The sequence below is a fragment of the Arthrobacter sp. SLBN-83 genome, assembly GCF_006715285.1.
Taxonomy (GTDB): domain Bacteria; phylum Actinomycetota; class Actinomycetes; order Actinomycetales; family Micrococcaceae; genus Arthrobacter.
The window spans coordinates 1,586,952-1,644,622 of sequence record NZ_VFMX01000001.1 but is presented as its reverse complement, the minus strand read 5'-3'; the positions used below and the strand labels follow the sequence as shown (position 1 = coordinate 1,644,622).

The 57,671-nt window shown below is 63.8% G+C and carries 42 protein-coding genes and 6 rRNA genes (2 of these 48 cut by a window edge); 17 read left to right on the top strand and 31 right to left on the bottom strand.

Annotated elements, in window-relative coordinates:
* Positions 1 to 448: the 5' portion of a nucleoside deaminase gene (locus FBY30_RS07520; RefSeq protein WP_142132302.1), read on the bottom strand. It extends 47 nt beyond the left edge of the window; only the first 448 of its 495 coding nucleotides appear in the window; it begins with the start codon at positions 446 to 448; its stop codon lies off the left edge, out of view.
* 153 nt (positions 449 to 601) lie between these two features.
* Here FBY30_RS07520 and FBY30_RS07515 point away from each other — a divergent pair, with 153 nt between their 5' ends.
* The 6 genes from FBY30_RS07515 to FBY30_RS07490 all read left to right on the top strand — a co-directional run bounded on the left by FBY30_RS07515 (position 602) and on the right by FBY30_RS07490 (position 6,947).
* Entirely contained in the window at positions 602 to 1,645 is a 1,044-nt protein-coding gene (locus FBY30_RS07515; protein ID WP_142132301.1) for a LacI family DNA-binding transcriptional regulator, read from the top strand.
* A 105-nt stretch (positions 1,646 to 1,750) separates the two neighbouring features.
* Positions 1,751 to 3,211 carry an ABC transporter substrate-binding protein gene (locus FBY30_RS07510; RefSeq protein ID WP_142132300.1) on the top strand — a complete coding sequence of 487 codons (1,461 nt, stop codon included), beginning with the start codon at positions 1,751 to 1,753 and terminating at the stop codon, positions 3,209 to 3,211.
* Complete coding sequence (locus tag FBY30_RS07505; protein ID WP_142132299.1) at positions 3,208 to 4,137, top strand: carbohydrate ABC transporter permease; 930 nt, start codon at positions 3,208 to 3,210, stop codon at positions 4,135 to 4,137. Before FBY30_RS07510 ends, FBY30_RS07505 begins: the two co-directional genes overlap by 4 nt.
* A gap of 8 nt (positions 4,138 to 4,145) precedes the next feature.
* A complete protein-coding gene (locus tag FBY30_RS07500) occupies positions 4,146 to 5,057 on the top strand; it encodes a carbohydrate ABC transporter permease (RefSeq protein WP_142132298.1) in 912 nt (303 codons plus the stop codon).
* 21 nt (positions 5,058 to 5,078) lie between these two features.
* The gene (locus FBY30_RS07495; RefSeq protein WP_142132297.1) at positions 5,079 to 6,593 is read left to right on the top strand and encodes a glycoside hydrolase family 32 protein; all 1,515 of its coding nucleotides are present in this window, start codon (positions 5,079 to 5,081) and stop codon (positions 6,591 to 6,593) included.
* 87 nt (positions 6,594 to 6,680) lie between these two features.
* Positions 6,681 to 6,947, top strand: coding sequence for a YciI family protein (locus tag FBY30_RS07490; RefSeq protein WP_235009370.1), 267 nt, complete (start codon positions 6,681 to 6,683; stop codon positions 6,945 to 6,947).
* Here FBY30_RS07490 and FBY30_RS07485 read toward each other — a convergent pair.
* The 5 genes from FBY30_RS07485 to FBY30_RS07465 form a co-directional block, all read right to left on the bottom strand.
* A complete protein-coding gene (locus tag FBY30_RS07485; RefSeq protein WP_327437003.1) occupies positions 6,889 to 7,392 on the bottom strand; it encodes a hypothetical protein in 504 nt (167 codons plus the stop codon). The two genes, FBY30_RS07490 and FBY30_RS07485, sit on opposite strands and share 59 nt — an antisense overlap.
* Before the next feature lie 113 nt (positions 7,393 to 7,505).
* On the bottom strand, positions 7,506 to 8,420 hold the full coding sequence (locus tag FBY30_RS07480; protein ID WP_142132295.1) for an intradiol ring-cleavage dioxygenase: 915 nt from the start codon (positions 8,418 to 8,420) through the stop codon (positions 7,506 to 7,508).
* Between the two features lie 305 nt (positions 8,421 to 8,725).
* Positions 8,726 to 9,361, bottom strand: coding sequence for a GntR family transcriptional regulator (locus FBY30_RS07475; protein WP_142132294.1), 636 nt, complete (start codon positions 9,359 to 9,361; stop codon positions 8,726 to 8,728).
* Between the two features lie 41 nt (positions 9,362 to 9,402).
* Positions 9,403 to 10,863, bottom strand: a complete 1,461-nt coding sequence (gene tcuA / locus FBY30_RS07470; protein WP_142132293.1) for an FAD-dependent tricarballylate dehydrogenase TcuA — start codon at positions 10,861 to 10,863, stop codon at positions 9,403 to 9,405.
* Positions 10,864 to 10,994: 131 nt separating this feature from the next.
* On the bottom strand, positions 10,995 to 11,900 hold the full coding sequence (locus tag FBY30_RS07465; RefSeq protein ID WP_142132292.1) for a LysR family transcriptional regulator: 906 nt from the start codon (positions 11,898 to 11,900) through the stop codon (positions 10,995 to 10,997).
* A gap of 129 nt (positions 11,901 to 12,029) precedes the next feature.
* Here FBY30_RS07465 and FBY30_RS07460 point away from each other — a divergent pair, with 129 nt between their 5' ends.
* From FBY30_RS07460 to FBY30_RS07450, 3 genes are all read left to right on the top strand, one after another.
* Entirely contained in the window at positions 12,030 to 13,169 is a 1,140-nt protein-coding gene (locus FBY30_RS07460; RefSeq protein WP_142132291.1) for a PrpF domain-containing protein, read from the top strand.
* 56 nt (positions 13,170 to 13,225) lie between these two features.
* Positions 13,226 to 14,536, top strand: a complete 1,311-nt coding sequence (dctA, locus tag FBY30_RS07455; RefSeq protein ID WP_142132290.1) for a C4-dicarboxylate transporter DctA — start codon at positions 13,226 to 13,228, stop codon at positions 14,534 to 14,536.
* A 122-nt stretch (positions 14,537 to 14,658) separates the two neighbouring features.
* Positions 14,659 to 15,915, top strand: a complete 1,257-nt coding sequence (locus FBY30_RS07450; RefSeq protein ID WP_142132289.1) for an SLC13 family permease — start codon at positions 14,659 to 14,661, stop codon at positions 15,913 to 15,915.
* Between the two features lie 324 nt (positions 15,916 to 16,239).
* Here FBY30_RS07450 and FBY30_RS07445 read toward each other — a convergent pair whose 3' ends face one another.
* The 5 genes from FBY30_RS07445 to FBY30_RS07425 are packed head-to-tail and all read right to left on the bottom strand — an operon-like array spanning position 16,240 to position 21,568.
* Positions 16,240 to 17,613, bottom strand: coding sequence for an NtaA/DmoA family FMN-dependent monooxygenase (locus tag FBY30_RS07445; RefSeq protein ID WP_142132288.1), 1,374 nt, complete (start codon positions 17,611 to 17,613; stop codon positions 16,240 to 16,242).
* A 12-nt stretch (positions 17,614 to 17,625) separates the two neighbouring features.
* Positions 17,626 to 18,687, bottom strand: coding sequence for an LLM class flavin-dependent oxidoreductase (locus FBY30_RS07440; protein WP_142132287.1), 1,062 nt, complete (start codon positions 18,685 to 18,687; stop codon positions 17,626 to 17,628).
* The gene (locus FBY30_RS07435) at positions 18,684 to 19,739 is read right to left on the bottom strand and encodes a transporter substrate-binding domain-containing protein (RefSeq protein WP_142132286.1); all 1,056 of its coding nucleotides are present in this window, start codon (positions 19,737 to 19,739) and stop codon (positions 18,684 to 18,686) included. The genes FBY30_RS07440 and FBY30_RS07435 overlap by 4 nt, the downstream gene beginning before the upstream one ends.
* Positions 19,740 to 19,751: 12 nt before the next feature.
* The gene (locus FBY30_RS07430; RefSeq protein WP_142132285.1) at positions 19,752 to 20,561 is read right to left on the bottom strand and encodes an amino acid ABC transporter ATP-binding protein; all 810 of its coding nucleotides are present in this window, start codon (positions 20,559 to 20,561) and stop codon (positions 19,752 to 19,754) included.
* Positions 20,561 to 21,568 (bottom strand): amino acid ABC transporter permease, encoded by a 1,008-nt coding sequence (locus FBY30_RS07425; protein ID WP_200830650.1) that lies wholly within the window; start codon positions 21,566 to 21,568, stop codon positions 20,561 to 20,563. The genes FBY30_RS07430 and FBY30_RS07425 overlap by 1 nt, the downstream gene beginning before the upstream one ends.
* 264 nt (positions 21,569 to 21,832) lie before the next feature.
* Here FBY30_RS07425 and FBY30_RS07420 point away from each other — a divergent pair, with 264 nt between their 5' ends.
* The 4 genes from FBY30_RS07420 (at position 21,833) to FBY30_RS07405 (ending at position 27,311) form a co-directional block, all read left to right on the top strand.
* Positions 21,833 to 23,773 (top strand): FAD/NAD(P)-binding protein, encoded by a 1,941-nt coding sequence (locus FBY30_RS07420; protein ID WP_142132284.1) that lies wholly within the window; start codon positions 21,833 to 21,835, stop codon positions 23,771 to 23,773.
* A 4-nt stretch (positions 23,774 to 23,777) separates the two neighbouring features.
* On the top strand, positions 23,778 to 24,323 hold the full coding sequence (locus tag FBY30_RS07415; protein ID WP_142132283.1) for a GNAT family N-acetyltransferase: 546 nt from the start codon (positions 23,778 to 23,780) through the stop codon (positions 24,321 to 24,323).
* Between the two features lie 48 nt (positions 24,324 to 24,371).
* Positions 24,372 to 26,150, top strand: coding sequence for a helicase HerA-like domain-containing protein (locus FBY30_RS07410; protein WP_142132282.1), 1,779 nt, complete (start codon positions 24,372 to 24,374; stop codon positions 26,148 to 26,150).
* Between the two features lie 168 nt (positions 26,151 to 26,318).
* Complete coding sequence (locus FBY30_RS07405) at positions 26,319 to 27,311, top strand: hypothetical protein (RefSeq protein WP_200830649.1); 993 nt, start codon at positions 26,319 to 26,321, stop codon at positions 27,309 to 27,311.
* Between the two features lie 70 nt (positions 27,312 to 27,381).
* Here the strand turns inward: FBY30_RS07405 and FBY30_RS07400 are convergent, their stop codons facing one another.
* From FBY30_RS07400 to rpmB, 15 genes are all read right to left on the bottom strand, one after another.
* Positions 27,382 to 28,251, bottom strand: coding sequence for a type IV toxin-antitoxin system AbiEi family antitoxin domain-containing protein (locus tag FBY30_RS07400; protein ID WP_142132281.1), 870 nt, complete (start codon positions 28,249 to 28,251; stop codon positions 27,382 to 27,384).
* A 167-nt stretch (positions 28,252 to 28,418) separates the two neighbouring features.
* Positions 28,419 to 30,443, bottom strand: coding sequence for an NHL domain-containing thioredoxin family protein (locus FBY30_RS07395; protein WP_142132280.1), 2,025 nt, complete (start codon positions 30,441 to 30,443; stop codon positions 28,419 to 28,421).
* Entirely contained in the window at positions 30,443 to 32,614 is a 2,172-nt protein-coding gene (locus FBY30_RS07390) for a cytochrome c oxidase assembly protein (RefSeq protein ID WP_142132279.1), read from the bottom strand. Before FBY30_RS07390 ends, FBY30_RS07395 begins: the two co-directional genes overlap by 1 nt.
* A 112-nt stretch (positions 32,615 to 32,726) precedes the next feature.
* Positions 32,727 to 33,011, bottom strand: a complete 285-nt coding sequence (locus FBY30_RS07385; protein ID WP_011693739.1) for an HU family DNA-binding protein — start codon at positions 33,009 to 33,011, stop codon at positions 32,727 to 32,729.
* Between the two features lie 539 nt (positions 33,012 to 33,550).
* Positions 33,551 to 33,667: ribosomal RNA gene (gene rrf / locus FBY30_RS07380) — 5S ribosomal RNA — on the bottom strand.
* 185 nt (positions 33,668 to 33,852) lie between these two features.
* Positions 33,853 to 36,979, bottom strand: a 23S ribosomal RNA gene (locus tag FBY30_RS07375).
* Between the two features lie 496 nt (positions 36,980 to 37,475).
* A 16S ribosomal RNA gene (locus FBY30_RS07370) occupies positions 37,476 to 38,998 on the bottom strand.
* Together the 16S, 23S and 5S rRNA genes form the textbook arrangement of a ribosomal RNA operon.
* A gap of 572 nt (positions 38,999 to 39,570) precedes the next feature.
* Positions 39,571 to 42,600, bottom strand: a complete 3,030-nt coding sequence (locus tag FBY30_RS07365) for a glycoside hydrolase family 2 TIM barrel-domain containing protein (protein WP_142132278.1) — start codon at positions 42,598 to 42,600, stop codon at positions 39,571 to 39,573.
* Between the two features lie 96 nt (positions 42,601 to 42,696).
* Positions 42,697 to 43,710: a LacI family DNA-binding transcriptional regulator gene (locus tag FBY30_RS07360; RefSeq protein ID WP_142132277.1), complete on the bottom strand. Its 1,014-nt coding sequence runs from the start codon at positions 43,708 to 43,710 to the stop codon at positions 42,697 to 42,699.
* A 92-nt stretch (positions 43,711 to 43,802) separates the two neighbouring features.
* Positions 43,803 to 43,919 (bottom strand): 5S ribosomal RNA (gene rrf / locus FBY30_RS07355).
* 185 nt (positions 43,920 to 44,104) lie between these two features.
* Positions 44,105 to 47,231: ribosomal RNA gene (locus FBY30_RS07350) — 23S ribosomal RNA — on the bottom strand.
* A gap of 496 nt (positions 47,232 to 47,727) precedes the next feature.
* A 16S ribosomal RNA gene (locus FBY30_RS07345) occupies positions 47,728 to 49,250 on the bottom strand.
* Between the two features lie 657 nt (positions 49,251 to 49,907).
* Positions 49,908 to 50,213, bottom strand: a complete 306-nt coding sequence (gene rpsN, locus FBY30_RS07340; protein ID WP_009358853.1) for a 30S ribosomal protein S14 — start codon at positions 50,211 to 50,213, stop codon at positions 49,908 to 49,910.
* A 2-nt stretch (positions 50,214 to 50,215) separates the two neighbouring features.
* A complete protein-coding gene (gene rpmG, locus FBY30_RS07335; RefSeq protein ID WP_013602737.1) occupies positions 50,216 to 50,383 on the bottom strand; it encodes a 50S ribosomal protein L33 in 168 nt (55 codons plus the stop codon).
* Positions 50,383 to 50,619, bottom strand: a complete 237-nt coding sequence (gene rpmB / locus FBY30_RS07330) for a 50S ribosomal protein L28 (protein ID WP_018763944.1) — start codon at positions 50,617 to 50,619, stop codon at positions 50,383 to 50,385. The genes rpmG and rpmB overlap by 1 nt, the downstream gene beginning before the upstream one ends.
* Positions 50,620 to 50,934: 315 nt before the next feature.
* Between rpmB and FBY30_RS07325 the strand changes: the two genes are divergently transcribed.
* Genes FBY30_RS07325 through FBY30_RS07315 form a run of 3 tightly spaced genes read left to right on the top strand, consistent with a single transcriptional unit; the run spans position 50,935 to position 53,730 of the window.
* Positions 50,935 to 52,401 (top strand): ferredoxin reductase family protein, encoded by a 1,467-nt coding sequence (locus FBY30_RS07325; protein ID WP_142132276.1) that lies wholly within the window; start codon positions 50,935 to 50,937, stop codon positions 52,399 to 52,401.
* Positions 52,398 to 52,934: an FMN-binding protein gene (locus FBY30_RS07320; protein WP_142132275.1), complete on the top strand. Its 537-nt coding sequence runs from the start codon at positions 52,398 to 52,400 to the stop codon at positions 52,932 to 52,934. Before FBY30_RS07325 ends, FBY30_RS07320 begins: the two co-directional genes overlap by 4 nt.
* Positions 52,935 to 52,980: 46 nt before the next feature.
* On the top strand, positions 52,981 to 53,730 hold the full coding sequence (locus FBY30_RS07315; RefSeq protein ID WP_200830754.1) for an FAD:protein FMN transferase: 750 nt from the start codon (positions 52,981 to 52,983) through the stop codon (positions 53,728 to 53,730).
* A 31-nt stretch (positions 53,731 to 53,761) separates the two neighbouring features.
* On the opposite strand, the gene FBY30_RS07310 is transcribed toward FBY30_RS07315, so the two are convergent.
* Together FBY30_RS07310 and FBY30_RS07305 are read right to left on the bottom strand one after the other, a co-directional pair.
* The gene (locus tag FBY30_RS07310) at positions 53,762 to 54,523 is read right to left on the bottom strand and encodes an SGNH/GDSL hydrolase family protein (RefSeq protein WP_142132273.1); all 762 of its coding nucleotides are present in this window, start codon (positions 54,521 to 54,523) and stop codon (positions 53,762 to 53,764) included.
* A gap of 44 nt (positions 54,524 to 54,567) precedes the next feature.
* Positions 54,568 to 55,065 carry a MarR family winged helix-turn-helix transcriptional regulator gene (locus tag FBY30_RS07305; protein ID WP_142132272.1) on the bottom strand — a complete coding sequence of 166 codons (498 nt, stop codon included), beginning with the start codon at positions 55,063 to 55,065 and terminating at the stop codon, positions 54,568 to 54,570.
* 59 nt (positions 55,066 to 55,124) lie between these two features.
* Here FBY30_RS07305 and FBY30_RS07300 point away from each other — a divergent pair, with 59 nt between their 5' ends.
* Positions 55,125 to 55,430 (top strand): YciI family protein, encoded by a 306-nt coding sequence (locus tag FBY30_RS07300; RefSeq protein WP_142132271.1) that lies wholly within the window; start codon positions 55,125 to 55,127, stop codon positions 55,428 to 55,430.
* On the opposite strand, the gene FBY30_RS07295 is transcribed toward FBY30_RS07300, so the two are convergent.
* The 3 genes in view from FBY30_RS07295 to FBY30_RS07285 are tightly spaced (at most 60 nt apart) and all read right to left on the bottom strand, a layout consistent with a single transcriptional unit that may run on beyond the window.
* Positions 55,427 to 56,272 (bottom strand): SGNH/GDSL hydrolase family protein, encoded by an 846-nt coding sequence (locus tag FBY30_RS07295; protein WP_142132270.1) that lies wholly within the window; start codon positions 56,270 to 56,272, stop codon positions 55,427 to 55,429. The genes FBY30_RS07300 and FBY30_RS07295 overlap by 4 nt on opposite strands.
* Positions 56,273 to 56,332: 60 nt before the next feature.
* The gene (locus tag FBY30_RS07290) at positions 56,333 to 57,403 is read right to left on the bottom strand and encodes a siderophore-interacting protein (protein ID WP_142132269.1); all 1,071 of its coding nucleotides are present in this window, start codon (positions 57,401 to 57,403) and stop codon (positions 56,333 to 56,335) included.
* A protein-coding gene (locus FBY30_RS07285; protein WP_235009369.1) for an ABC transporter ATP-binding protein crosses the window boundary here: on the bottom strand, positions 57,403 to 57,671 show its end. The gene runs 544 nt beyond the window's last position; the window shows 269 of its 813 coding nt (coding positions 545-813); its start codon lies beyond the right edge, outside the window; it ends in the stop codon at positions 57,403 to 57,405. Before FBY30_RS07285 ends, FBY30_RS07290 begins: the two co-directional genes overlap by 1 nt.

Below are 57,671 nucleotides of genomic sequence, written 5' to 3'. Positions count from 1 at the left end.
TGTCCTGCTGGAACGTACGCATCATCTCCACGCACCGCGGATCGTCCAGGACCACCACCTCAACCCCACGTGACCGCAGGAGGTCGAACTCGCCGTCGAACGTTCGCGCCTCACCCACCACCACGCGCGGGATCTTGAACTGGATGATGGTCCCGGTGCACATGGCACACGGGGCCAGGGTGGTGTAGAGCGTGGTGTCCCGGTAGCTCTTCTGCCGGCCGGCGGCCCGGAGTGCGGACATTTCCCCGTGCGCTATGGGGTCGCCGCCCTGGACCCGTTCGTTGTGCCCGCTCGCGATGACCACACCGTCACGGGCAAGCGCGGCCCCAATCGGAATACCGCCCTCTTTGAGGCTCTTTTGGGCAGCCTGGTAAGCGGCTTCAAAGGCGGGATCGAAGGGCGCGGCTCCTGCCGATGTGGCAGCGGACAACTCCGGTTCGTGGGTCATGCGGTCATTCTTGCACGCGGTCACCTGGCCCTGCGGGGAAGTCCTCGGTGTATGAGTAACGAGTCGCCAAGCACTAAATGAGCGAAGGGCCGCACCTCGTCAAAGTTCCTCACACGAGTTAGCTAAGCTGGTCCGAAAGGCAAGGGGATGAGCATGGCCAAACGTAAGGCGACCGCATTGGATGTGGCAAAGCGCGCGGGCGTGTCACGCAGCGCCGTATCGCTGGTGCTCAATGGCAGGGCCCAGGGCAACGTCACTGCGGAACGACAGGAGCGCGTCCTCCGCGCTGCGGCTGAGCTGGATTACACACCCAATTCGGTTGCCGTAAGCCTGCGAAACCAGCAAACGTCAACGATCGGGATCATCACGGATGACATCGTTACCAGCCCCTTCGCCGGCCGGTTGATCAGTGGCGCGTCCCGCACGGCCCTGGCCCGCGGATACATGGTCCTAGTTATCGACTCTGAGCACGACGTTTCCCGCGAAAGCACCGCGGCACAGCAACTGGCGCACCGGCAGGTGGACGGCATCATGTACGCCACCGGCAGCCTGCGCGAAGTGACCACCCCGGCTACGATGCGTACCTTGCCGGCGATCCTTGCCAATTGCACTGACGCCGCCTCCCCGTTCCGCTCAGTCATACCTGCGGAGGTCGACGGCGGGCGTGCCGCCGCACAGCTCTTGATTGACCTGGGCCACCGCCGCATCACCCTGTTGACGGGGACCCTCAGCTCGCCTGCTGCCCCGCAGCGCGAACAGGGTTACCGCGAAGCGATGGAAGCGGCGGGACTGGGCCGCGAGCAACAACGTGTCCACCCGACCGGCTGGGACATCGATGACGGCTACCGGGCCGCGTCCGCTGTGTTGGGCGGTGGAGACCGGCCGACGGCGATCATTTGCTCCAACGACAGGGTGGCCACAGGCGTTTTGCTATATGCGGCATCCGCAGGACTGCGTGTACCGCGGGACCTGTCCGTTGTGGGATACGACGATCAGCAGCATGTGGCCGCCAACCTTGTTCCCGCCCTTACTACCGTGGCACTTCCGCACGCCGAAATCGGAGAAACGGCCATGTCCATGCTCTTGGATGAGGTTGAAGGGAAAGCGCCCGAAGCAGAGAACGATGCGGGCGAAACGATCCTGGTGCCTTGCCGGGTCATCACCCGGGCATCAACCGGCGCTCCCCCTTCTTCCTAGGACGACGGCGGCCCCAAGTTTGGGGCTTGGCTAACCAAAAAAATCCCTTGACACGTGTTAGGTGCCGCTTCTAATCTACTTAACACGTGTTAGGAGGAGCCGACAATGACGTCTGAAAAGACACCGGGGCACCAAGCCCCTTCGCATCCGCTGCGGTCCAGCAGCAAACTCTCACAACTCACCCGCCGTTCCATGCTGGGCCTGAGCGGACTCGCCCTGGCGGGAGCCACCGTGGGGGCGTGGCCGCGGCTGACCGGCGCTGACATCCCAGGGCGGGGCAGCAAGGCCCTGAACATCGCCATCCTGGGGACGGCAGCGGATGCCGCGGGCCGCCAGGGCTTGATCCAGGCCTTTACCGCCGCGCATCCGGACATCCCGGTGCAACTGCAGGCAATTCAGGGGGCGGACTGGAAGGACTTCTTTTCCAAGATCCTGACCATGGTGGCCGCGGGAACGCCCCCGGATGTCGTCTATGTCGCGACCGAAGGCGCCCAGCTCTTCGCTGACAAGCTCGCCGAACCGTTGGACAGTTATGTCCGCCGGGATGCTGCGGCGATGAGTGATTACTTTGACGACGTTCATCCCAGCCTGTTGGAAGCCTTCATGTACCAGGGAAGCCTGTACCAGCTTCCACTGGACTGGAACGCGGCGAACATGTACCTGAATACCACCACCTTCGCCCAGGCCGGGCTTGAGCGGCCAAAGGACGACTGGACGAAGGACGACTTCAGCGCCACCCTGCGGGCCCTGCGCAAGGCCCGCCCGGCTGATTTCACCCCGTACTACTGGACCAACCGGCTTTTCGGCGGGGTCGTGCCATGGCTCTACGCCAATGACACCAGCTTCCTGTCCGAAACGAAGGCTCCAGGCGGGGACTGGCTATGGGACCGCTTTTACGCAAACGATCCTGCGCGGAGCACCCGCGGCGGCGGGTATCAGTGGCTGGCCCCGAACGCGGAGGACGGGCGGGTTGTCGAGACCTTCGACTACCTGCGCGAACTGGTGGCCGAAGGACTCGGCGTCCGTCCCGAATCCGGCGGCGGCAACGCCCTGGTGGGCCTGTTCGGCAACAACCGCATCGGCACCACGCCGGCAGGTGGCTATTGGGCGCAGGGCCTGCATGAGGCGGGGATGACCGCCGATCAATTCGATGTGCAGTTCTTCCCCCGCTGGCGGACCCAGCGCCATCAGTTCGGCGCTGCCGGCTACGCGATCATGCGCACGGCCAAAGACAAGGACGCGGCGTGGGAATGGGTGAAGTTCTGCTCCAGCCGCGAAGCGATGCAGTTGGCCATTCCCAAGCCGAACACCACGCCCACCCGCCGTTCGATGGTGAACGAGTCCTTCTACGCCGCTACCGGGCCGCGGCACTGGAAGGTCTTCTACGACACTCTGGACAGGTTCCCCACCTCCGGTCCGATCCCCGCACCGCCGCAGCAGGCGGCCGTCGAGACTGCCCTGATGAAGAACGTCTCCACCGCGGTCAGCGGCAGCTCCGCCGATGTGCGGGCAGCCATGGGCAACCTGCAGCGTGACCTCGAACTGGCTCTGAGGAGGAACTCATGACCACCACTTCCACCGCCCCGCGGCAAACAGTGAAACCACCGGCCGCGCGCCGCTCGTTCATCGAGCGATGGCTTGCCAGGATCTTCCTTGCCCCCACAGTGCTGGGAATGGCCCTGTTCACGTTCCTGCCCATCATCGCCTCCCTGGTCCTGGCCTTCTTCCGCTGGGACATCATTTCAGCACCCCAGTTCGTCGGTTTCGCCAACTTCGCATCACTGGCACAGGACCCCACCGTCCGCGTGTCCTTCCTGAACACCATCGGGTTCGTAGTTGTCGCGGTAATCCTTCAACTGGGCATCGCCCTTGGCCTGGCTTCCATGCTGCAGGCCCGCATGCCGTCCTGGCTGAGGGTGTTCCTCCGTTCCACCTTCTTCTTCCCCCTGGTCCTGTCCGCCGCATCGGTGTCCATCTTCATGCGGTACATGTTTAACGAACAGTTCGGCGTGGTGAACTGGCTCCTGTCCCTCGTCGGGATTCCGGCTGTGCCCTGGCTGACCAGTCCCACGGCGTCCGCCGCCGTCGTTGTCCTGGTCTACGTCTGGCAGAACTTCGGGTTCTCCTTCCTGCTCTTCCTCGGCGCGCTCACCAACATCCCGAAAGAACTGCATGAAGCAGCGAACCTGGATGGCGCCACAGGTTGGAAACAGTTCAGCAACGTGACCCTCCCGCTGATCAGCCCCACGGTGCTCGTGGCCTCAGTCATGGCCATCATCAGCGCCCTGCAGGTCTTCGACCAGCCCTACGTCCTGACCAACGGCGGCCCTGGGGATTCCACCCGGACGGCCGTCATGGTGATCTTCGAATCCGCCTTCCAGCAGCTGGAGTTCGGCAAAGCCTCCGCCATCGGCCTGGTACTCACCGTGCTGATCCTTGCCGTCACCGCCCTGCAATTCCGCCTTAGCCGCCGCTTCGTCTTCTACCAGTGAGGTCCCCCATGTCCAGCCAGACCCTGCAGACCAGGACCGGCAAGCATTCCGGTCCCACCGCCGAAACGCCGATCACCCCTAAGCCCTCCCGCGGCCGCCGCCTGCCCGCAGCCGGCACCGTCGGCAGGTACGCGGCGTTGGCCGTGGCAGCGGCGCTGACCCTCGGCCCTGTCCTGTGGACCTTGTCCACCTCGCTGCGGACGCCGTCGGAATCGTTCAACCTGCCGCCGTCCTTCCTGCCCATCAACCCGGACTTCACCGCCTACCAGGAGGTGTTCAAGCAGATCAACGTGGGCCTCCTGGTCCTGAACAGCGCCCTGGTGACCGGCCTGATCGCCCTTGGCCAGATGGCGTCGGCCACCCTGGCCGGTTACGCCTTCGCCCGCCTGGACTTCCGCGGCAAGAACGCCATCTTCTCGCTGGTGCTGGCCACCATGATGGTCCCGGTGCAAGTCACCATCGTCCCGGTGTTCATGCTGATCCGGGGAATGGGCCTCTCCGACACCCTGCTGGCCCTGATCCTGCCAGCCATTCCCACAGCATTCGGCACCTTCCTGATGCGCCAGTACTTCCTTGGCCTGCCAAACGACTTCGCCGAAGCAGCCGCCCTGGACGGCGCCGGACCGTGGCGGATCTTCCGTTCGGTCTACGTCCCCCTGGCAGTCCCCGGCATGGCCATCGTCGGCATCCTTGCCTTCAACTTCCACTGGAACGAGTTCTTCCGGCCACTGATCCTCACCATCAGCGAACAGAACTTCACCCTTCCCCTCGGCCTGGTCACGCTCCAAGGCAACCTCGGCACCGGCAGCATCTCCGTGGTCCTCGCCGGCGTCATCCTGTCCATGCTGCCGGCACTGGTCGTCTTCATCTTCGGCCAACGCACCCTGCGGGAAGGCCTCACGGCCGGCGCCAGCAAATAGCCCAGACTTCCAAAGGAACCCATGGAAACCCTCACGACAAACAATGCAGCAGCCACCGACATTTACAGGCCTGCCCTGCATTATGCAGCCCGAGACACCTGGCTCAATGACCCCAACGGCCTGATTTTCCATGACGGCGTCTACCACCTCTACTACCAGAACAACCCACTGGGCAACGTTTGGGGCAACATGTCCTGGGGCCACGCCACCTCCACCGACCTGCTGACCTGGACCGAACACCCCGTCGCCATCCCCTGCGACGACAATGAAGACATCTTCTCCGGCAGCATCGTCTATGACAGGAACAACACCAGCGGCTTCGGGACCGGTTCCGTTGCCCCGCTCGTGGCCATCTACACCAGCGCCTTCAAACCGGGCTCCCGGCACGAGGGGATCCAGGCCCAGTCCTTGGCCTACAGCCTGGACGGTGGCTACACCTGGACAAAACACGCCAACAATCCCGTACTCAGCAGAAGGTCAGCCAACTTCCGCGACCCTAAAGTCATACGGTACGACGGCGGCGAGGGCAGTTACTGGGTGATGGTCGCCGTTGAGGCGCAAGACTTCAAGGTGGTGTTCTACAAGTCCGAAGACCTAAAGAATTGGGAATTCCTGAGTAGCTTCGGCCCCGCGAACGCCACCGGCGGCATTTGGGAATGCCCCGACCTTTTCCCGCTGCCGGTGGACGGCGACCCGGACAACGTCAAGTGGGTGCTGACCGTAAACCTCAACCCTGGCGGCCCCAACCGCGGCTCGGCCGGCCAATACTTCATTGGCGACTTCGACGGAACATCCTTCATCTCCACGAGTACGGTGACCGCGGGTTTCAACGGCGCTGACCCACGAAGCAACTACCACTGGCTGGACTGGGGCCGGGACTACTACGCAGCCGTCTCCTTCAACGACGCACCGGACAACCGCCGCCTCATGATCGGCTGGATGAATAACTGGGAGTACGCCAACCACATCCCCACCACACCGTGGCGCAGCCCCATGAGCCTGGCCCGCGAAGTCTCCCTTCAAACCCATGATGGCAATCTGGCACTCGTCCAGCACCCTGCAGGCGACTGGACCACATTGGCCGCCGAGGAGCCGTTCTCCCTTGCTGAAACCACTATCAACGACGGCGAACAGGTGCTGGCGGGTGCGGCAGGCACGGTTCAGCGAATCGACGTCAGGTTCACTCCCGAAAGTGCGGAGGAATTCGGACTTGTCCTGCGGGGGGACGGCGTTAAGGGGACCCGCGTGGGCATCCGCCCGGACGAAGGCACACTGTTTGTCGACCGGCGGCAGTCCGGACAAACCGGCTTCCACGAGTCCTTCCCCTCCCTCGACACCGCGCCCGTCCGGTCAACGTCCGGTTCCTACGACCTCAGCATCTTCGTTGACCGCTGCTCCGTTGAAGTCTTTGCCCAAGGCGGCCAGGTCACCATGACTGAACTGATTTTCCCGGCCGAAAACAGCTCGGACCTCGCGGTCTTCGCCGTCGGCGGTACAGCAACGATCAACAGCCTTCAGGTCACACGGCTTGAGTAGGGCGCCACAAGCCAGGAGGCCGGCGCCCCCGGCGTCCAGGCCACCACGCACACTCTGCGTGGTAAGTTCGCACGCATGGAATGCGTCGTGCTGTACACCGTGCGCGAGGGCGTCGACCGCTCCCGGATCATGGAAACCTACCCGCGCCACAAGGCCTATTACCAGGCCTTCCACGCAGACGGCGGAGGCCTTGTTGCCCTCGGCCCGTTCCAGGACCCCGACCCTGCCGCCAGCTCCATGGGCATCTTCACCTCCCGGCAGGAAGCGGAACGGTTTGTGGCCGGCGACCCCTTCGTCACCGAAGGGCTGGCCGAACCACGGCTCCTGGAGTGGAACGCCGTGCACCTCGCGTAGGAGAACCCTTCCGGTCCAGGATCAGTGCCAGGGCGATGCCGAACATCCAGACGTCCTTTGCCAGTACGGTGCCTTGCTGGCTTGGCCGGATCCCGTCATCCAAGGTCATTTCGGGAGTCTTCAGGTACATGGTCAGCATTGATCCGGAGAAGAGGCCCAGGCCCAGCCCCGCCAGCCGGCTCGGCACGAACGGTGCCAGGAGTGTTGCGCCCAGGGTCATCTCGGCGTAGCTGAGCAGCTTCCCAAACCTTTCCGGTTCCATCCGGCTCAGCTGCGGGAACGCCTTGGCGCCCATGCCCTGCAGGTGGGCGGCACTGTCCTTGTCCAGGTTCCGCTTGCTGTAGCCGGCGTTGAGAATGAACGCGCCGGTGGCCAGGCGGAGGGGAATGTGGCTCAGTTTCATCATTGGTCCCTTCACGATGTGCTGGGTGATGCGAGAGAGCATAGTTCGGCCGGCCTTGCACCGCCAGAGCCTTCAGCTGTGCGGTCCCAAGTGAAGCACCCTTGTAGGGTACGACGACGGCTCTCGCCTCGCCGCCGCCGTCGCGCAGGGCCGCGTTAGATCGTCACGTTGAGCCCCGCCATGTAGCCGGCAGCGGCTGAACCGGTCATGGTCGCCAACTGGTAAATGCCGCCGTCGTCGCCAAACACGTTGTCCGACTTCAAGGTTGTGCGCGTCATGTTCGTGACGCTGCGCTCGTAGCCTGGGGTGGCGTACACGTCGTCGCAGGCGGCCTGCGGCAGTGCGATCTGGGAGACAGCCAGGACCTGCCCGGCCGCTGTTGCGTTGTTCATCGACTCGAACACCTCGAAGTGGATGTGGGGCCAGCGCCCCGAGTAGGCGGCGGGGAAGATGGACGTGAACGTGACCTGCCCGTTGGCATCGGCTTCCTGCACGCCGCGGAGGTAGTTCTCGTTCTGCAGGCTTGAGTCGTACATCGAGTACTTTCCGTCCCGGTCGCAGTGCCACGCGTAGACAGCGGCGCCGGCCAGCGGGGAGCAGCCGTTGGCCTTGTCCAGGAGGGTCAGCGTGAACGTCAGCGGAACGCCTTCGGCCTTCGCGGACGCGGTTCCGAAGCTCGTGGTAATGTCCCGGCGCACCACGCCCGACGCCGCCAGGACGTTCGGCCCGTTGGAGCCATCGCCAGGATAGGGACCTGCTGTTTCCTGCGGAATTTCCACGCCGCACTCGGCAATGGCACGCGTCAGCGTTGGAGTGGCGGTAGCTCCGTCGACGGATGAGGCAGCAGCGGACGGCGCCGAGGCGGTTGCCGTGGATGCCGCCGAAGACGTGGAGCCGGTGGTGCCGGCCGGGGCGCAGGCGGCGAGCGCGGCGGCTGCACCCCCTGCGCCCAGGAACAGTCCCAGGGACCTGCGGCTCACGAGGGTGTGCAAGTCGAACTCCAGCCCCCGGTCGTGGTTGGGATGCGGCTGATCAAGATCGGGCTGACGGGGCGTGCGTGAAGTGGTCATGATGCAAGGAAACCGCAGGGGGCTATGCCCCGGACCGGTTGCTGCTGTGCCCTTGCTGTGCGTCCCAAGGGAGCACGTCGCCGCCCTTGGAAGGTTCGACGGCGGTACTCACCTGACCTTCGCCGTCGTCCTTGCGGCTACCAGGGCGAGTGGAAAGCAAGGTGGGGCAGGCTCATTGGAGCCTGCCCCACCTCTTGCGCCGGCTGACGTCCTGCGCCCGACTTTCGGGTTACCTGTTGCGATGGAGTATGCAGGAACATCGGCCGGCGGGTCTTGTAGGGACGCTGCCAGGCCGCGGGTGCGGCCTAGAGCGTCCTGGGATCTTCGGCGTACATCTTCAGCCTGATGGCCAAAGCATCCGACATGTGGCGGGCGGCGATCTCGCCCGCGCGCCCGGAGTCCCCGTCCTCGATGGCGGCCAGCAGTTTGGCGTAGTCCGCCAGCACCGCAGCCCACCTGCCGGGGTAGGTCAACGTAGTCAGGGTGTACCGGCGCACCTGTTGATCCAGGCGTTCCAGCAGTCCGATCAGCGACGGGCTGTGCGTGGCGTGCCACAGCTGCGCGTGGAAGGCGCGGTTGGTTTCCGCGAGCGCGCGGCCATCGGTGGGATCCAGCTGCTGCATTTGCAGCAGCAGTCCCTTGAGCAGCTGGTGGTCCAGGGCGGTTGCCTTGATGGCGGCTTTGGAGGCGGCGGCCTGCTCAAGGATGATCCTCGACTCGTAGATGTCGATGATCTCCTCGGCCGAATGCGTGCGCACGACCACTGCTTTGCCGCGTCTTTCAACCAGCCCGTCCTGCTCCAGCCGCTGCAGGGCTTCCCGCACGGGCGTCCGGGAGGCCCCGTACCGCTCAGTGAGCTTGGCTTCCGTGAGCGGCTCGCCAGGCGCGAAGACGCTGGCGAGAACGTCTTCGCGAAGCCGCTGGTGGACGGGACTGGCCACTTTTTCCTCTTTTCCGTTTGCTCTTTGGTGCTGCTGTTGCTCTACGCGATTGAGCCGGCGCGGCGGCCGAAGACGGCGCCCGCAGCAAGCCCGGAACCGCCGGGGTAGTTGCCGCTGAACAGCCCGCCCAGCGCTTCCCCGCAGGCATAGAGCCCTTCGAGCGGCTCCGCGTCTTCGGTGAGCACGCGGCCCCAGGTGTCAGTCTTCAGTCCGCCGAAGGTGAAGGTGATGCCGCAGGTAACGGGGAAGGCGTAGAACGGTCCGGTGGCGATGCTGCGGGCCCAATTGCTTTTCGGCGGCTGGGTATCGGCGCGGCGTCCGTCCTTGACATTGGGGTCAAACGGCGCGTCCTCGGCAATCGAATCGTTGAAGCCCTGCACCGTTTCCGCCAGGCCTTCCGGGCTGATGCCGGCTTTCTGGGCCAGCTCGGCCAGGGTCGGCGCGGTGACCACCGAGACTCCCGGCATGTCGTACTCCTCGGCCCGCAACATCGGACGGGAGGAGGCGTCAAAGATCTGGAAGGCGGCCGAACCCGGCTGGGCCAGGATGTCGCGGCCATACTTCGCGTAGGTGTAATTGCGGTAGTCGGCTCCTTCGTCCACGAACCGCTTGCCCTCGTTGTTCACCACGATGCCCAGCGGGTAGCCGCCGCGGGTGAGCTGGTTGGTGAGTTCAAGGTTGCCCTCGTTCTCCGGGTGCCAGGCGTCCCAGGCCACGCTGTGGCAGGTGGACCAGTCGCCGCCTTTGGCCGCCCCGGCGTCAAGGGCGGCGAGGATCATCTCGCCTGTGTTGCCCGGCGTGCCGCGTACCTTCGCGTTCTGCCAGCCCTCGCCCAGGTGTTCGCGGCGCAGTTCCGGCGAGGCTTCGAAACCTCCCGACGCGAGGATGACGGATTCAGCCCTGAATTCGCCTTCTTCGGTTGAAGTGCGGTACCGGACACCGCAGACGCGGCCGTCCTCGTGGATGAGTCCGGTGGCGGCGCAGTCATAGATGACTTCCACGCCCATGCGCTCCGCGGCGGCGCGGTGGTCGGCCATAAGTCCCTTGCCGCCGCCCACGTTGCCCACGTGCAGGCCGCCCCAGAACAGGTACCCTCCGTCCTGGGTCCGGTATGCCTGGCGCTCATACATCAGGCGGTATTTGAGTCCCATGCCCTGGAGCCAGCGCAGCGTCGGGTTGCTTTCGCTGACCAGGACGGCGGACAGGCCGGGGTCGTTGCGGCCTTCGGAGACCTTGGACAGGTCGGCAAGGTATTCGGCAGCGGTGTAAGCGGGGACTTCGGTGACGGCGTGCCGGTCGTCAGGCTCCACGAATTCGATGATCTCCCCGAGCCCCTCATGGGAGATGCGGGTGGCGCCGGCGGTGTAGAAGCTGTTGCCACCGGATGCGGCTTCCTGGGCCTTTTCCAGCAGGACAACCTTGCGTCCGCGCTCGGCGGCTGCAAGTGCTGCCGCGAATCCGGCATTGCCGCCGCCAACTACCAAAACGTCGCTTCTGACCATCTCTAACCTCCTCAGCTCCATCGCTGTACACGATTGTATACATAGGTATGCCGTCGCATGCAATGCCTCCTGTCAGCAGGACTGGCAGGGCGGGCAGGAGTTGAGATGTGACGACGCCGGCCCCTCCTTTGTCAGGACGTCTCACCCTTGGCGATGGACCGAAACACCTTCGTTGCCTGTTGCGCGGCCGGGCTGAGCCTCCGGTTCGTCAAGTGGGCAAGGAGGATCCGGCGCTTCGGGGACTTGGCGAGCGGCACGGCCACGACGTCGGGCCTCAGAGCGGTCAATGCCAGCTTCGGCGCCAGCGCGATGCCGATGCCCGCAGCCACCATGCCTTGGGTTTCCTGATAATCGTTGGCCGCGAAGGCGATCCGCGGCTCAAACCCTGCGTCGCGGCAGACCCGGCTGAGGACGTCGGCTACGGGGTGCTCGTCGCGGACAACCCATTCCTGGTCCTTCAACGAGTCGATGCGGACCGAAGCCAGTTCCGCCGCCGGATGGTCGCGCGGTACCAGCAGCACCGTTGGATCGTTCATCAGCCGGACCAGGGTCAGGTCAGGATCGTCAATCTGCTGCCAGGGGTAATCCCAAAGCAGCGTGAGTTCGATTTCCCGCCGCCGCAACCGTTCCAAGAGCCCGTCCCGGCGGGCGCTGACAACAGTCACCGCAACGTCCGGATGGCGGGCACGGAAGGCGAGTACAACGTCCGGCATCAGCGATGCGCCAACGGTGGGAAAGGTCCCCAGGCGCAACTGCCCCCGGCGTAGTCCCGCGAACTCTCCCATTTCGGCGCGCGCAGCTTCAACAGTCCTGTCGATATCTTCCGCGTACTGCAGAAGGGCGTGGCCGGCTTCCGTCAGCACCACCCCCCGGGGGTGGCGTTCGATGAGGACCACGCCCATCTCCTGCTCGAGTTTTGCGACTTGCTGCGAGACCGCCGACGTGGTGAAGGAAAGGGAGGCGGCCGCGGAGGTCAGTGACCCCGTACGGCCCACCTCGCGCAGCACATGCAGCCGATGAAGATCAAAGATTGCCATGAGGTGAGTTTAGCAAAAGTCGATAGTTGTCGATTTTCTTGTGATTGTGCTGAACTCAACAATCCCGGATCGTAGAAGTACGAGGTGCTGTGAAGTAGAGCACCCTGCTAGATGCGAGGGAGAAATACAGTGGGACTCAAAGGACATTGGTACCGGGGCGGCACCAGCAAGTGCTGGCTCTTCGATGCCAGGGATGTGGCCCTCCACGCCCCCACCCGCGAGGAGATCCCCGCGCTGCTGTCAGCCGCTTTCGGCGCAGCGGACGCACGGCAGCTGGACGGTGTCGGCGGCGGAACCTCCACCACGTCAAAGGCTGCAGTCGTATGGGCAACCCCCGGTGGCGAAGCAGACCTCGACTACCTTTTTGCCCAGGTGGGGATCGGCGACCCTACCGTTGAGTTAGGTTCCAACTGCGGCAACTGCGCCACTGCCATCGCCCTGTTCGCAGTCCAGTCAGGCATCGTTCCCGTCCGGGACGGCATGACCAAGGTCCGCATGCACCACCTCACCTCCGGAGCGGTCCTCACCGGAACCGTACCCACCCCAGGAGGGCGCATTCCCAAGTCGGGTTTGGCCAGGGTTCCCGGCAGCACCGCAGCAGGCGTGCCCGTCAATCTCTCCTTCCACAGTCCCTGGGGCAAGAGCACTGGGTCCGTACTGCCTACCGGCAACGTGGTGGACCAGCTCCAGGTGAACGGCAAAACGCTCACGGCAACAATGGTGGACGCCGGCGCCCCAGCCGTGCTCCTCCCAGCCGAGGAGGCCGGCGTCGATCTTTCCTCGATGACGGACAACCTCGCCGCGCAGCTGCCCACCCTCATTGCAGCCCGCGCATCGGCAGGCCTCATCATGGGACTGCGTAAGCCCGAGGACCCGCCGCAGAACGCTGTACCGAAGGTCGGCGTCGTTGCTCCTGCCGGTGACTACATCGCCGCGGACGGAACAACCATCACCGCCGACAGCCACGACATACGGGTGCGGATGCTGTCCATGCTCTCGCCGCACCCCGCGATCGGCCTCACCTCAGCCGTGGCCGTTGCACTGGCAGCCTCGCTGCCGTCATCGGTGGTAGCCAACGCGGCAGGCCAACCCTCCACCGGCGCCGGAAGTCCCCGCGTAGTGCGCATCGGGACGCCTGCCGGCGTCATCACCGCCGACATCATCTCCGATGACAACGGCACCGTCAGCGAAGTGGCCCTCCACCGGGCAGCCCGGCACATCGCCACCGCAGACATCGACGTGGCCCAGCCCGCTGAGCTGTCCGCCTAAAACCCTTATCTCTTTGCCCCGCTAGTAAGGGGCGGCACTAAGCAGGAAGTTGTTCAATGAAGATCAAATCCATCCTCGGACACCTGTACGTCCAGGTACTCATCGGAGTTGCCCTCGGCGTCGTAGTGGGCGCACTGTGGCCGGACCTCGGCGCATCCCTCAAGCCCATCGGCGACGGCTTCGTGAAACTCGTGAAGTTCATGATCGCCCCCATCGTGTTCTGCACCATCGTGGGAGGCATTACCTCCCTGCGGGACACCAAGAAGGTGGGCCCCACCCTGGTCCGTTCGCTTGGCCTCTTCTACGCCCTGACGGCACTCGCCCTGGCCCTGGGCCTGGCCGCCGTCATGCTGTTCCAGCCCGGGGCGGGGATGCACATCGATCCCACGCACCTGGATTCTTCGGTGGCCCAGAAGTACACCACGCAGCTGCCCAGCAGCAACCCTGTGGACTTCATCCTGAGCATCATCCCCACCACCTTCGTTGGCGCCTTCGCCGACGGTGAAGTCCTGCCGGTACTGGTCATTGCGCTGCTGTGCGGCTTTGCCTTCAGCAGGCTCGGCGAACCCGGGAAGATGGCCCTGAGCGTGGTCAACAGCTTCAACAAGCTGCTCTTCATCATGTTCGGCTACATCATGAAGGTGGCTCCGCTGGGTGCCTTCGGTGCGATGGCCTTCACGGTGGGCAAGTACGGCGCTCACTCCATTGGCAACCTGGGCATGCTGATCCTTTCCTTCTACGCCGCCTGCATCGTCTTCGTGGTGGTTGGCCTGGGCGTCCTGGCCAAAATGACCGGTTTCAGCCTGTGGCAGATCCTGCGCTACTTCAAGGACGAATTCCTGATCGTCCTTGCCACCTCCTCCAGCGAACCTGTCCTGCCGCGCCTGCTGTCCAAGCTGGAACGGATCGGCTGCGACCGCAGCGTTGTGGGGCTCGTTGTCCCCACCGGATACTCCTTCAACCTCACCGGCACGGCCATCTACCTCACCCTCGCATCCATGTTCATTGCCCAGGCCTGCGACATCCACCTGAACTGGGGCCAGATCCTGCTGATGCTCGGCATGATGCTGCTGACCTCCAAGGGCGCGGCAGGTGTCACGGGAAGCGGCTTCGTGGCCCTGGTGGCGACGCTGACCGTCATGCCCACCCTCCCCGTCGCCGGCGTGGCCCTCATTGTTGGCATCGACCGCTTCATGAGTGAGGCCCGGGCCCTCACCAGCACGGTCTGCAACATCGTCTCCTGCGTGGCAATCGCCAAATGGCAGGGCGAACTGGACATGGCCAAGCTACGTTCCGAACTCCAGGCCGGCTTCGTGCCCACCGAAGCAGAAAAGGTGAAGCTCGCCGAGCCCGCCCTGGCACACTGACCGCCTGCATCAGAACATCGAATACGACGACGGTCCGCCCGGGGTGCCACGCCCCGGGCGAACCGCGGTTTTGGGGTAACGTCATCGCCAAAACCGCGGTCACCACCACATCGGAGCAGGTCATGACAGCCACCCAAATAATCCCGCTCGTCATCCTGGTGGTGATGTTCGTCGTTGCCACCAAATGGCCGCTGAACATTGGCGTGATGGGACTGGTGGCCTCGTTCGGCGTCGGCTACTTCACGCTTGGGCTGACCGACAGCGAAATCCTTTCCGAGTTTCCGGCCACCATCGTCCTGACGATCATCGGCGTCACCTACTTCTTCAGCATGGCCCAACGGAACGGCACCATCGACATCATTGTCCAAACGTGCGTGCGCTTGGTCAGGGGACGGACCATGCTGCTGCCGTGGGTTTTCTTCCTCGTGGCCGCCGCGCTGACGTCCCTTGGCACTTTCTCTCCCGCCGCCGTCGCGCTTCTCGCCCCGGCGGCCATGGGCTTCGCCTACGAGTCGCGCCTGCACCCCGTCCTCGTGGGGGCGTTCATCATCAACGGCGCCCACGCCGGCGGCTTTTCCCCGCTGTCCGTGGCGGGAGTCCTGGTCCGTAACATCGCGTCGAAGAACGGCTTCCCGGTTTCCCCGATGGCACTGTTCGCCGCCAGCTTCGCGCTCAACCTTCTCCTGTCGGTGCTGACCATCATCGCCTTCGTCCTGATGCGCCGGCTCCATGATTCCCACGGCGGCGCCGGTGTAGTGCAAGGCCCCGCGACGGTCACCCGACCCCACGGCCAGCAGGTCCTTACGCTGGTCCTGATCCTGGGGCTGCTGGTGTGCACCCTGGGCTTTCACATGCCGATCGGGTTCGTGGCCCTCTCCGCCGGGCTCCTGCTGGCGCTGGTCAACATCAAGGAGCACCGCACCTTCATCGGCGGCATTTCCTGGTCTACGGTCCTGCTTGTGGCGGGGATGATCACCTACGTCTCGCTGCTGCAGCGGGTCGGCGTCATCGACACGCTGGCCCAACAGGCACTGGCCCTTGGCGCACCCCTGCTCATCGCACTCGTCCTCTGCTACGTCATCGGCGTCGGCTCGGCCTTCGCGTCCTCCACCGCGCTGCTCACGGCCTTCATCCCCATGGCCGGTCCGCTCCTGGCCAGCAGCAGCCTCAGCGCCTCAGGAACGGTCGCGTCCCTGGCCGTCGCCGCAACGGTTGTGGACGTTTCGCCGTTCTCCACCGACGGCGCCCTGGTGGTGGCCAACGCCCGGGAAGACGACCGGCAACGGGTCTACCGGCAACTCATGTTCTACGCCGGGGCGGTGGTCCTGGTGGCGCCCGCAATGGCCTGGGCGCTGCTGGTCCCCACGGGCATCCTGTAGCCCACACCAACACCTGACATCGAAAAACCCCACCGAAAGGACCCGGAATGAACGAGCCCCAAACGGACCAGGAAACAGTAGAAGACTGCGATTCCGGCAACTGTTTCTACTGCCACGGGCCGGAAACCGACTAGGGGTCTGGAGGACCGGCCCGGCGCCGGTCCTACACCCACTGCTCCCAGACCGTCAGCTGCAGGCTGACGGTCCCGGGGCCAGCCCCGGCTGAATCACCACCCACGGAAGGGTCGACGGCGGCACCCGCCTCAGCGCCGTCGTCGTCCCTCCCAGCAAAACGGCAGCTTGCAGCCAGACCAACCCAACGCATCAGGCGCGGACCGGCTCAACAGCCTCATCGGCTGAGCGGACCGGCGTGTCCAACCCCAGGTGCTCGCGGAGCGTACTGCCGCGGTACTCGGTGGGGTACACGCCGCGTTCCTGCAGCTCCGGCACCAGATGGTTCACGATGTCGTCCAGGCCAGTGGGGATCAGCCACGGCGAGATGTTGAACCCGTCCACCGCACCAACGCGCGCGTACTCGGCCAGCTGGTCCGCCACCGCCGTGTAGGAACCGGTGAAGGTGGAATCGATCCGCGCGGTCTTGGAAGTGACGAACTGGCGGATGGACAGGCCCTTGTCCTTGGCTTCGGCCCGCCACTGGTCCGCCAGCTGCCGGGCTTTGGCGCCGTGGAAGCCGCTGCCGCGGGTCTCGGAGGTTTCCTCCACCACGGGATCGATCTCCGGCAGCGGCCCGTCCGGATCGTAACTGGAGAGCTCGCGCCCCCAGAACTGCTCCAGGTAGGCGATGGCCTGCTGGGGGCCGATCTGCAGGCTGCGCACCCACTCCTTTTTCTCCAGCGCTTCCTCAGCAGTGGGCGCCAGGATGAACTCGCTCGCCGGCATGATCTGCACGGCGTTGGCCCCGCGGCCGGCGGCGACGGACCGCTCCACCAGGTCCTTGCGGAACTCCACGGCGTCATCGAACTTGGGGTGGGCGGAGAAGATCACGTCCGCCTGTCGGGCAGCGAAGTTGCGGCCCTCCGGCGAATCGCCGGCCTGGAACAGCACCGGACGATACTGGGCGCTGCGCGGTAGCCGCGCCGTCACGTCCACGGTGTAGTGCTGGCCCTCGTGGACCACCCGTCGGGCGGGGCCGGCCGCAGTTTCCCAGGAGTGCCAGATCCGCTTGGCAGTCTCCACGAACGCTTCTGCGTGCCTGTACCGGTCCGCGTGGTCCAGGTAGCCGCCGCGGCGGAAGTTCGCCCCGGTCCAGGCGTTGTCCGTAGTCACGATGTTCCAGGCCGCGCGGCCACCGGAGATCAGGTCCAGCGACGCGAGCCGGTGCGCCAGGTCCGCGGGATCGTTGTACGTGGTGTTCTGGGTGGCCACCAGCCCAATGTTCCTGGTGACCGCTGCCAGGGCCGCGAGCATGGTCTGCGCGTCCGGACGGCCCACCACGTCCAGAGCGTGCGGGCGGCCCAAATGCTCGCGCAGGCGAAGCCCCTCGCCCAGGAAGAACGCTGCGAAAAGCCCGCGCTCGGCGGTCTGGGCAATGCGGCGGAACGATTCGAAGTCCGTCTGCGAGCCCGATTCCGGGGCCTTCCAGATGGTGCCGGAGTTGACCCCTTGGAAGAAGACACCGAACTGGAGCTGGCCGGACGGTGTAAAGATGTCGGATTTAGCACGGATGTGCTGTGTCATTGTATTTTCCCCTTACTTTCCGGCGGCTGGTGCAGCGGCGGCGGTTGCGTAGCGGCTGGCCGGGCGGTCCAGGCCCAGCAGGTCGCGGAAGGTGCCGTCCTGCACCACCGGGCGGAGTACCCCGCGGCGGCGCAGTTCCGGCAGCACCAGGCGGCCCAGCTCTTCGAGGTCCACAAAGAGCGACGCCGGGTGCAGCCGCACGCCGTCGGCCTTCTTTAAAAGGTCGGCGAGGAAGTCGGTGAGGCCGGCTGCGGAACCTGCGAATGCCGCCCGTCCGCCGTCGATACCGGCCGAACGCGCCGCCGCTGCCTGCCCCCGGGAGTCCAGGACGACGCCGAGCTCGGCAATGACCGCAACCGAGGCACCCACCCGGGCCCGCACGTCCCGGACCTCGGCGCCCAGCAGCTCGGCGGTTGGCGCTGAGACCAGCACGCCATCCACCGCGACTACGGGGACCTCACCCAGCAGCGACGCCGGAGCCAGCACCGGCAGCTGCCCCTGCAGCGGCCGCGGGATGATGGACGGCCCCTTCACGGAGTACCCGGCGCCGGCAAAGTCGGCAGGCGTCTCGTAATCCGCGTAGTGCAGCTTGTCCACGTCGATGTACCGCCCGGTGACGACGTCGCGGATCACGGCGCCGTCCTCCCACGAGTCCCACAGCCGCCGGGACACCTCGATGGAGGCCGCCGCTTCCTGCCCCAGCGCAACACCGGTTGCGGAGGAACGTCCGACGGCGGCAGCCGCCTCAGGCGACTCGGCTGCGGTCACGATCCACCCGGCCCGCCCGCCGGAGACATAATCGAGGCTGGCCAGCTGGGTGGAGACGTGGAACGGCTCCGTGTAGACGGTGTCCACCTCGGGCACCAGCGCAATGGTCTGTGTGACTGGCCCGGCGAATGCGGCCCGCTGCAGCGCGTTGGCCCGGCCGGGAGCCGGCGCGTCGGTGAAGGTGGCTGCGTGGAAACCGGCCCACTCGGCCGCGAGCGCGGCACGAGTGATATCCGCACCGTCCCAGCCGGCGCCGTCGAGCTCGATGGCAAGAAAACCTGCCCGGTTTGTGGATGATGCGGTCATGATGCCTTTTCTGAAGGAGTTGCAGCGGGCTGCGTGGCGGCAAAGTTTTCCGCCGTAATGGTCTTGGATTCGGGCAGCGCTTCCTCGGACAGTCCCCAGCGTTCCAGGACCTTGCCGTAGGAGCCGTCCTTGATCACGGAGTTGAGGGCCTCGGAAATCACCGGCGCCAAGCCGTTGCCGCGCAGGGTGGTGGCGGCCACCAGGGTCTCGGACGGCCAGCCCGCGTTCACCTTGCCCACCACCTTCAGGTCATCCCGCGTGTTCTCCCGGTACACCGTGGACGGGTACGGCGCGATGTTCAGGTCCGTGCGGCCGGAGGAGAGCGCCAAGATGGTGTCGGCGTCGGACGAGTAGTACTGCAGCGCGGCCGGCGCCTTGCCCTTGGCTTCCAGCTCCTTGTTCCAGGCCAGCAGGATCTTCTCCTGGTTGGTGCCGGAGCCCACGGAGATCTTCAGGCCGGAGATGTCGTCCGCGCCCTTGATGTCATAGGTGGCGGACTTCTTCGCCTCGAACCCCATGTACGCGGCGCGGTAGCTGGCGAAGTCGAACAGCTTCACCCGGTCCTTATTCACGCCCACGTTGGAGAACACCGCCTCGAAGTCGCCGGACTGGGTCTTCAGCGGCCAGTTCTCCCAGGACGTGACCTGGACATCCAGTTCCAGGCCCAGCTTGTCCGCCACCAGCTGGGCGATGTCCAACTCGGAGCCGATGGGCGTCTGGTCGTCCGTGGCGTGGAAGGACAGCGGGATGGACCCGGCCGTGGTGGCAACTGTGAGCTTGCCGTCCTTGCTGATCAGCTGGGGAACCTCGGCGGCGAGCGCCGGGTCCTTGTCCGCCCGGATCCGCTGCTGGTCCGGCGAGGTGTTGTAGACCACGCCGTTGCGGGCCGCCGTCGTCTGTGCGCCTCCGCTGGGGTTGCCGGCAGCCGAGGCGCCCGGGTCTGCGCAGCCGGCGAGCGCCGCTGAGCCAAGGAGCGCTGTGCCCAGGAGGACGACGGCGGGACGCGCCGCGAGTGCGCGGGTGCGGCGTGGGCCGCTGGGTGGGAAAGCCATGGGTTGAGTCCTTTAGATGTTGAAGGCGGGTTCGAGCACCTTGGAGAAGAAGCTGCGGGTGCGCGGTTCCTGCGGGTTGCTGAAGATGTCCTGCGGAGTGCCCTGTTCTACGATCTGGCCCTGGTCCATGAACACCACGGTGTCCGCCACGTCCCGGGCGAACCCCATTTCGTGGGTGACGATGATCAGCGTGGTACCGGACGTGGCCAGTTCGCGGATCACGTCAAGGACCTCGTTGACCAGCTCGGGGTCCAGTGCGGAGGTGGGCTCGTCGAACAGCAGGATCTTGGGGTCCAGCGCCAGGGCGCGGGCGATGGCCACGCGTTGCTGCTGGCCGCCGGAGAGCTGGCGCGGGTAGGCATCGGCGCGGTCCTTGAGGCCCACCCGGTCCAGGAGTTCCAGGCCGCGGCGGCGCGCCTCCGCTTTAGAACGTCCCTGGGCAACCACGGGCGCCTCCGCCACGTTCTCCAGCGCGGTCAGGTGCGGGAACAGGTTGAAGTTCTGGAACACCATGCCGATTTCGGTGCGCTGCTTGAGGATGTCCTTTTCACGCAGCTCATGCAGCCGGTCGCCGCGGACCTCGTAGCCCACCAGCTTCCCGTCGATGGTGATGTGCCCGCCGTCCACCTTTTCCAGGTGATTGATGGTGCGCAGCAGGGTGGACTTGCCGGAGCCGGAGGGGCCCACGATCACGGCCACTCCCCCGGGCTCCACCGTGAGGCTGACGCCCTTGAGGACTTCCGTGGCGCCGAAGGATTTCCGGACGCCGGTGATCTCCACCAGGCCGCGGGTGGCGGCGGGGGCGCTAAGGGTGTTCGTCATCAGAAGTTCCTCCGGTTGGGGACGGCCGCGTGGGTGGCAAAGAATTTGCGGGCCTTCTGCAGGGGCGTCAGCGGCAGGTTCCGCACCGCGCCCTTGGAGTAGTGCCGTTCGATGTAGTACTGGAAAACGCTCAGCACGGAGGTGATCACGATGTACCAGAGCGTGGCCACCAGGAGTAGCGGCAGGACCTGCTGCGTGCGGTTGTAGATGACCTGGACCGTGTAGAACAGTTCGGAGTAGGCCAGGACGTAGACGATCGAGGTGCCCTTGACCAGGCCGATGATCTCGTTGAACGCGGTGGGCAGGATGGCGCGCATGGCCTGCGGCAGCACGATCCGCGTGGAGCGGCGCCAGGCCGGGATGCCCAGCGCGGCCGCTGCCTCCAGCTGGCCCTGGTCCACGGAGAGGATGCCGCCGCGGATGATTTCCGCCGAGTAGGCGGCCTGGTTCAGGGTCAGCCCCAGCACGGCGGCCGCGAACTGGCTGATCAGTGTGGTGGTCTGGACCTCGAAGAACCGGACGTCGGTGAACGGGATTCCCAGGCTGATCTTTTCGTACAGGTAGCCCAGGTTGTACCAGAGGAGCATCTGCACCAGCAGCGGCGTGGAGCGGAAGATCCAGGAGAACGTCCAGGACACCGAGACCAGCAGCGGCGACGCGGACAGCCGCATCAGCGCCAGGATGAAGCCCAGCACAAACCCCAGGACGCCGGAGATGGCGGTGAGCTTCAGGGTCTCCACCAGCCCTTTGACCACGGACTGGGCGGTGAACCACTGCGCCACCACGCCCCACTCCCAGCGCGGGTTGGTGGCCAGGGACCACGCCACGGCCAGGACGCCCAGAGCGACGACGGCCGTCCCCACCCAGCGCCATGGATACTTGGCGGCCACTACCCGATAAGACGAGTAGTCCGTGGCCTGCCGGACGGGGGTATCAGGCCTGGCTGGCAGCGCTTCCGCCGCCGGCTGCGGTTGTGACTGCGCCACCTTGGTTGCTGCTGAACTCATGCGCCACCTCGCTTCTTGTCGTGGGTTTGCTGTTTCGGGCCCTTCCGCCCGCTGCTGGCTGCAAATCTAGGACCGGCCGGAACGGGCCAGCAAGGCGGCCGGTTGCATATCTTCACCGGAGTTCGCACGGCGTCATGAGTCGGTTTTTTGCGTCTTTTGACCCGTTGTGACGCGGGGTTAACGGGCGTGACCGGGCCCTCGACCGCCGTCGTCACCGCTGCCTAGCATGAGGCTCTCCAACCCACCGCACCGTCAGGAGCAGCCATGCCAGCAAATGTCCCGGCCATCGTCTTCATCGGCGGCGGACCGCGCACGGCGGGTGTGCTGGAGCGGATTGCTGCCAACCGGCCGGACGTCTTCACCGGGCCGCTGCAGATTCACGTGGTGGAGCCGCACATCCCGGGCTCCGGCCGGATCTGGCGGTACTGCCAGGACCCTGGGCTCCTCCTCAACTCGATGGCAGCGGACATCACCATGTTCACGGACTCATCCGTGGAGTGCGCCGGGCCTGCCGCCCCAGGCCCCGGTCTGGCCGAGTGGGCCGCCGGCGTGCTGGACGCTTCCATCATTGACGTTCCGGACTTCCCGCAGCCGCTGTGGAAGCAACTGCGGACCCTGACCGGCACCACCTTCCCCACCAGGCAGCTGCAAAGCCAGTACCTCGAGTGGTTCTTCCGCCGGGCTGCCAAGTCGCTGGGCCGCAGCGTGACGGTCCACCGGACCACCGCCGTGGGCATCTCCGCGCTCGACGACGGCGGACACCACGTTGAGTTGGCCAACGGCCGGACGCTGCATGCGGACATCGTCGTCACCGCACTGGGGCACACCGATTCCCGGCCGGACGCCGTCTCCGCCGCTTTCTCCGACTTCGCGGCCCGGCACGGCGGCTACCACGCGGCACCCAGCTACACCACCGACGTCGACTACTCCCCCATTGCCCCCGGGCAGGACGTCATCGTCGCCGGGATGGGCCTGGCGTTCGTGGACCTGCTGGTCCTCCTCATGGAAGGGCGCGGCGGCCGGTTCGAGAAAACGGACGACGGCGGGCTGCGCTACCTTCCGTCGGGACGGGAACCACGGCTGTGGGCCGGGTCGCGCCGCGGGGTGCCGTACCACTCCAAGATCTCCGCAGTCCTGCGGGGCCAGGCGCCGGGGCCGCTGCGGTTCTTCACGGCCGACGCGGTGGAGGCCCTGCTGGCGCAGCACGGCGAGCTGGACTTCCGTGGGCACCTCTGGCCGCTGATCGCCAAGGAAGCGGGCTATTACTACTACCGCGAGCTCCTGACGGGCAGTCCGGAGCGGGCGGCCATGGGGTGGGATTCCTTCGCCCTGCAGTATGCCGGCCTGGACTGGTACAGCCGCGGGCGCGCGGAACTGGTGGCGGCCGCCGTCCCTGACTCAGCACTGCACCTGGACCTGGAAAGGCTGGACCGGCCCTTCGCCGAGCTCCGCTTCGACGGGCACCAGGCTGTCCAGAATGCGGTGGCGCGGCACATCGAGCAGGACCTCGCGCTGCGGGACAGCCCTGATCATCCGGAAACCCTGGCTCTGTTCCTGGCCCTGCTGCACGTCTATATGGAGGTGGGGCGCGCGGTCCCGCCGGAGCGGCTGAACGCCAGGTCGCAGCAGGTGATCCACGGCTGGTGGCATGGTTTCTTCAGCTTTGTGGATTCCGGGCCGCCGCCGCACCGGCTGCGCGAGATGCTGGCGCTGCACCGGGCGGGCCTGCTGGAGTTCCTGGGCCCTAGCGTGGAGGTCACCCTTGATGAGGCGGGCGGAACCTTCCGCGCCACCTCCCGGCAATCAGGCGTCTCCGTTTCTGCCAAGGCGTTGATCGAGGCGCGGCTCCCGTCCACGTCGGTGGCCCGGTCCCTGAATCCAATGCTTGCCTCGCTGTACGAAAGCGGGCTGGGCAGTGAGCAGCAGCTGCTGACCTCGGACGGCATCCACTCCACCGGGAAGCTGCTGGTTTCCGCTGCGCACCGGCTGGTGGGAGCCGACGGCCAACCCTCGCCCACGCTCTTTGGCATCGGGCCGGGTACCTCCGGCTGGGGCGCGGGAGCCTTTGCCCGGCCCAACACCAACGCCGCGCCCTTCCGGGAAAACGACGCCCTGGCGCGGACCATCCTCGGCGTTGCCCGGGACATCGCCGTCCGGCCGTCCGAGACAATAGCTTCAGAACCAGCCGCCGTCGGAAAGAACTGAATCCATGACCGCAGAACCCGGCCTCAAGCCGAGCCCTTTCCACCCAGGGCCCCTCGATCCCGCCGCCCTCACGGTCCTCAGCCTGCCCATGCACGATCCCCGGGTCCGGCCGCTGCTGGACGAGCTCGCCGTCGAATATGACACCCGCTACGGAGACCTGTTCGGGCGCAGCGCCGCCGCTGACGAGCTGAACCGCTATCCGGCGGAGGAATTCGAGGAGCCGCACGGTGCACTCCTGGTGGTCCAGGAGGATGGCGAGTCGATCGCCGGAGGGGCGTTCCGCCGGTACGACGACACCACGGCGGAACTGAAACGGATCTGGACCCACTCAGCCCACCGCCGTCGTGGCTTGGGCCGCCTGGTGCTGGCTGAGCTGGAAGCCCTTGCCGCTGCCCGCGGCTACACCCGGCTGTACCTCACCACCGGGCCGCGGCAGCCCGAGGCCAAGCACCTCTACCTGAACACCGGCTACCAGGCCCAGTTCGATGTGGACGCCGACCCGGAAACCATCGGACCCCTGGCGTTCACCAAGGACCTGCCGGCCAAGTAAACGGCCGGGATCCTCGGCAGCCCGGGCCGCCGCCGCTAAGCTGGCGCCATGGCCACCAAAACCACAGCAGAGAAGCTCGCCACCATCCAGAAGGGCTACACGCTGGAAGGCGCCACCATCGAGCTGGGAGCCGCCATCATTGACGGCGAGCTCCACAAGGACGCGCCGGTGCGGCTGCCGCTGGCCATGATGAACCGGCATGGGCTGGTGGCGGGAGCCACCGGTACCGGCAAGACCGTCACGCTGCACATGATGGCTGAGCAGCTGTCCACCGCCGGTGTCCCCGTGTTCCTGGCCGACATCAAAGGCGACCTCTCCGGCCTGGCGACGGCCGCCGTCGGCAGCGACAAACTCAGGGCGCGCACGGACAGCATCGGCCAGCCGTGGGAGGGCAAGACGTTCCCGGTGGAGTTTCTGGCACTGGGCGGCGATGGCAACGGCGTGCCGGTCCGCGCCACGGTGACCTCGTTCGGGCCCATCCTGCTCTCCCGGATCATGGAACTGAATGACACCCAGGAGTCCAGCCTTCAGCTGGTGTTCTACTTCGCGGACAAGAACGGCCTGGAGCTGATCGACCTCAAGGACCTGCGCGCCGTCATCCAGTTCCTCACGTCCGACGAAGGCAAGGACAAGCTGGAGGAGCTCGGCGGCCTGTCCAAGGCGACAGCCGGCGTGATCCTGCGGGAGATCGTGAACCTGGAGGCGCAGGGGCTGGAGAAGTTTTTCGGCGAGCCTGAGTTCGACACCGCGGAGCTGCTGCGGACTGCCCCGGACGGGCGCGGCGTGGTCACCTGCCTGGAGCTGCCCACGCTGCAGACCAAACCGATGCTGTTCTCCACCTTCCTGATGTGGCTGCTGGCCGACCTGTTCGAGGACCTCCCCGAGGCCGGCGACCTGGACAAGCCCAAGCTGGTGTTCTTCCTGGACGAGGCCCACCTGCTGTTCAACGGCGCCACCAAAGCCTTCCTTGACGCCATCACCACCACCGTCCGCCTGATCCGGTCCAAGGGCGTGGGCATCTTCTTCGTCACCCAGACACCCAAGGACGTCCCCGCCGACGTCCTTGGCCAGCTGGCCAACCGGGTCCAGCACGCCCTGCGCGCGTTCACCCCCGAGGACGCCAAGGCGCTCAAGGCCACAGTGTCCACGTTCCCGGTCAGCGACTACGACCTCGAGGAGACCTTGACCTCCGCGGGCATCGGCGAGGCCGTCATCACCGTCATGAACGAAAAAGGCGCGCCCACGCCGGTGGCCCTTACCCGGCTGCGCGCACCCGAATCCCTCATGGGTCCCAGCGAGGACGCGCTGGTCCGCAGCACGGTGGCCGGTTCCGCCCTGCTTGGCAAGTACGGGACTGCCGTGGACAACCCTTCCGCGTACGAGAAGCTGAACGGCAAGGCCGCGGCGCCCACGGGGCCGGCAGCCTCTGCACCAGCCGGCACACCTTCTGCCGGGACTCCTGCCTCTTATGACGTGGACGCGGAAGCCCGGCGGATTGAAGAGGAGATCCTGGGCCGGCCCAGCAGCAGGCCGCCGCAGGCCACGGCTCCGGCGCCACAGGATTTCGACGTCCAGTACGGCACCCCTGATTACAGCGAGCCACAGGAGTCCAAGCCGCGGGCCAAGGCTCCGCGGACCCGGAAGCCGGCGTCGCAGCCCAGGCAGCCACAGTCGGAGCCGGGCGGCATGATGGGTGATCTGGGCGGGGTCCTCGGTGGTGCCCTGGGCGGCGGCCTGAAGAGCATGGCGCGGTCCATGGGCACGCAGTTGGGGCGCGAACTGCTCCGCGGAGTCTTCGGAACGTCGTCCCGCCGCCGCCGACGCTGAGCCGGGTTTCCCAGGCGGCAACTGCTGTCCCTGGCCGCCGCCCAAGGCTCCTGTTGCTGCTGTCCCGGCTGCCCGCCGTCGTACGTTTTTAGGGTGTTGTCCGGCCGATTAGGGGAGACACCAACTTTAGAGTGCGTCCGCACTGACGTTACTGTGTAGAACGTGCAGATGAGTCAAGCGTTGGTGAGGATCGCGGCCGGATGGCTGTTAGGCCTCATGCTTGCCGTCGCCGGAGCCGTCGTGGCCATCAACGTTGTGAACAACACTGTGGCCAGCCCGCAGCAGCCTGTCCGGGAGTACCTGGACGCGCTGAAGAGCGGTGACGGCGGGCGGGCACTGGGTCTCCTGAAGGCCGCCGTTCCGCCCAGCAACGCGGCCATGCTGGACGGTCCGGGGCTGCAGTCGTCCGCGTCCCGGCTCTCTAACATCAGCATCGGGGACCCGGAGCCACGCACGGGAAACCAGGTGATGGTGCCCATGGACTACACGATCGACGGCAGCCGGCTGCACACGGAGTTCCTGCTCCAAAAGACCGGCACCGAGTGGCTGTTCTTCAACACGTGGGCGTTCGTGCCGTCGCGGCTGCCCACCGTCGATATCACCGTGGTCAACGGCAGCGAGGCCCAGGTCAACGGGGTTCCGGTGAACATGCCCAACGGCCGCAACTCCTTCGCCGTGTTCTACCCCGGCCAGTACGAGGCTTCCCTGGACGGCCAGTACTTCTCAGCGCCCGCCACCCGCGCCACGGTCACCTCCAAGGATGCCCCCGTGGCTCCGCTCAACCTGCTCACCCAGGCCACGGACAAGCTGAAGAGCGACGTCGCCGCCAAGGTCCGGGAGTTCCTGGACGGCTGCGCGGCGGAGGCCGACAAGGAACAGAAACTGCAGCCGGACTGCCCCTTCTACTACGCCAGCAACAACCGGGTCCAGGACGGCAGCATCCGCTGGACCGTGACTGAATACCCAGGTGTCTCGGTGGAGCCGTTCGACGGCCGCTGGGTAGTGGCGCCCCTGGACGGCAAGGCCAAGGTGGAAGCGCTGCAGCAGAACTCATTCACCGGGGCCTGGTACCCGCTGGACGAAGAGGTGGACTTCAGCTTCACCACCCGCCTGGACGTCACGGGCGACACGGTCAAGGTCACCCCGCAGCTGAGCTTCTAAGCTCCGCCGACACTTCCCTGTGCCAAACTGGCCCAGTTTTGAAGCCATGCCTGCCGCGTTCTTCAGTGTCCTAGATCCAATCACCCCGAAAACTGGGCTGGTTCGGCTGCGGCCACCGCAGTGACCCCCGTGCCAGGACCTCACGGACCTGCGCCAGGACCGATTCCGGGGCGTAAACCACGTCGTCATAGAAGAACCTAAGTACGGGCAGGCCATGACGGACAGCCATGTTGTCCCTGCGGCGGTCCTTCTTGAACTGACGGGTCTCAAGGTGGAACGCGAGCCCGTCAATTTCCACGATGAGGAATCCTTCCAGCAGGAAGTCCACGCGGCCCACCCCCTCAATCCACACTTGGGTCTCGGTGGCTATGCCGGCATCCCTGAACAGCACCCGGGCCAAAGTTTCGAGGAGGGAGTCTGCGCCGCGCTCTACCTTGGACACAACATTCCGCGCCTTGCCTGACCGGTTGCCCTGCAAGTGGCGCAACAGCAAAGACGGCTCAATGTCCCCTCTGTTGTAGGCGCATTCCACCATGACCAGCGACTCGAGCTCCGGCAGGCACAGCAGTGCGTGAAGCAGCACATCGGGAAGTGCTGCGAGTGTCCGGTGATGGGGCCGCTGCGTTAGGGGAAGCCGGTGGCTGACGCAGCGGACGGTACGTCTTCCGTTGCTTTGCCAGTAGTGCGGCCGGGTAGCCGGTTGAAGCTGCCACAGTCCGTAATGCGGGGCGGCCGATGCGCATGTCAGTAAGCTACGGGCCTGTCCTGCGCCCACCAGTTCCGCGTCCGCACCCGGAACGGCCAGCAGCCCTCGCTCCAACCGCACCACCTGCCCACCACGGACCGCACGGCGAATGTCCGTTTCCGTTGCCCCGGCGGCTGCCAGGTCACGCCGCAGCAGCACTCCTCCGGCCGATTTGAGGATTTCCGATGGGTCCATGACGCCACAATGTCTGTTCCCTGTGGCTGTCGGCAGGTGTCACGGGCACTATGTGGACAAGGGGCCGCGCACACTGGCCCAGTGTTGGCACGGTGGAAACAGAACTAGCCCCGTCTTCAGGCTTTCCAAGCATGAAAACTGGGCCAGTTCGGCAGGTGTTGCGCGGGTTAGTCCATCCCGCGGAGGTCCAGGACCAGCTCAGCGTCGCCGTCGGCCTGCAGGACCACGGGGATGCCCCAGTCCTGCTGGTAAAGGTGGCAGGCGGCGTGGTCCGGGATCTCGCCGTCCTCGGTTTCCGGTCCGTCGCAGGCTGCGGCGCGGGCGGTAATGTGCAGCACGCCCTCGGGCACGTCGGGGGACAGCTCCAGGGTGCGGAGCAGCCCCACCGAGGTTCCGCCGCCGGACACCAGCAGCTCGGGCGGCGTGGAGGAGATCTTCAGCTGCGTGGGGTCGCCCCAGCGGTCATCGAGCTTCTGCCCGGTAGGCGCGGTGAAGCGAACCGTCAGGTCCAGGGTCCCGGGGGCCACCGGGCTCTTGGGCCGCTGGGTCTGGGATGCGCCCTCATCCACCTGCTGCGCTTCCTTAGGGATAGGCACGTACACCAACTGGTGCTTGTTGGCCTCCACCACCACCAGCAGCGGCTCCGAGCCGGCGGACTGCGTGTGGTCCACGATCACGTCGGACGGCTCGGCCAGGCCACGGGCCAGGGTGGAGACGGTGCCGGACGCGGGGTCGTAGCGGCGCACGGCTCCGTTGTAGGTGTCGGCAATTGCCACGGAGCCGTCAGGGAGGACGGTCACACCGAGCGGGTGCTGCAGCCGGGCTTCGGCGGCGGGGCCGTCGCGGAAGCCGAAGTCGAACAGGCCCTTGCCCACGGCGGATTCCACGGTGATGGCGCCGTCGTCGGCAATGACCAGCTTGCGGAGGGCGGAGGTCTCGGAGTCCGCCACCCAGACGTTTCCGTCCGCATCCTCGGCGAGGCCGGAGGACTGGGCGAACCAGGATTCGTGGGCCGGTCCATCGAGCAGGCCTTCAAGGCCGTTGCCGGCAATGATCGACACGGCACCGGTGACGGGGTCAAAGCTGAAAATCTGGTGGGTGCCGGCCATGGCCACCACCACCGCATTCAGCTTGCGCGACCACACAACGTCCCAGGGCGAGCTCAGCGCAACGTCCAACGGGTCATTGCCCAGGGAACCGCTGAAGCCGGCGCCCTCCTCGTCAACACGCGCCGGGCCGGTCTCCAGCAGGCGCTGGATGCCGTTGCCGGCCAGGGTGGAGGCCTTCCCGTCCGTGAGCGAGAGTCCACGCAGGCGGTGGTTGACGGAGTCGGCAATGACGACGTCGTAACCCGCCTTGGCTGCCACATCTTCCGGCAGCAGAACCAGACCCTGGGGTTCGTTGAACTGGGCGCTGGCGGTTTCCCCTGCGGCGGGACCGTCGGCGTAGCCCTTGGTTCCCGAACCGAAGGTGGCCAGGACAGTCTCGAAGTCGGTGCCGAGTTCCACCAGGCGGTGGTGCCCGGTGTCGGTGACCAGCCAGGAACCCTTCTCGGCAGCAACCGCGGCCGCGGCACCTGCTGGCGTGCCGTCGTCGGACGTTCCAGCCACAGCAGTGGAACCGCGCCCCGGCGGCAGGAACAGCGCCTTGCCGGGGAAGCGCAGGGTGCCGGACGTCGCCTCGGGTGCCACGTAGGGACCGGAGCCGCGGTGGAGGGTGCCCTTGGCCTCGTGCTCGGCGATCAGTTCGGGGATCAGCACGGCCAGGCCGTCCGCGTGGCCCTCGCCGGAGAGGTGCGCCACGATGTAGCCCTCGGGGTCGATGACCACCAGGGTGGGCCAGGCACGGGCGGTGTACGCCTTCCAGGTGTCCAGCTCGGGATCGTCCAGCACGGGGTGGTGGATCTCGTAGCGCTCCACGGCGGCGGCCAGCGCCACCGGGTCCGCCTCGTGCTCAAACTTGGGCGAGTGCACGCCCACGGTGACCAGCACGTCGGAGTACTGCTGCTCCAGCGGGCGCAGCTCATCCAGGACGTGCAGGCAGTTGATGCAGCAGAAGGTCCAGAAATCCAGCAGCACGATCTTGCCGCGCAGGGCCTCCAGGTCCAGGGTCTTGCCACCGGTGTTCAACCAGTTGCGGCCCACCAGTTCGGAGGCCCGGACCCGGGCATGGGTGCGTACGGTTTCGCTCATCAGCGTCCTTCCAGCTTGTTGCGTTCAGCCAGCCTGGCATCGCGTTCGGCCAATTTGGCAAACATATCGTTGTAAGCGGTTAGATCGGCGTCATTATTCCTGTCCGCCGCACGGTCCACGCGAGTCGCCTCCCGCTGGCTCGACCTGGACCACATGCTGGCGACGCCGATCGCCACCAACAGCGTCGGCACCTCACCGATACCCCAAGCCACGGCGCCACCAGCTTGCTGGTCGGCCAGGGCCGAGGGGCCCCAGGCGCGGCCCAGGTTGCCGAAGTAGTCCGCCGCCAGGAGCCCGGTCCCGCCCATGATGGAGACGCCGAAGAAGGCGTGGAAGCCCATGGTGGCGAGGAGCAGGAGCAGCCGCATGGGGTACGGGGCGCGGCGTGGAAGCGGGTCCGTGCCGATCATGGTCAGCACGAAAATGTAGCCGGTCAGCAGGAAGTGCAGGTTCATCAGCTCGTGGCCCACGTGATCGCGCATCGCGTAGCCGAACAGATCCGAGTAGTAGAACAGGATGATGGAGCCGGCAAAGTTGGCCGCGGCGAACAGCGGGTGGGTGACCAGCTGCGAGAACTTGGAGTGCACAAAGACCAGGAGCCACTCGCGCATGCCGCGTGAGCCGTCGCCACGGGCGGGCAGGGCACGCAGGGCCAAGGTCACCGGCGCGCCCAGCACCAGGAAGATCGGCGCGACCATGGTGAGGGCCATGTGGTCCACCATGTGCGCGGAGAACAGGATACGGCCGTAGACCGACGGCGGCCCGGACGTGATGTAGGTCAGCACCACCAGGCCAACCACCCAGTTCACCGACCGGAACCACTGCCAGGAGTCCCCGCGCCGGCGGATCTTGGCGACGCCCATGAAGTAGGTCACCAGGCCGAACAAGGCCACGCCCACCCAGATCCAGTCCAGCCGCCACTCGGTGAACCAGCGTTCGGGCGTAAGTTCGGGCGGCAGCTCGTAACCGCTGAGGATGAAGGCGGGTGACGCGTTGGGTGCCAGCTCGGTGGGCTGCGGCGGGGCTGAGCGGCCCAGGGCCACGGCGATGCCGGAGGTGGCACCCATGATCAGCAGTTCGGCCACGATGAGTTGCCACAGGACGCGCCTGGAGGACATGGTGGCACCCTTGCGTCCCAGCTGCGGAATGACCCACTGCCGGTGCATGAACCCGATGCCGCCCAGCACCACCGCGGCGGCCGTCTTGGCCAGGATCAGCTGCCCGTACGCGGATCCGAAGAGATCGGACCAGCTGGTGACCCGGATGCTGGCGTTGATGACGCCTGAGGCGAAGACCAGCACAAAGGCGAAGCCGGCCAGGCTGGAGAAGCGCCGGAGCGTTGGTTCGGTAATGTCCGTTGCCGCGCCGGGCTTGGTGCCGGTCAGGATCCCCGACAGCAGGGCCAGGACGATGATGCCGCCCACCCAGGTGGTCACGCCCACCAGGTGCAGTCCCAGCGAGTTGATGGCGCCTTCGTGGTCGGAGGAGCTCGATGAGTGGCCGATCAGGGCTGTTGGTACCAGGCCGATCAGGGCCAGGATGAGGGTGAGGGCCAGGCCGCCCAAGGACCGGACGCCGAACAGCGCGGTGGTGACTACTGCGGCAATAATGATGACGGCGAGCCATGCGCGGCCTGTTTCGATGTCGGTCATGAAGTAGACCAGCGCTTGGGTGAATGCCGGGTCGCCGGACAACCCCTGCCCTGCTACGTCGCCGTACGTGAGCACCAGGACTGCGATGGCGGACAAGGTCCACACCGCTCCCGCCACAGCTGCTACCGCCAGGGCCCTGGTGAAGGCGGGATGTTCGGGGGCCTCGCTGCCTCCTTCCGTTCCCCGGCTGCGCGGAATATGGTGCCGGGCGTTGAGGTTCTTGGGAAGGATGCCGACGGCGAACACCAGGCCCCCGACGACGGTTGCCAACGAAACGTTATGGATCGCCTTGCTGATAGGCAGGCCCCACCGCACCAGGGCGCCGGGGTCGGCGACGCTGCGGGCCGCTGCGGCGCCGGAGAAGATTAGGGCTGCCGCGAGGCCAAGGAAGAGCGCCGCCAGGCCAGCAAGCTGCCAGGGCAGGGTAATCCCCCGGGTTCCGGCATCCCGGACCGCAGCTCCCTTGCCGGGATCGGTCTGGGGAGGGGTGGAACGTGGTTTTGCGGCAGAAGACACCATTCCATTGTCCGCCACGCCCGCCCAGGCCGCGAATCCGGTTAAACGCCAAGGAGCGGCAACCTCTCGGTTGCCGCTCCTTGTTCCGGCCGGCGATGTGCCGGCAGGGGAAGCTCTACTTCTTGGAGACTGCAGCCTTCAGCTTGGAGCCGGCGGTCAGCTTAACGCTGTGGCCTGCTGCAATCTGGATGGTCTCGCCGGTCTGCGGGTTGCGGCCGGTGCGGGCTGCACGGTCGGTGCGCTCAACTGCGAGCCAGCCCGGGATGGTGATCTTCTCGCCGGCGGCGACAGAAGTCTCGAAAACCTCGAACAGTGCATCGAGGACGGAGTTAACGGCAGCCTGGCTGGTGCCGGCCTTGCCTGCTACCTCTGCAACAAGTTCACTACGGTTCTTAGCCATTTATGTCCTCCTGGACGGTTCTGATTCTGGAGCCTGCACGCGGCATGCGCACAGGCCACTGTTCGAAAACTTACCAGCTTGGGCCGTTCCGATCCGCAAATTCCGCGTGTTTCCGGGACTTTTTGAGGTTAATCACCGATTCCGGGCCATATTCGCACCCTCCAGGACCACTTTGCGCTCCGGCCCCCGCTTCTCCCCGCATGCACGCTCACATCCTGCCGTCTCTCCCCCGGACGCCCGCTCTGATCTGGCAGGTTCTCCCTCAACGCCCCATCAGATCCTGCAGCTTCTCCCTCAACGCCCGCTCACATCCGGCAGGTTCTCCCCCGACGCCCGCCCACATCCGGCAGGTTCTCCCGCAACGGGCGCTCACACGGGATCGGGGTGGCCCATGTACCTGTCCTCGGTGCTGAGCGAGGGTTCCTGCCCTTGGTGTTAGAGGTGAGGCGGGGGTTTTGGGGACGTCCCTGGTACTCGTTGTGGTTGTTAAATGTGGGAGGCCCCAACCGTGGTGGTTGGGGCCTCGACCAGTAATTGTGTTCCGGCGGTGACCTACTCTCCCACACCCTCCCGGGTGCAGTACCATCGGCGCTGTGGGTCTTAGCTTCCGGGTTCGGAATGGGACCGGGCGTTTCCCCCACGCTATGACCGCCGTAACCCTTTCACCCGCTCCCCCTCAAAAAGTGCCGGGGGTGGGAAAACCAGTGGTTACAACATTGTCCGTGTTCTTGGACTGGTGGTGTTGTTATTCAGTTGGTTGGTTCCTGCCAGACAAGCCCGTGTTCGGGGTTGTTGGTTGGGAACCACATAGTGGACGCAAGCAGAATATGTATGTTTCTGTGTGGTGTAAGTTGTTGGCCTATTAGTACCGGTCAGCTTCACGAGTCGTTAGTCCTCGCTTCCACATCCGGCCTATCAACCCAGTGGTCTGGCTGGGGGCCTCTCACACATAAATGTGTATGGAAATCTCATCTTGAAGCGAGCTTCCCGCTTAGATGCTTTCAGCGGTTATCCCATCCGAACGTAGCTAATCAGCGGTGCACTTGGCAGTACAACTGACACACCAGAGGTTCGTCCGTCCCGGTCCTCTCGTACTAAGGACAGCCCTTCTCAAATTTCCTGCGCGCGCAGCGGATAGGGACCGAACTGTCTCACGACGTTCTAAACCCAGCTCGCGTACCGCTTTAATGGGCGAACAGCCCAACCCTTGGGACCTACTCCAGCCCCAGGATGCGACGAGCCGACATCGAGGTGCCAAACCATGCCGTCGATATGGACTCTTGGGCAAGATCAGCCTGTTATCCCCGAGGTACCTTTTATCCGTTGAGCGACGGCCATTCCACAATGTACCGCCGGATCACTAGTCCCGACTTTCGTCCCTGCTCGAGATGTCTCTCTCACAGTCAAGCTCCCTTGTGCACTTACACTCGACACCTGATTGCCAACCAGGCTGAGGGAACCTTTGGGCGCCTCCGTTACTTTTTAGGAGGCAACCGCCCCAGTTAAACTACCCATCAGGCACTGTCCCTGACCCGGATTACGGGCCGAAGTTAGATGTCCAAAGTGACCAGAGTGGTATTTCAACGATGACTCCACCCGAACTGGCGTCCGGGCTTCAACGTCTCCCACCTATCCTACACAAGCCACTACGAACACCAATACCAAACTATAGTAAAGGTCTCGGGGTCTTTCCGTCCTGCTGCGCGTAACGAGCATCTTTACTCGTACTGCAATTTCGCCGAGTTTATGGTTGAGACAGCGGGGAAGTCGTTACTCCATTCGTGCAGGTCGGAACTTACCCGACAAGGAATTTCGCTACCTTAGGATGGTTATAGTTACCACCGCCGTTTACTGGGGCTTAAATTCTCAGCTTCGCCTTACGGCTAACCGGTCCTCTTAACCTTCCAGCACCGGGCAGGAGTCAGTCCGTATACATCGTCTTGCGACTTCGCACGGACCTGTGTTTTTAGTAAACAGTCGCTTCCCCCTGGTCTCTGCGGCCCCGATCCCCTCCCACCAGCAAGTGGTGTTCAAGGTTGGGGCCCCCCTTCTCCCGAAGTTACGGGGGCATTTTGCCGAGTTCCTTAACCATAATTCTCTCGATCGCCTTGGTATTCTCTACCTGATCACCTGTGTCGGTTTGGGGTACGGGCGGCTAAAACCTCGCGTCGATGCTTTTCTCGGCAGCATAGGATCACCAAATCCCCCCAAACGGGGGTCCCATCAGATCTCAGGCACATGAACGGCGGATTTGCCTACCATTCGCCCTACATCCTTAGACCGGGACAACCATCGCCCGGCTCGGCTACCTTCCTGCGTCACACCTGTTAATACGCTTGCCTCCCGGGATCAGGTCCTGCGCTCCACCAAAACCCTTCACCCACAAGGGGTGTCGGGCAGGTTTCGGGCAGTTAGTATCCCCCGCTCAGCATGGGCGGTTTTTCGCCGGTACGGGAATATCAACCCGTTGTCCATCGACTACGCCTGTCGGCCTCGCCTTAGGTCCCGACTTACCCAGGGCAGATTAGCTTGACCCTGGAACCCTTGATCATTCGGCGGACGGGTTTCTCACCCGTCTTTCGCTACTCATGCCTGCATTCTCACTCGTGTAGGCTCCACCACTGGTTTACACCGCAGCTTCACCGCCCACACGACGCTCCCCTACCCATCCACACTCCTGAACCATGACGGCTTAGAACATGTGTGAATGCCACAACTTCGGCGGTGTACTTGAGCCCCGCTACATTGTCGGCGCGGAATCACTTGACCAGTGAGCTATTACGCACTCTTTTAAGGGTGGCTGCTTCTAAGCCAACCTCCTGGTTGTCTGGGCAACTCCACATCCTTTCCCACTTAGCACACGCTTAGGGGCCTTAGTTGGTGGTCTGGGCTGTTTCCCTCTCGACTATGAAGCTTATCCCCCACAGTCTCACTGCTGCGCTCTCACTTACCGGCATTCGGAGTTTGGCTGACGTCAGTAACCTTGTAGGGCCCATTAGCCATCCAGTAGCTCTACCTCCAGCAAGAAACACGCAACGCTGCACCTAAATGCATTTCGGGGAGAACCAGCTATCACGAAGTTTGATTGGCCTTTCACCCCTACCCACAGCTCATCCCCTCCATTTTCAACTGAAGTGGGTTCGGTCCTCCACGACGTCTTACCGTCGCTTCAACCTGGCCATGGGTAGATCACTTCGCTTCGGGTCTAGATCACGCCACTCACACGCCCTATTCAGACTCGCTTTCGCTACGGCTGCCCCACACGGGTTAACCTCGCGACGTAACACTAACTCGCAGGCTCATTCTTCAAAAGGCACGCCGTCACAACTACAAGGCTGCTCCGACGGATTGTAAGCACACGGTTTCAGGTACTGTTTCACTCCCCTCCCGGGGTACTTTTCACCTTTCCCTCACGGTACTGGTCCGCTATCGGTCATTAGGGAGTATTTAGGCTTATCAGGTGGTCCTGACAGATTCGCACGGGATTTCTCGGGCCCCGTACTACTTGGGATACTCTCACAGGCGGTACAAACACATTACGGTTACGGGACTAACACCCTCTCTGGCCGGCCTTTCAAAACCGTTCACCTATGCGCGCACATCACACCCCACCAGCCCGGCAGAACTGGTATGGAAAGTCCCACAACCCCGACCATGCAACGCCCGCCGGCTATCACACATGGAACGGTTTAGCCTGATCCGCGTTCGCTCGCCACTACTAACGGAATCACTATTGTTTTCTCTTCCTGCGGGTACTGAGATGTTTCACTTCCCCGCGTTCCCCCCACGCACCCTATGTGTTCAGGTACGGGTCACCAAGTCACTCGCGCGCTTGGCGGGGTTTCCCCATTCGGACACCCTGGGATCACAGTCCGGTTATCGACTCCCCCAGGCTTATCGCAGATTCCTACGTCCTTCTTCGGCTCCTAATGCCAAGGCATCCACCGTGTGCTCTTAAAAACTTGACCACAAAGATCAAAAACAAGCTCACTCGAGAGAACCACAGAAACTGTCCCGCACACCCAAAAGGCACACGAACCAGATCCAGGTTCAAATATCTTGGAAATTGCTTCTTATACAAGATGCTCGCGTCCACTATGTAGTTCTCAAACAACAACCCCACACCACACACCCCACACACAAACAAGCGTGCGGGACGTCGCAGCAGGGAAACCAGAAACAAACAAGTCCCGGGAACCTAAACACCCGGTCCTGTTGCCTCAGGACCCAACAGTGTGCCAAACACTACCCGGCAACCCGGTCCGGCCGCTTTCCAGAACAACAACCCCACGAAGGAGAAGGTTCGTACTCACTGACCGGTCCGTGCCACCAGGCACCTATTTGTTGATATTCCACCCTTGAGCACCCGCCACGAAACATTCGTCCGTGCAACGGGCCTTTACTCCTGACAACACCACACCACCAACATGCGTTGAGCGGGTGGTTGTTGTAGGTGCTCCTTAGAAAGGAGGTGATCCAGCCGCACCTTCCGGTACGGCTACCTTGTTACGACTTAGTCCCAATCGCCAGTCCCACCTTCGACAGCTCCCTCCCACAAGGGGTTAGGCCACCGGCTTCGGGTGTTACCAACTTTCGTGACTTGACGGGCGGTGTGTACAAGGCCCGGGAACGTATTCACCGCAGCGTTGCTGATCTGCGATTACTAGCGACTCCGACTTCATGGGGTCGAGTTGCAGACCCCAATCCGAACTGAGACCGGCTTTTTGGGATTAGCTCCACCTCACAGTATCGCAACCCTTTGTACCGGCCATTGTAGCATGCGTGAAGCCCAAGACATAAGGGGCATGATGATTTGACGTCGTCCCCACCTTCCTCCGAGTTGACCCCGGCAGTCTCCCATGAGTCCCCGGCACTACCCGCTGGCAACATGGAACGAGGGTTGCGCTCGTTGCGGGACTTAACCCAACATCTCACGACACGAGCTGACGACAACCATGCACCACCTGTAAACCAACCCCAAAGGGGAAGAACTGTTTCCAGCCCGGTCTGGTTCATGTCAAGCCTTGGTAAGGTTCTTCGCGTTGCATCGAATTAATCCGCATGCTCCGCCGCTTGTGCGGGCCCCCGTCAATTCCTTTGAGTTTTAGCCTTGCGGCCGTACTCCCCAGGCGGGGCACTTAATGCGTTAGCTACGGCGCGGAAAACGTGGAATGTCCCCCACACCTAGTGCCCAACGTTTACGGCATGGACTACCAGGGTATCTAATCCTGTTCGCTCCCCATGCTTTCGCTCCTCAGCGTCAGTTAATGCCCAGAGACCTGCCTTCGCCATCGGTGTTCCTCCTGATATCTGCGCATTTCACCGCTACACCAGGAATTCCAGTCTCCCCTACATCACTCTAGTCTGCCCGTACCCACCGCAGATCCGGAGTTGAGCCCCGGACTTTCACGGCAGACGCGACAAACCGCCTACGAGCTCTTTACGCCCAATAATTCCGGATAACGCTTGCGCCCTACGTATTACCGCGGCTGCTGGCACGTAGTTAGCCGGCGCTTCTTCTGCAGGTACCGTCACTTACGCTTCTTCCCTACTGAAAGAGGTTTACAACCCGAAGGCCGTCATCCCTCACGCGGCGTCGCTGCATCAGGCTTGCGCCCATTGTGCAATATTCCCCACTGCTGCCTCCCGTAGGAGTCTGGGCCGTGTCTCAGTCCCAGTGTGGCCGGTCACCCTCTCAGGCCGGCTACCCGTCGTCGCCTTGGTAGGCCATTACCCCACCAACAAGCTGATAGGCCGCGAGTCCATCCAAAACCACAAAAGCTTTCCACCAACCACCATGCGATGGAAGGTCATATCCGGTATTAGACCCAGTTTCCCAGGCTTATCCCAGAGTCAAGGGCAGGTTACTCACGTGTTACTCACCCGTTCGCCACTAATCCACCCACAAGTGGGCTTCATCGTTCGACTTGCATGTGTTAAGCACGCCGCCAGCGTTCATCCTGAGCCAGGATCAAACTCTCCGTTGAAGTAAAACAAAAACAGACACAACCAAAACCACCGGAAATAACGGTCATAATGGCTGCACAAAATTTGAAACCAGCTAAAAACACCAAACCAATGCCACAGGGGCGGCACGATTCGGCACAATCAACCAATTACATACATAATCGGTATCAACAAACTTGGCACACTATTGAGTTCTCAAACAACAGACACACCCGGCACCACCCAAACCAACGTTCAGGATCGCTCCGGAGCAACTTTTCAAACTTACCCGATCCCCCACAGCTTCGCAAATCCGCCTTCCAGCGGGCAAAACTTCAAAAGAACCGGCCCCACCCATCACCAGCACGCCACGAAAGCGAACCATTTTCCAGGCTGTCATCAAAGGGGGTTGGCCGCTATTTTTCCGCTTCAGCGGCGGCGACTCAGAAAACAATACCCGCACACAACCCCCACCGCAAATCGGGCAAGGGGAGGCCGCCTTGCCGCCAAAAAACCCCGGAACCCCGGGGTTTCCGGCGGCAAACGCGGGGCCTGTCACCCCGGTAGAGCAGCATTACTGCTTCTATGGAGTGGCTCACATCGGCTCCGGGCCTTACTCCACCCGCAGTACTACCTCGAAGTCAGCCTCCCGCGGCTTTAGGCGGTAGGGCTCCAGCACCCCGGGCCCACAAGCCGCCGTCCCCACACCCCTCAGGGCAGTATCCAGGTAAATGTAAGTGCGGCCGTCCGTCGCCAGGTCCGGCCTGTGCTTTGCAGCCGCAAGCACGTCCAGTCCATACGGACGAACCGTCAAGGCGAAGGGTTTACCGGAAATCTGCAGTTCACGGCCGCCGGCCTGCAACACCGCGGACCGCACACCGGAACGGGCGCCGGACTCCTGGGGCCGGACATAGTCAACATCCAGACCGGCGGGGGTCGATTGGAACCATCCGGTGCGCGCACCTTGGCCGGTGTCCGGATAGCTCTGGTGCGGCCCCTGGCCGAACCACCCCACAGAGCCAGTCTCCGTCCCCAGGACGAGCTCCAGGCCGATGCGGGCCCACTCCACGTCAAAGCCCGCATTGACCCAGTCCCCTACAGGTTTGACTTGTGTCCGGAGCGCCAGCGCGCCGTCACTGCTGCTCCACACGTAGTCCACCAGGACCCCAAACTGCTTGTCCGCCGCAGCCACCCGGGTGCTTACGCGGAGGTGCTCACCGCCGTCGTCCGTTGACTCCGCACTGATCCCCAGCAGGCGGGCGTGCAGCCGGTCAAGTCCCGCGTCCTTCCACTGGGTGGCAAGGGGGCGCGGGTCCGCGCCGCCCCATTCCCGCCCAAGGTCGTTGTCGGTGGGGGGCCACCACAGGACCAGGGCAAGTTTCTCAACCGGGAGCCCGCCGATTGAGGTGGGCATGCCCGTGGCGCGATCGAATACAGCTGTGCCGAGCCGCAGTTCCCCATCTCCCACGTCCACGGAGTCACGCGCCGGCACTCCCTCACCCAGGGGAGCGAAGCGCGCCGCCTGCCCCCAGGCAACCTCGTGGCCTTCGCCGGCCCAGGCGGTATCGGCGGCCAGCACGGCACTGACGGTAAGTACCGCGTTCGCATCCTGCGACAGCCCCGCCGCAAGTTCTCCAACCTCCGCCGGCAACTCCACTTCCGCCTGGGACTGCGGGGCCACCGGCGCAACTGCCACCGTTCCCTCAAGCTGCGTCACGCCGTCGGCCTCCACCCTGTACTGGAAGCGGAACGCAGACGTGTCCGCGAAGTCCTGGCCGTTCCGCAACGTGATTTTTGCCCACGACGGCGAGACGTCGAGGTGCAGCGGTTCAATCACCTTTTTGAAGTCCAAAAGCCCGGGGCGGGGGTTGCGGTTGGCGTCCACCAACCCGTCCGTGACGAAGTTTCCGTCGTGGACCTCCTCGCCGAAGTCACCGCCATAGGCGAAATGCTCGCCGCCCCCTGGCGAAGGCACCGTAATGCCATGCTCCAGCCACTCCCAGACGAAGCCGCCCATCAGGCGGGGGTACTTTTCGAACAGCTCCTGGTACTCGCTCATGCCGCCTGGCCCGTTGCCCATGGCGTGAACGTATTCGCACAGCACGAACGGCATGGCCCGGCGGCGCGCGTCGAGTCCGGAGTCCTCGAGGGCGGGCTCAATGCCCTGCCCGATGAGCGCCGTCTCAGCCTGGCTGGCGTACATCCGTGAGTAGACGTCGACGTCGGGCGAGGACCAGTCGCCTTCGTAGTGGATGGGCCGTGAGGGGTCCCGGTCCTTGGTCCAGCGGGACATCGCCGCTAGGTTCCGGCCCGTGCCTGCCTCGTTGCCCAGGGACCACATGATCACCGACGGATGGTTCTTGTCGCGCTCCACGGTCCGCTGCATGCGGTCCAGCAACGCCGGCTCCCACTGCGGGTCATCACTGGGGTTTTGCGCCCAGCCTGCGCTCACAAAGCCGTGCGTTTCGAGGTCGCATTCAAGGACTACATAAAACCCCAGTTGGTCCGCCAGCGCCAGGAAATCGGGGTGCGGCGGGTAGTGCGAGGTCCGGATCGCGTTGATGTTGTGCTGCTTCATCAGCCGCAGCTCGGACTCCATCACGTCGCGGGGCACCGCACGGCCAAGCCGGGGATGGTGCTCATGGCGGTTCACGCCACGCAGCAGGATGCGGCGCCCGTTCACCTTGAACTGGGCGTCTTCAATGGTGATGCTGCGGAAGCCCAGTTGCAGTGAAACCGTCTCACCGGGCGTGCTGACCGTTGCGTGGTAGAGGCGGGGGGTTTCCGCGGACCACGGTTCCACGCCGGGAATGCGCTGCTCCGAGCCGGACGGCAGTTCGAGGCCAAGTTCAGGAACGCGGACGACGGCGTCAACCGGCTGTCCGGCGCGGATCACCTCAACGCGAAGCGTGCCTTCGCCCGTGCCCGGGTCATAGCCGGCGTGGGCAAACACATCATCGATGCCTTCCGCGGGCCGGGCCTGGAGTGTCACGTCCCGGAAGATCCCCGGGAGCCACCACATGTCCTGGTCCTCCACATAGCTTGCGGCGGAGAACTGGGCCACCCGTACGGCCAGCGTGTTGGCGCCTTCGACCAGGACCCCCGAGACGTCGAACTCGTGGGCGAGCCGGCTTCCCCGGGTGGTGCCCAGTTCCACGCCGTTCAGCCATACCGTTCCGGCATTATCGATGCCGTCGAAACGCAGCAGCGCGTGCGGGAAGAACTCCGGGCCGGCGACAAAGGTCACCACGTGGTCACCGATCGGGTTGGCGTCCGGCACGTGGGGCGGTTCCACCGGGAAGGGGAACTGGACGTTGGTGTAGGCGGGCGCCCCGTGGCCGTGCATGTTCCAGCTCGATGGCACGGGAAGGGTTGTGAAGCCAGCCCGGTCTCTGCCCTGCTGCCACCCATCCTTGGGAGCCGTCCGGATTCCCGGGCTCAGCCGGAAGTGCCACTCACCGTTCAGGGAGAGCCGCGCCGCGTCAGATGCCAGATAAGCCCGTGCCGGAAGGCTTCCCCGGCCGGGTTCCAGTGAGGCGAGTTCGGCGACGTCCACGCGGCCTAGTTCGAGGCTTCGGGAAGTATCTGCTGCTGCGCGGCCGGAGTGGACGCCGGCAGTTGCGGCGGGAGTGTGCACAGACATGTGGGTTCCTTGCTGGGGACGGTGAATGAGTCGTGGCGTGAACGTTCACGCAGCTGCAGCAAGAGCTTATCGTTTTGTGCGTCATTTGAGTAGGGGTCAGGCAGATTGCCGGAGAACCAGCTGGTGCTGAAGGGTCAGGTAGGCCCCAGGGCTGCGCTCAGGGAGTGAGCCGGACAGCAAACCGTCCAGGAGTCCGACGGCGGCCCGGCCCACCGCGCGGAGGTCCAGCGAGAGGGTGGTCAGCTCGGGCGTCAACAGTTCGCCCAGAGGTATCCCATCCATGCCGATCACCGCACAGTCTCCGGGAACAGACACGCCTGCTTCCTGCAGGCCCTTCAACACTCCGGCTGCCATGAGGTCATTGAAAGCGAGGATGCCGTCGGGCCGGCCAGCCCCCGCCGCCGCCAGGCCAGCCACGGCCAGCCTCGCTGCGCCCGCCGTCGGTTCGGCCTCCAAGCGGGTGAGTTGAATGCCGGCGTCAGCCGCCACGGCTGCTGCCGCGGCGCTGCGGCTGCTGGGCGGGCCTCCCCCCTGTCCGGAGTCCAGGAAAGCGATGTTGCGGCACCCCCGGGATGCCAGGTGAGCGAGTGCGAGCCGCGCCGCATAGTGGAAATCAAAATCAATCCCGCCGGCGGTGCCCGTGCCTGGCGAATCCAGGGCGACGACGGGACGGCGCCCCATGATGTCCTGGGCTTCATCGGAATGGGGCGCAAGATACCCAATCAGCGCATCGACCTGGGGTGCCAGCCGGGCCGCAGCATCCACGGCGTTCCCACTGCCATGGCCGTAGTCGTCCACCACTACATTCCACCCGCGGGAAGTCGCTTCCTCCACCACACTGGAGGCAAAGGCCGGGAAGTAGGGGTTGGTCAGATCGGGGATTGCGAGGCCCACGGAAATCCGCGCGCCCTGCACCAGTCCCTTTGCAAAGCGGCTGGGGGTGTAGCCCAGCTCTGCCGCCAGCTTCTGGACCCGCTCCCTGGTCTCCTGGCTGATGCCTGTCATGCCGTTCATGGCGCGGGTCACGGTTTGGCGGGACACCCCTGCTGCGGCCGCAACGTCCAGGATGGTGGCACGCTTGCCCGCGGGGCCGGAGGTTCGGGGGGTCATAACCCGTAAGTCTAGGCGTCCCTGGTACTCTTGTGGTTGTTAAATGTGGGAGGCCCCAACCGTGGTGGTTGGGGCCTCGACCAGTAATTATGTTCCGGCGGTGACCTACTCTCCCACACCCTCCCGGGTGCAGTACCATCGGCGCTGTGGGTCTTAGCTTCCGGGTTCGGAATGGGACCGGGCGTTTCCCCCACGCTATGACCGCCGTAACCCTTTCACCCGCTCCCCCTCAAAAAGTGCCGGGGGTGGGAAAACCAGTGGTTACAACATTGTCCGTGTTCTTGGACTGGTGGTGTTGTTATTCAGTTGGTTGGTTCCTGCCAGACAAGCCCGTGTTCGGGGTTGTTGGTTGGGAACCACATAGTGGACGCAAGCAGAATATGTATGTTTCTGTGTGGTGTAAGTTGTTGGCCTATTAGTACCGGTCAGCTTCACGAGTCGTTAGTCCTCGCTTCCACATCCGGCCTATCAACCCAGTGGTCTGGCTGGGGGCCTCTCACACATAAATGTGTATGGAAATCTCATCTTGAAGCGAGCTTCCCGCTTAGATGCTTTCAGCGGTTATCCCATCCGAACGTAGCTAATCAGCGGTGCACTTGGCAGTACAACTGACACACCAGAGGTTCGTCCGTCCCGGTCCTCTCGTACTAAGGACAGCCCTTCTCAAATTTCCTGCGCGCGCAGCGGATAGGGACCGAACTGTCTCACGACGTTCTAAACCCAGCTCGCGTACCGCTTTAATGGGCGAACAGCCCAACCCTTGGGACCTACTCCAGCCCCAGGATGCGACGAGCCGACATCGAGGTGCCAAACCATGCCGTCGATATGGACTCTTGGGCAAGATCAGCCTGTTATCCCCGAGGTACCTTTTATCCGTTGAGCGACGGCCATTCCACAATGTACCGCCGGATCACTAGTCCCGACTTTCGTCCCTGCTCGAGATGTCTCTCTCACAGTCAAGCTCCCTTGTGCACTTACACTCGACACCTGATTGCCAACCAGGCTGAGGGAACCTTTGGGCGCCTCCGTTACTTTTTAGGAGGCAACCGCCCCAGTTAAACTACCCATCAGGCACTGTCCCTGACCCGGATTACGGGCCGAAGTTAGATGTCCAAAGTGACCAGAGTGGTATTTCAACGATGACTCCACCCGAACTGGCGTCCGGGCTTCAACGTCTCCCACCTATCCTACACAAGCCACTCCGAACACCAATACCAAACTATAGTAAAGGTCTCGGGGTCTTTCCGTCCTGCTGCGCGTAACGAGCATCTTTACTCGTACTGCAATTTCGCCGAGTTTATGGTTGAGACAGCGGGGAAGTCGTTACTCCATTCGTGCAGGTCGGAACTTACCCGACAAGGAATTTCGCTACCTTAGGATGGTTATAGTTACCACCGCCGTTTACTGGGGCTTAAATTCTCAGCTTCGCCTTACGGCTAACCGGTCCTCTTAACCTTCCAGCACCGGGCAGGAGTCAGTCCGTATACATCGTCTTGCGACTTCGCACGGACCTGTGTTTTTAGTAAACAGTCGCTTCCCCCTGGTCTCTGCGGCCCCGATCCCCTCCCACCAGCAAGTGGTGTTCAAGGTTGGGGCCCCCCTTCTCCCGAAGTTACGGGGGCATTTTGCCGAGTTCCTTAACCATAATTCTCTCGATCGCCTTGGTATTCTCTACCTGATCACCTGTGTCGGTTTGGGGTACGGGCGGCTAAAACCTCGCGTCGATGCTTTTCTCGGCAGCATAGGATCACCAAATCCCCCCAAACGGGGGTCCCATCAGATCTCAGGCACATGAACGGCGGATTTGCCTACCATTCGCCCTACATCCTTAGACCGGGACAACCATCGCCCGGCTCGGCTACCTTCCTGCGTCACACCTGTTAATACGCTTGCCTCCCGGGATCAGGTCCTGCGCTCCACCAAAACCCTTCACCCACAAGGGGTGTCGGGCAGGTTTCGGGCAGTTAGTATCCCCCGCTCAGCATGGGCGGTTTTTCGCCGGTACGGGAATATCAACCCGTTGTCCATCGACTACGCCTGTCGGCCTCGCCTTAGGTCCCGACTTACCCAGGGCAGATTAGCTTGACCCTGGAACCCTTGATCATTCGGCGGACGGGTTTCTCACCCGTCTTTCGCTACTCATGCCTGCATTCTCACTCGTGTAGGCTCCACCACTGGTTTACACCGCAGCTTCACCGCCCACACGACGCTCCCCTACCCATCCACACTCCTGAACCATGACGGCTTAGAACATGTGTGAATGCCACAACTTCGGCGGTGTACTTGAGCCCCGCTACATTGTCGGCGCGGAATCACTTGACCAGTGAGCTATTACGCACTCTTTTAAGGGTGGCTGCTTCTAAGCCAACCTCCTGGTTGTCTGGGCAACTCCACATCCTTTCCCACTTAGCACACGCTTAGGGGCCTTAGTTGGTGGTCTGGGCTGTTTCCCTCTCGACTATGAAGCTTATCCCCCACAGTCTCACTGCTGCGCTCTCACTTACCGGCATTCGGAGTTTGGCTGACGTCAGTAACCTTGTAGGGCCCATTAGCCATCCAGTAGCTCTACCTCCAGCAAGAAACACGCAACGCTGCACCTAAATGCATTTCGGGGAGAACCAGCTATCACGAAGTTTGATTGGCCTTTCACCCCTACCCACAGCTCATCCCCTCCATTTTCAACTGAAGTGGGTTCGGTCCTCCACGACGTCTTACCGTCGCTTCAACCTGGCCATGGGTAGATCACTTCGCTTCGGGTCTAGATCACGCCACTCACACGCCCTATTCAGACTCGCTTTCGCTACGGCTGCCCCACACGGGTTAACCTCGCGACGTAACACTAACTCGCAGGCTCATTCTTCAAAAGGCACGCCGTCACAACTACAAGGCTGCTCCGACGGATTGTAAGCACACGGTTTCAGGTACTGTTTCACTCCCCTCCCGGGGTACTTTTCACCTTTCCCTCACGGTACTGGTCCGCTATCGGTCATTAGGGAGTATTTAGGCTTATCAGGTGGTCCTGACAGATTCGCACGGGATTTCTCGGGCCCCGTACTACTTGGGATACTCTCACAGGCGGTACAAACACATTACGGTTACGGGACTAACACCCTCTCTGGCCGGCCTTTCAAAACCGTTCACCTATGCGCGCACATCACACCCCACCAGCCCGGCAGAACTGGTATGGAAAGTCCCACAACCCCGACCATGCAACGCCCGCCGGCTATCACACATGGAACGGTTTAGCCTGATCCGCGTTCGCTCGCCACTACTAACGGAATCACTATTGTTTTCTCTTCCTGCGGGTACTGAGATGTTTCACTTCCCCGCGTTCCCCCCACGCACCCTATGTGTTCAGGTACGGGTCACCAAGTCACTCGCGCGCTTGGCGGGGTTTCCCCATTCGGACACCCTGGGATCACAGTCCGGTTATCGACTCCCCCAGGCTTATCGCAGATTCCTACGTCCTTCTTCGGCTCCTAATGCCAAGGCATCCACCGTGTGCTCTTAAAAACTTGACCACAAAGATCAAAAACAAGCTCACTCGAGAGAACCACAGAAACTGTCCCGCACACCCAAAAGGCACACGAACCAGATCCAGGTTCAAATATCTTGGAAATTGCTTCTTATACAAGATGCTCGCGTCCACTATGTAGTTCTCAAACAACAACCCCACACCACACACCCCACACACAAACAAGCGTGCGGGACGTCGCAGCAGGGAAACCAGAAACAAACAAGTCCCGGGAACCTAAACACCCGGTCCTGTTGCCTCAGGACCCAACAGTGTGCCAAACACTACCCGGCAACCCGGTCCGGCCGCTTTCCAGAACAACAACCCCACGAAGGAGAAGGTTCGTACTCACTGACCGGTCCGTGCCACCAGGCACCTATTTGTTGATATTCCACCCTTGAGCACCCGCCACGAAACATTCGTCCGTGCAACGGGCCTTTACTCCTGACAACACCACACCACCAACATGCGTTGAGCGGGTGGTTGTTGTAGGTGCTCCTTAGAAAGGAGGTGATCCAGCCGCACCTTCCGGTACGGCTACCTTGTTACGACTTAGTCCCAATCGCCAGTCCCACCTTCGACAGCTCCCTCCCACAAGGGGTTAGGCCACCGGCTTCGGGTGTTACCAACTTTCGTGACTTGACGGGCGGTGTGTACAAGGCCCGGGAACGTATTCACCGCAGCGTTGCTGATCTGCGATTACTAGCGACTCCGACTTCATGGGGTCGAGTTGCAGACCCCAATCCGAACTGAGACCGGCTTTTTGGGATTAGCTCCACCTCACAGTATCGCAACCCTTTGTACCGGCCATTGTAGCATGCGTGAAGCCCAAGACATAAGGGGCATGATGATTTGACGTCGTCCCCACCTTCCTCCGAGTTGACCCCGGCAGTCTCCCATGAGTCCCCGGCACTACCCGCTGGCAACATGGAACGAGGGTTGCGCTCGTTGCGGGACTTAACCCAACATCTCACGACACGAGCTGACGACAACCATGCACCACCTGTAAACCAACCCCAAAGGGGAAGAACTGTTTCCAGCCCGGTCTGGTTCATGTCAAGCCTTGGTAAGGTTCTTCGCGTTGCATCGAATTAATCCGCATGCTCCGCCGCTTGTGCGGGCCCCCGTCAATTCCTTTGAGTTTTAGCCTTGCGGCCGTACTCCCCAGGCGGGGCACTTAATGCGTTAGCTACGGCGCGGAAAACGTGGAATGTCCCCCACACCTAGTGCCCAACGTTTACGGCATGGACTACCAGGGTATCTAATCCTGTTCGCTCCCCATGCTTTCGCTCCTCAGCGTCAGTTAATGCCCAGAGACCTGCCTTCGCCATCGGTGTTCCTCCTGATATCTGCGCATTTCACCGCTACACCAGGAATTCCAGTCTCCCCTACATCACTCTAGTCTGCCCGTACCCACCGCAGATCCGGAGTTGAGCCCCGGACTTTCACGGCAGACGCGACAAACCGCCTACGAGCTCTTTACGCCCAATAATTCCGGATAACGCTTGCGCCCTACGTATTACCGCGGCTGCTGGCACGTAGTTAGCCGGCGCTTCTTCTGCAGGTACCGTCACTTACGCTTCTTCCCTACTGAAAGAGGTTTACAACCCGAAGGCCGTCATCCCTCACGCGGCGTCGCTGCATCAGGCTTGCGCCCATTGTGCAATATTCCCCACTGCTGCCTCCCGTAGGAGTCTGGGCCGTGTCTCAGTCCCAGTGTGGCCGGTCACCCTCTCAGGCCGGCTACCCGTCGTCGCCTTGGTAGGCCATTACCCCACCAACAAGCTGATAGGCCGCGAGTCCATCCAAAACCACAAAAGCTTTCCACCAACCACCATGCGATGGAAGGTCATATCCGGTATTAGACCCAGTTTCCCAGGCTTATCCCAGAGTCAAGGGCAGGTTACTCACGTGTTACTCACCCGTTCGCCACTAATCCACCCACAAGTGGGCTTCATCGTTCGACTTGCATGTGTTAAGCACGCCGCCAGCGTTCATCCTGAGCCAGGATCAAACTCTCCGTTGAAGTAAAACAAAAACAGACACAACCAAAACCACCGGAAATAACGGTCATAATGGCTGCACAAAATTTGAAACCAGCTAAAAACACCAAACCAATGCCACAGGGGCGGCACGATTCGGCACAATCAACCAATTACATACATAATCGGTATCAACAAACTTGGCACACTATTGAGTTCTCAAACAACAGACACACCCGGCACCACCCAAACCAACGTTCAGGATCGCTCCGGAGCAACTTTTCAAACTTACCCGATCCCCGGCCCCGAAGCAAATCCATGATTCAGGATTCTTTTCGGCGGAAGATCGCTCCCCACCCTTTTCCAGCGCCCTAAAGAGCAACCAGATCGTGGCTTTGATTTTGGGGGTTTTTGGCCGCCCGGTGATCAGTTCTTCACTGTCTCCCCCGCGGCGACTTAGAAAACAATACACGCACTCGGCGCGCACCGCAAACCGTCGGCGGGGGGCGGTGTAATCCCCGGGATTGCGCGGCAGGACGGGCCATTGAGGCACTCATGCCGTTGCTGCCGTCGTAATTCCCCTGTGTGGGCTGCCGCACATGGTGGGCAGGGCACCCGGGCGGCAGGAAGTTAAACGCAGAAGGGCCGGCAACCCTAAGGTTGCCGGCCCTTCTCAAGCAGCTGGAATCAGCGGAGCTGGATTACCAGGAAGACTTGGTGATGCCCGGGAGTTCGCCCTTGTGTGCCATGTCGCGGAAGCGGACACGGGAGATGCCGAACTTCTGGAAGGTGCCACGGGGACGGCCGTCGATGATGTCGCGGTTACGCAGACGGATCGGGGACGCATTGCGGGGCAGCTTCTGCAGGCCCAGGCGGGCTGCTTCGCGTGCTTCGTCGGTTGCGTTCTCGTCAACCAGGGTCTTCTTCAGCTCGAGGCGCTTGGCAGCGTAACGCTCAACGATGACCTTGCGCTGCTCGTTGCGAGCAATCTTGGACTTCTTAGCCATGTTTAGCGCTCCTCTCGGAATTCGACGTGCTGGCGGATCTTGGGGTCGTACTTCTTCAGGACCATGCGGTCCGGGTCGTTACGACGGTTCTTACGGGTTACGTAGGTGTAACCCGTGCCCGCGGTCGACTTGAGCTTGATGATGGGACGTACGTCCTTGTCCTTAGCCACTAGAGCTTCACCCCGCGAGCCAGAATGTCGGCGACGACTGCGTCGATACCGCGCACGTCGATGGTCTTGATGCCACGTGCAGAAACCTGCAGCGTGACGTTACGGCGCAGGGACGGAACCCAGTAGCGCTTCTTCTGAATGTTCGGATCGAACCGGCGCTTGTTGCGGCGGTGCGAGTGCGAAATGCTGTGCCCAAAGCCCGGCTCGGCCCCGGTCACTTGGCAGTGTGCTGCCATGACTTCTCCTCAAGAATTGAAAGTAATGATCCGCATATCGGCTGCTGGACCATGCTGCTAAGGGCGACCCACAGAATGTACGGGCAACGGTTAGTTACGCAACTTGAGCCCCTAACTACCGGCCACCCTGGAGAAAATTACCGGGCAACCGGAGCAATTGCGCACGCTCCGCGCACTTAGCGCCTACCAAGTCTACGAGTTGACGCAATTAAAGACCAATCGGGTGTATAAGGGCGGCCGTCGCCAGCCAAGGTCACAGGCTGCGGTTGCCCCTTTTCACAGCAGCGGCATAGCTTCGCCAAGCATGTTGGATGCATGAACACGCAGCTCCTGCCGGCATCACCGGCCGCAAGCAGCTCCGGCCGCCCGGAGCTTTCGACTACGAAAAGAGCCGCCCGCGGCTGGTTCGCCCGGCAGTACCGGCAGCGCATGCTCCGGACGGACCTTCTGACCGTCATTGCCTGGTCATCAGTCGCTGCCGCGATCGCCCTTTGGCTTGCCGACGGCGGCGCCACCAACATATCTTCGCCCGCTTCCCTGTTCACGGCGGCGGGGATTGTGGCGGGGCTGGCGGGTATGGACCTGGTCCTGCTCATGCTGCTGCTGGCCGCAAGGATCCCGTTCATTGACCGCACCATCGGCCACGACCGCGCACTGGAGTTCCACGGCAAACTCGGAAAGCCCTCCCTCTACCTGCTGCTGACCCACGGTGTGCTGCTGGCCATCGGGTACGGCATGGCCGAAGGGCTGGATCCGTTCAGCGAGTCCATCAACCTGTGGGTCCAGGTTCCCGACATGTGGCTGGCCTTCGTCTCCATGGCGCTGTTCATCGCCGTCGTCGTGACGTCCCTGGTGGCTGTCCGCCGCCGCTTTCCCTACGAGTTCTGGTACGTGGTCCACCTCCTGACGTACGCCGCCGTGGCCACCTCGATCCCCCACCAGTTCAGCGTGGGCGGCCTCTTTGCGGCCGGCACCTGGCAGCGCTGGTACTGGCTTGCCATCTGCATCTACACCGGCAGGGCCCTGGTGTACTTCCGCATCCTGGAGCCGGTGCTGGCGACAGCCCGGCACCAGCTGACCGTTGCCCGCGTCGAGCCTGTGGCTCCAGGCGTGGCGAACATCGTCATGCGGGGCCGGAAGCTGGACCAGCTGGCGGGAACGGGCGGCCGCTTCTTCATCTGGCGCTTCCTCGCCCCAGGCATGTGGTGGCATCCGCACCCGTTCAGCCTGTCCGCCGAGCCGGTCTTCAACGGCCCGGATGGCCAGGGAACGCTGCGGGTCACCGTCCGCAACCTTGGCGACGGCTCCGCCCGGCTTCGCCGGCTGAGGAAAGGAACCAAAGTGGCACTGGAAGGCCCATATGGCCTGCTCAGCACGGCAGCCCGGACCCGGAACAAGGTGGTGATGATCGGCGCCGGCATCGGCATCACGCCACTGCGGGCACTGCTGGAAACCACGCCTTTTGCGCCCGGCGAGGCCACGGTCCTGCTCCGCGGACACACGGACCAGGAGCTGTATCTCGGCCGCGAGATCCTCGACCTCTGCCAGGCCCGGGGCGTCCGGCTCTTCCACCTCACCGGCCCACGCTCCCGCACCACGTCCACGTGGCTTCCCGAGGACGCGGTGCGGAACGGCTACAGCCTCATCTCCTACGCCCCGGACATTGCGGATGCGGACGTCTACGTCTGCGGCCCGGCGGCGTGGGCGGCCAACGTCATAGCGGATGCCGGCAAGGCCGACGTCCCCGAGGAACAGATCCATCACGAAAGGTTTGACTGGTGAAAATACGCGGAACAGTTGCAGCGGCCCTGGCCTCCGCCGGGATCCTCCTGGCGGGTTGGCAGACGGGCACGCAGGCGGGCGGCATCAGCACCGTCGCATCAAGTACGACGGCGGCAGGCACCACGGGGTCGACAGGCACAGGTTCGTCCGGGTCGGGTTCGTCCGGGTCCACCGGCGCTTCCGGCTCGTCCGGCACCTCGGGTACCTCAGGCTCGACGGGTTCCTCCGGCTCCTCCGGTTCTTCGAGCTCCTCAGCCTCCGGCACCTACAAAGGCAACACCGTGCAGACCCGGTTCGGTCCCGTTCAGGTCCAGATCACGGTGGCAAACGGGAAGATCACCGATGTCACGGCCCTCCAGCTCACCAATACCGACGGCAAGTCCATCCAGATCAGCAACCGCGCGGCGCCACTGCTCCGCAGCAAGGTCCTCGCGGCACAGTCGGCAAATGTCCAAACCGTCAGCGGCGCCACCATCACCAGCGACGCTTACCTGACTTCACTCCAGGCAGCCATCGATGCAGCAAACCTCTGACCCCCAAACGGCAACCAGCACGCTCAAGGCGCGCACTTTCCAGTGCATGGGAACGGTCATCGGGCTCACCATGCCCGTGGACTCCCCCACGGAAGGGCAGCCGGGGTTCGATGAGCTCGGTGCCGCCACCGCCGTCGTCGAACGTCTTTTCCGGGACCTGGATGAAACGTTCAGCCTGTACCGCCCGGACTCAGAGGCCAGCCGGCTGGCCCGCGGTGAGCTGAAGCTGCCCCAGGCCTCGGCCCGGATGCGCGAGCGCTACGCAGAGGCGCACGAATGGCGGCTACGCACGGAAGGCGCCTTCACCCCCGAAAGGCCCGACGGCGTGCTGGACCTTTCCGGGATCATCAAGGGGCACGCCATTCGCGAGGCCGGAACCTCGCTGCTGGCCCTGGGCCGCCGCGACTGGTGCCTCAACGCCGGCGGCGACGTGCTGGTCAGCGGCTCGCCGCGCCCCGGAAGCGCGGAACCGTGGAAGGCCGGCATCGTGGATCCCGCCGACCGCCGCACCTTGCTTACGGGCTACGCACTGGGCGGCAACAACCGCCATACAGCCATTGCAACCTCCGGCTCCGCCGAACGCGGCGAACACATCTGGCGGGTGGGGAACGACGGCGAGTTCATCCAGGTCAGCGTGGCAGCAGCGGACATCGTTACCGCTGATGTCCTGGCCACCGCGATCGTCGCCGGCGGGACGCGCATGCTGAACCGCGCTGCGGACTGCTGGGACGTTGCCGTGCTGGCCATCCGCGCCGACGGTTCCATGCTTGCAACGCCCGGCTTCCAGCCCTCCTGACGCAGACGGGGATGGTCGGAGAGTGTTCCCGCTACAGCCTGGTGAGCTGCGGGTACTTGGGCTGGAGGTTGTCCCCGGACGATTTACCCGTGACGCGGCGGACCACCCACGGCGCGGCATATTCGCGGAACCACTGTGCGTTGGCGCGGATGGCCTCGGAACGGCTCAGTTCCGGAACGGGCGTCATGGGCGGAACATCAATGGAGTGGTCGTATTTGAGGACCTCAAGGACGCGCTTGGCCATGTTGCCGTGGCCGGCGGCGGACATGTGCATCCGGTCGTGCGCCCACATGCCCCAGTCGTAGTACTCGCTGAAGCGCCAGTAATCCACCAGCAGGGCACCGTGGTCCCCGGCAATTCCGCGGACCAGTTCGTTGTAGATGGCGGTGCGGCCGCGCATGGTGCCAAAAACCTTTGAACCCCGGGCATCGAATCCGGTGAACATCACCACGGTGGCACCCGTCGCCGTGAGCTTGCCGACCGCATCGTTGTATTCAGCCAGGAGGTGGTCAATGTCCACCTTGGGGCGCAGGATGTCGTTGGCGCCGGCGTAGATGGTCACCAGGGTTGGATTAAGTTCGACGGCGGCGTCCACCTGTTCAGCCAGGATTTGGCGGAGCTTCCTGCCGCGGATGGCCAGGTTGGCGTAGCCGAAGTCGGGGTCGGCGGCGCACAGCTGCTCAGCCACGCGGTCCGCCCAGCCGCGGACACCGTTGGGCCGTGTTGGATCGTCGTCGCCAACGCCTTCGGTGAAGGAGTCGCCAAGGGCCACGAACCGGGAAGTGAAATCCATGCGGTTAGTTTGCCATCCGTTGCCGGAAGCAACCAATCGGCCCTTTAGGCTCCCTGGCCGGCCGGCTTTTCGCGCAGGATCCAGTGGTCGGTGTCCAGCCGTCCCACCACATTTTCGCCAATCCGGGCCAGGTCCAGCACGTCCTGCTCGCTCAGGGCGTCGAGGAACAGCTCCCGGACGTCCTCAACATGGGCCGGGGCCAGCTGCACGATGGTGGCCATGCCTTCCTCGGTGAGGTGCGCGGTGGTCACCCGGGCATCGGAGGGGTGGGGGCGGCGTTCCACCCAGCCGCGCTTCTGCAGCTTGGTGACCACGTGCGAAAGGCGGGACAGGGACGCGCTGCTGCGGGCGGCGAGCTCGCTCATGGGAAGGAACCGGTCCTCCGCTTCGGAGAGCATGGCCAATACCGTGTAATCGAAGAGGGACAGCTTCCCCGCGGCGTGCAGCCTGGTGTCCAGGGCGGCCGGCAGCAGGGTGTTGATGCTCACCAGTGCCAGCCAGGCACGGCGTTCGTCAGCGGTCAGCCAGCGGGGTTCGGTCATGGTCCCCATTCTACGATTGATCTTTCAACCAGCTGCCCAGGCCCCGGTAGGCTTGCCGCATGTATGTTGTCTCGCTCACCTACCGTGTGCCCCAGGAGATCGTGGACTTCCACAACGACGCCCACATCGCCTGGCTGCAGAAGGCGTTTGATGATGGCGCGTTCATCGCTGCCGGCCGCAAAATTCCGCGGACGGGCGGGTTGCTGTTGTCGCAGGCTGAACGGGAAACCCTCGACGCGAGCCTGGCGCAGGATCCGTTCTACACGAACGGCGTTGCCGACTTTGAGGTAGTGGAGTTCCATGCCGGCCGGGTGGCCCCGGGGTACGAAAACCTGCTGGACACCCCGCCCGCGCCCACCGCTTAAGGCGCGGTCCCGCCGTCGTACTTTTCTACGGCCAGCTTCTTCAGCCCGCCTTTCCGCGGCACCTTCACTGGCTCGGGCCAGCGAGGAGTGAGCGTGTCCCCCAGCGTGACGCCGCGGAGCTTGCGGCCAAAGAGCGGCAGGACCCAGTCGTGGACCCAGCGCCGCTGCCGCCGCTCCCATTCGCGCAGTCCCAGCCTGGGCTGCGGATCCCAGTCCTTGGGCTTGATCTTGTGCGGCACGCCCAACTGGTCCAGCACCTGCCCGGCCAGGTATTTGTGCCCGGCCTTGGACATGTGGAGCCGGTCAGAGTCCCACATCCGCCGGTCCTGGAAGGCGTCCAGGCACCAGTAATCCACCAGCACGGCCCCGTACTTCTCCGCGATCTCCCGCACCCGCTGGTTGTAGTAGGCGTTTCGCTTCTTCAGCGGCTCCAGCAGCGCGGAAACCTTGACGTCGAACCCGGTGAAGAGGACAAGGACCGCCCCAGTGCCGGCGAGTTTCGCAACGAACCGCTCGTAGTCCGCCATGAGTGCGGGCATATCCGTCTTCAGGTCCAGGATGTCGTTGCCGCCGGCGTAAAGCGTCACCAGCGTGGGCCGCATCCGCAGCGCGGGTTCCAGCTGCTCGTCGATGATGTGCCGCAGCCGCTTGCTCCTGATGGCCAGGTTGGCGTACCTCCACCCGGGCTGGGCCTTGGCGAGTTTCTCCGCCACCCGGTCGGCCCACCCGCGCACGCCGTTGGGCAGCCGTTCATCCCGGTCCCCCACCCCTTCCGTGAAGGAGTCGCCAAGGGCAACAAACACCCGCCGCCCGGAGTCAGGAAGCAACGGAACAGAGGGCACAGGCAAGAAAGTAGCGAAACAATCCAACGCAAGTACGACGGCGGGATGAACAGCAGGTGGCTATCCTTCGGCTTTGCCCTGCCGCCAGTAACCCATGAACGCCACTTGCTTTCGGTCAATCCCTACGTCCCGCACAAGGTACCGGCGCAGGTCCTTGATGACCCCTGCCTCGCCGGCGATCCAGGCGTAGAAGGGCAGGGCACCGGCAGGCAGGTGCGGGGTCCTGGTGGCGTTGATCTCCGCGGTGTCCAGGCGTGCGGGCGTCTCCCAAAGGATGCCTTCATCGATGTTGACGTCCTCGGGCTCGGGTCCAGCGCCACCGTCGTCCGCTCTGATGCCCACCCAGCCCGGCACGGGGACTGCTGCGCGGACGGACTCCTGCAGCAGTTGGCCGCGTGGCCGGGACTGGCCGCTGGCGGTACCGCGGGCCAGCCACGTGATCTCGATGTTGGCCGGAGAGCTGAGATCCAGGAAGTCACCTGCCCGGGGAACCTCCAGGAACGCGTGCCCGCTCATGTACGGCGGCAGGGTTTCCATGATCGCGGAGATGGCCGGGACGGCGGTTTCGTCGCCGGCGAGCAGGATGCGCTGGGCCAGCCCGGGACGCCACTCGATGCCGGAGTAGGTCTCCGCCGTGATGCAGTGCGCAGCCCGGCTGTTGGGACCGATGATGGTGAGGGCGTCGCCCGGCTTGGCCTTCTGTGCCCAGTTCGCGGCCGGTCCGGCCTGGCCATGCTCATCCACGTGCATCACGAAGTCGACGTCGATCTCCGGGTACACAGCGTCCAGCCGGGCTTCCCGAACGGTATAGGTGCGCATGGAGCCGCGCACCTCGGGGTCCATGGCCAGCCAGTTCCGGTACCAGCCGGCATCACCCGTCTCGAAGTCAGGCAGTGGCAGTGGAGTGCCATCCGCGGCCAGCGACGGAATCACCAGCTTGATCCGCAGGTCCAGGGTGTCGCCGTGGACGCCGAATTCCCGCAGCGAGTAGCCGCCGAACGTGATCCTCCGGAACGTGGGGCTGACCTGGCGGACGGCGGAGACCTCCACCTCAAAGGCAAGGCTCATGGGCTGGGTGGTCATGGGCTGCGCGGCGATCGGCTGGGCTGCTGCGGGTTCACGGGTCTTCATTAGGCGGGCTCCAGTTCGGGGGCGGTGGCGTGATGGCGGCCGATGGGAAGGATCAGCGGGGTTCCGGACACGGGATCGGGGATGACCCGGGCTTCAAGCTGGAAGACCTCGCGGACCAGCTCCTCGGTGACCACATCTTCCGGGGCACCCATTGCCGCCACCGCGCCGTCCTTCATGGCGATGACATGGTCCGCGTAGCGGGCAGCGAGGTTGAGGTCGTGCAGGACGATGGCAACGGTGGTGCCGCGGGTCCGGTTCAGGTCGGTGA

Excerpts from the sequence above, each read along its gene's own strand:
- FBY30_RS07515 (WP_142132301.1), top strand. The coding sequence starts at position 602 with ATGGCCAAACGTAAGGCGACCGCATTGGATGTGGCAAAGCGCGCGGGC.
- FBY30_RS07510 (WP_142132300.1), top strand. The coding sequence starts at position 1,751 with ATGACGTCTGAAAAGACACCGGGGCACCAAGCCCCTTCGCATCCGCTG.
- FBY30_RS07505 (WP_142132299.1), top strand. The coding sequence starts at position 3,208 with ATGACCACCACTTCCACCGCCCCGCGGCAAACAGTGAAACCACCGGCC.
- FBY30_RS07500 (WP_142132298.1), top strand. The coding sequence starts at position 4,146 with ATGTCCAGCCAGACCCTGCAGACCAGGACCGGCAAGCATTCCGGTCCC.
- FBY30_RS07495 (WP_142132297.1), top strand. The coding sequence starts at position 5,079 with ATGGAAACCCTCACGACAAACAATGCAGCAGCCACCGACATTTACAGG.
- FBY30_RS07485 (WP_327437003.1), bottom strand. The coding sequence starts at position 7,392 with ATGCTCTCTCGCATCACCCAGCACATCGTGAAGGGACCAATGATGAAA.
- FBY30_RS07480 (WP_142132295.1), bottom strand. The coding sequence starts at position 8,420 with ATGACCACTTCACGCACGCCCCGTCAGCCCGATCTTGATCAGCCGCAT.
- tcuA (WP_142132293.1), bottom strand. The coding sequence starts at position 10,863 with ATGGTCAGAAGCGACGTTTTGGTAGTTGGCGGCGGCAATGCCGGATTC.
- FBY30_RS07465 (WP_142132292.1), bottom strand. The coding sequence starts at position 11,900 with ATGGCAATCTTTGATCTTCATCGGCTGCATGTGCTGCGCGAGGTGGGC.
- dctA (WP_142132290.1), top strand. The coding sequence starts at position 13,226 with ATGAAGATCAAATCCATCCTCGGACACCTGTACGTCCAGGTACTCATC.
- FBY30_RS07450 (WP_142132289.1), top strand. The coding sequence starts at position 14,659 with ATGACAGCCACCCAAATAATCCCGCTCGTCATCCTGGTGGTGATGTTC.
- FBY30_RS07445 (WP_142132288.1), bottom strand. The coding sequence starts at position 17,613 with ATGACACAGCACATCCGTGCTAAATCCGACATCTTTACACCGTCCGGC.
- FBY30_RS07440 (WP_142132287.1), bottom strand. The coding sequence starts at position 18,687 with ATGACCGCATCATCCACAAACCGGGCAGGTTTTCTTGCCATCGAGCTC.
- FBY30_RS07435 (WP_142132286.1), bottom strand. The coding sequence starts at position 19,739 with ATGGCTTTCCCACCCAGCGGCCCACGCCGCACCCGCGCACTCGCGGCG.
- FBY30_RS07430 (WP_142132285.1), bottom strand. The coding sequence starts at position 20,561 with ATGACGAACACCCTTAGCGCCCCCGCCGCCACCCGCGGCCTGGTGGAG.
- FBY30_RS07425 (WP_200830650.1), bottom strand. The coding sequence starts at position 21,568 with ATGAGTTCAGCAGCAACCAAGGTGGCGCAGTCACAACCGCAGCCGGCG.
- FBY30_RS07420 (WP_142132284.1), top strand. The coding sequence starts at position 21,833 with ATGCCAGCAAATGTCCCGGCCATCGTCTTCATCGGCGGCGGACCGCGC.
- FBY30_RS07415 (WP_142132283.1), top strand. The coding sequence starts at position 23,778 with ATGACCGCAGAACCCGGCCTCAAGCCGAGCCCTTTCCACCCAGGGCCC.
- FBY30_RS07410 (WP_142132282.1), top strand. The coding sequence starts at position 24,372 with ATGGCCACCAAAACCACAGCAGAGAAGCTCGCCACCATCCAGAAGGGC.
- FBY30_RS07405 (WP_200830649.1), top strand. The coding sequence starts at position 26,319 with ATGAGTCAAGCGTTGGTGAGGATCGCGGCCGGATGGCTGTTAGGCCTC.
- FBY30_RS07400 (WP_142132281.1), bottom strand. The coding sequence starts at position 28,251 with ATGGACCCATCGGAAATCCTCAAATCGGCCGGAGGAGTGCTGCTGCGG.
- FBY30_RS07395 (WP_142132280.1), bottom strand. The coding sequence starts at position 30,443 with ATGAGCGAAACCGTACGCACCCATGCCCGGGTCCGGGCCTCCGAACTG.
- FBY30_RS07390 (WP_142132279.1), bottom strand. The coding sequence starts at position 32,614 with ATGGTGTCTTCTGCCGCAAAACCACGTTCCACCCCTCCCCAGACCGAT.
- FBY30_RS07385 (WP_011693739.1), bottom strand. The coding sequence starts at position 33,011 with ATGGCTAAGAACCGTAGTGAACTTGTTGCAGAGGTAGCAGGCAAGGCC.
- FBY30_RS07365 (WP_142132278.1), bottom strand. The coding sequence starts at position 42,600 with ATGTCTGTGCACACTCCCGCCGCAACTGCCGGCGTCCACTCCGGCCGC.
- FBY30_RS07360 (WP_142132277.1), bottom strand. The coding sequence starts at position 43,710 with ATGACCCCCCGAACCTCCGGCCCCGCGGGCAAGCGTGCCACCATCCTG.
- rpsN (WP_009358853.1), bottom strand. The coding sequence starts at position 50,213 with ATGGCTAAGAAGTCCAAGATTGCTCGCAACGAGCAGCGCAAGGTCATC.
- rpmB (WP_018763944.1), bottom strand. The coding sequence starts at position 50,619 with ATGGCAGCACACTGCCAAGTGACCGGGGCCGAGCCGGGCTTTGGGCAC.
- FBY30_RS07325 (WP_142132276.1), top strand. The coding sequence starts at position 50,935 with ATGAACACGCAGCTCCTGCCGGCATCACCGGCCGCAAGCAGCTCCGGC.
- FBY30_RS07315 (WP_200830754.1), top strand. The coding sequence starts at position 52,981 with ATGGGAACGGTCATCGGGCTCACCATGCCCGTGGACTCCCCCACGGAA.
- FBY30_RS07310 (WP_142132273.1), bottom strand. The coding sequence starts at position 54,523 with ATGGATTTCACTTCCCGGTTCGTGGCCCTTGGCGACTCCTTCACCGAA.
- FBY30_RS07305 (WP_142132272.1), bottom strand. The coding sequence starts at position 55,065 with ATGACCGAACCCCGCTGGCTGACCGCTGACGAACGCCGTGCCTGGCTG.
- FBY30_RS07300 (WP_142132271.1), top strand. The coding sequence starts at position 55,125 with ATGTATGTTGTCTCGCTCACCTACCGTGTGCCCCAGGAGATCGTGGAC.
- FBY30_RS07290 (WP_142132269.1), bottom strand. The coding sequence starts at position 57,403 with ATGAAGACCCGTGAACCCGCAGCAGCCCAGCCGATCGCCGCGCAGCCC.